The organism is Mesorhizobium sp. MC2-1-1, assembly GCF_057597255.1.
The window spans coordinates 5074208-5130256 of sequence record NZ_CP195205.1; the positions used below are offsets into that span (position 1 = coordinate 5074208).

Sequence of the window (56049 nt, forward strand, 5' to 3'; positions counted from 1 at the left end):
GAAGAGGCGCATGGCCATGATCGCGACGCTGGTGAAGGCTGTGCCGACCTTCACGTTGGAAGTCGGCTCGAGCCCGGCGGATGCCGCCGCGCTGATCCAGGCTGCGCTGCAAGGCTGAAGCACGGTCAATCCTTTGCGCCGAAACGCCGGATGTCGAAGGATCGCTCCTGCCGGCCTTGCTGAGGCTTCGACTGCCATCGCAACACCAGCCGGGACAGCCTGTTGTAAGCCAGGTGGACGACGCGCGCGTCAGCGCAGTCGAACACGACGAGCCCCCATCGCCGCTTTGCCGCTTCGCCGGTCGGCGGTCCCCGGGTGCAAATGGGCTGAGCCAGCCGCACCGGCTTTCCATCGATCAGGACGCTGACCGGAACGCTCGACCCGACGATCCGGCAAAGCCTGGCGACATAGTCGGCTGACGATTGCCTGCCCACGATCAACGGGCCGGCCTCGATGCGCGCCCAGGCATACGCCCCATCCGCCTGGGGTGATCCGGCAACCCTGCCGCTGCAGAATTCCGGCGCAACATCCGCCGCGAGCACCGCCATTGCATCGGCCAAGGCTCGGTTCGCCGTCGCGGCCGAATGCCAATCCGCTGCTGCAAAATGAACCTGCGCGAGGACATCACCTTCATCCAAGCCGGACGTCATCTTGTGCAAAGTCACGCCGCCGTGGGCTTCATGCATCTGGTCGATAACCAGCCGGTGAATCGGATGGGGCCCGCGATAATGCGGCAGCAGCGCGGGATGCAGGTTGAGGCCGCCCTTTGGAAACAGCTCAAGCACGGTTTGCGGGACCAGCTTGCCGAAACCGAAACAGATCAGAAGGTCGGCGCCGAGCGAGTCGAGCTCCTGCGCGAGCGTATCCCAGTCGTAAGGCGGACTGAATTCGATCAGCCGCGGCATGGCGTGGGCCGGGTGAGCCAACAATGCAAACCGTCGCCGCAGGCGACGGCGGAACACGCTGAAGCTGCGACGTTTTCCGGCACGCGGGCCCGGCACGATCACGGCGGCGACGCTGTGACCGCGATCGGCCCAACGCGCGAGCATGGGCGCGGTGACGGAAGAAACTTCGGTGACGAACACGGCCGAGAGCGGCTTCTCCATGCCGGGCTCAGGCTGGATAGGGTCGCGGCCGGGCCAACCGCTGCACCCAGCGGAAGGCGTCACGGCTGAGGCGCGAGCGCAGCTTTTCGCGCGAATTGACCCGAAGCAGCATATTGCCGGTGATCAGCCATTTCGCGAGCCGTATCGAGAGGTCCGGCTTGATGCGGTCGGCAAGCTCGATCGCGCGCGGCGCGCCGAACAGGCGTCCGGTGACGTTGAGGACCGTGGCCAGCTCAAGCTCGATGCCGGTCATCCGGGCGGCTTCGAGCAGCCGTGCTTCCTCTTGGGGCGATTTCAGCGCCCGAACGCCTTGCAGCACGTCGACGCAGAGCTGCAGCCGGTGGAATTTATGGCCGCCGGCGGCGTGGACGATGGCGATCGTCAGCAGCGCGGCCGGCGTATCGGTTTCGCCTTTGTCGATCGCCTGCAGCTCCCCAAACCCGAGCGAAAGGCGGCGCCGCATGCCGGTGTCATGCACAAGATTACCGTGCAACTCGATCAAAAGGCTGGAGTTGTCTTTCTCCAGCCATTTGAATTCCTGCAATTCGTGCGACTCGGCCTCGTCGCTGCCGAGTTCGAAGCCGCATTCGCCGATGGTCTTGTTGGCCTCCTCGACGCTGGCGGGATCGACGAGAATGTCGATGTCGGTGAAGGGACGGTCGGCAACCTGGCTATAAAGCTTGCGCGCGAACACCGGCCCTTTGACGATCCGGGCCGGCACGCCTTTTGCCGCAAGCGCTTTCATGATGCGGTCTCCGTGATACTGCAACAGCATCGACTGGCCGGTCGCCATCGTCGCTTCGTCGCGCAGCTCCGATAATTTCCGCTGCAGGGCTGCGTCCTGGGGCAGCCGGGCGTCGCCGATTTCCCGGAGCTTGCGCAGCATGATCGGCAACACGCCATGGAACTCGGCGTTGGCGAGCAGCGCCAGCAGGGTTTTGGCCGCAAGGCCATTGCCAATGGCGGCCGGCGCCTCGGGATCGGCGAAGGCCAGCAGCAGTTTTTCATCGGCAGGCGCAAGAGAAGGCAGCATCAATCCGGGTGGCGTTCGAACGACAAGAACGAGGCAAACTTACAGAAAAGCAGGCTGGAAGCCAGTGTGCGGCGGCAGAGCCGGCTTATGAGTTTGACTTTCCACACGGATCGTCCATTCTCTGGATTTGACCCGGAGGGTATTGGAAATGACGAAGAAGAAATATGAGGCGCCTTTGCTGCGAAAGGCTGGAAAGCTATCCAGCGTGGTGGCTGTGACGTCAAAGACGCTTTGAGGCATTTGCGGCTCTAGAGCGTTTCACCGTTTCACGGAAACGGCGAACCGCTCTATCTCTTTGTTTTTACGGAATTCCGGACGGAAAACCGCTCACACTTTTCCTGGAATTGCTTCGGTTCGGCTGAAGCCGCTTAAATCCCCCAGCGCAGCGCCGGAGTGCACACCGGAGCATCCCACAGCGCCGTCATGTCGTCGTCGAGCACGGTCAGCGTGATCGAGCATCCAGCCATGTCGAGCGAGGTCACATAGGACCCGACGAGCGAGCGGACCACCGTTACGCCACTCTTCTCGAACATCCTGCGGGCGCTGTTGTACATCAGATAGAGCTCCATCGACGGCGTGCCGCCGAAGCCGTTTACGAACAGCAGCGCCGGCCCTTTGGCGCGATCGCCGAGGTCGCCGGCAATCGCGGCGCAGACCTCCTCGGCGATGGCGTCGGCGCTCTTCAGCACGTCGCGGCGCCGCCCGGGCTCGCCATGGATGCCGACGCCGAATTCCATCTCGCCGTCGCCGATCTCGAAGGTCGGCTTGCCAGCGGCGGGTACCGTGCCGCTGGTCAGCGCCACCCCCATGGAGCGCGTCGCGGCGTTGACGCGGTCGCCCAGCGCCTTGAGCGCGGGCAGCGGCATGCCTTGCTCGGCGGCGGCGCCGACGATCTTTTCCACCACCAGCGTCCCAGCGACGCCGCGCCGTCCGGTCGTGTAGGACGAGTTTTCGACCGCGACGTCGTCATTGGTCACCACCTGCAGCACGCCATCCGCCATCTCTGCCGCCATGTCGAAATTCATCACATCGCCTTCGTAGTTCTTGACGATGAACAGGCAGCCAGCGCCGGTGTCGACAGCCTGGACGGCGGCCAGCATCTGGTCGGGCGTCGGCGAGGTGAAGACCTGGCCGGGGCAGGCGGCGTCCAGCATGCCGTGGCCGACAAAGCCGCCATGCAGCGGCTCGTGGCCGGAGCCGCCGCCCGAGATCAGCGCCACCTTGCCGGGTTTCAATTCCCTGCGGCGGATGAATTTGTGGTCGTCGCCAAGCACCAGGATGTCGGCATGGGCCGCGGCGAAGCCGTCGAGGCTCTCGGTCAGGATCGTGTCCACGGCGTTGATGAATTTCTTCATGGCGTCCTCCCAAACAGCCCGGCAACAACAGGTCAGCCGCTGCCCTTGCCGGCGATGCTGGTTATTTTCTGGATGAATTCGTTGATCGCCCGATCCAGGGCGGCGTTTTGCTTGTCGTCGCCGAAATCCGGCACGATGAGCGAGACGTGGCGTGTCCTGCGCGGCCCGGAGGCCGCGGGCACCTTTCCGGGATGCGCCTGGTGATAGGCGGCCATGAACTGGTCGCGCTCGGCCTGGCTGAAATGGCAGACGGAAAAAATGGATGGCAGATGCTTTGACGGGATCGGGATCGAATAGGCCGGGCTGGAAATCTGCGTCACGAAGCTGCGGTGCTTGCCGAGCGCATCGGCCAGGCGCTGGCGCATGCCGGACGGACGCTGGTCGATGACCTGAGACAGGATCATCTTGTAGGCTCGGATCGCCTCTTCCGAGCCCGCTTCCGGGATATTCTCGGTCCGGCCCATGCCGCGCCTACACCGCAACGTCCGCAATGGCCGCCTTGGCCATGGCGAGTTGCGCGGGGGCGACTGACAGGTCGCGCAGGCCGGCCTCGAGCAGCGCCGGGATCGCCGCCGGGTCGCCGCCGGCATCGCCACAGAGGCTGACCGGAATTCCTTTCTCCCGTCCGAAGGTGGCGACCGCAGCGATCAGCCGCAGCACCGCCGGGTGACGGACGGAGTTGAGATGCGCCACGGCTGCATTGTCCCGCGCGGCCGCCATCACATATTGCGTCAGGTCGTTGGAGCCGATCGAGAAGAAGGCGACATCGGCGAAGACTTCCGGCGCCAGCGCGACGGAGGGCACCTCGACCATGATGCCGAGCGGCGGAAGCTTGTGCGCCACGCCCCGAGCGGCAAGCGCGGCCTGCTCCTGCGCGAACAGCGCGGCGGCTTGGCTGTACTCGTCAGGCGTGGCGATCATCGGGAACATCACCTTCAGATTGCCGTGTATGGCGGCGCGCAGCAATGCCCGAATCTGCACAAGAAAGATGTCGCGCCGCTTGAGCGAAAGCCTTATGCCGCGCAGGCCGAGGAACGGGTTGGTCTCCTCGATCGTGAAACCCGGCACCGGCTTGTCGCCACCGGCATCGACGGTGCGGATGGTTACCGGCTTGCCGCCGGCCCATTCCAGCACCTTGCGGTAGGCCCGGTACTGCGTCTCCTCGTCCGGCAGCGTCTTGCCGAAAAGGAATTCCGTGCGCATCAGGCCGACGCCGTCACAGGTTGCGATATCGATGTCGTCGACTTCGGAAGGGTCGGCAATGTTGACCTGGACGCGCACGGCGGTGCCGGCCCTGGTCGCCGCCGGCTCCGTCAGGAATGTCCGCGCCGCGCTTTGGCGCCCGGCAAAGGAGGAGGCGGATTGTCGGAAGGCTTCCACCTCGGCCGCAGACGGCGAGAAAATGATCCCGCCGTGTTCGGCATCGAGCAGCGCGCCGCCCGCGGGCGGCCCGACCGAGGCGCCGAGGCCGACGACCATCGGCACGCCGCGCGAGCGCGCCAGCATCGCGACGTGGCTGGCCGTGCTGCCTTGCTTGAGCGCGATGCCGCCACCTTCGCTCCAATCGGTTTCGAGAAAGCGCGTCGGCGCGATATCCTCGCCAAACAGGATCGCGCCCGGGGCCGACGCGACCTCGCCGTCCTCGCTCAGCGCCCGCAGCACCTGATCGCGAATGTCGCGCAGGTCGGCGGCGCGGGCGCGGAAATAGTCCTGGTCCGACGCTTCGTAGCCGGCGATTTCGCTGTCCAGCGCCGCCCGCCAGGCGGCATCGGCCGCTTGCCCGGAGCAGATAGACGCGAAGGCCGGACCGCTCAACGCATCGTCCTCCAGCATTGCGATGTGGAATTCGAGAATGCCGGCGGCTTCGCCATCGGCGGTTTCGATGAGCGCCGCCAACCGGCCGACGGCCTTGCCGATCGCTCCCTCCAGCGCCGCTTTTTCTTCCATCATGCTTGCCTTGGCTTTGTAGCTGGCGGGAGACCGGTCGAGGTCGAACACCGGCCCTTCGGCGTAGCCGGGAGAGGCGGGAATGCCTTTAATCCGCATGGCTCGCATCCCTTGCGGGGGGAAAACGTGCGGATCCGTCTCAAGCGGACCGGGCATGATCCGCGCCCTCGTCGAAGTCGCGCTGCACCAGACCGACCAGCGCCTCGACCGCTTTGGTTGCGCCGTCGCCCCTGGCGCGGATGTGCAGCAGCGTTCCCTTCGGCGCCTTGGCCGCCATCACCTTGACGATGCTCTTGGCGTCGAACCAGGGGCCGTTGGCCGCCACCGCCACCTCCACTTCCGCCCCGAACGTCTTGGCGAGCTTGGTGAACTTCACCGAAGGGCGCGCGTGCAGGCCCACCGCGTGGGTGATCAGGACCGTTGCTTCGGCGGATGCGGACATTCAGTCGGTTCCCGTTCGTTCACGACGGCGACAGTTCGTGCGCCGTCGCCACCACTTCCTTGAGCGAGGCGCCGCCGGAGGATTCGGTTGCCGCCATCACCGCACCTTCGACGATCGGCGCGTTGCAGACGACGATCTTCTGCGAGCGCGGCTCGCCGATCATCTCGACCGCCATCTCCGAATTGGTCTCGGCGCCGCCGAGATCGACCAGGATGGCGACGCCCGCTTCGGACCAGGCCTTGTCGATCGCGCCCATGATCGCCTCGACGCTGGTGCCGAGCCCGCCATGGCCGTTTCCGCCGCACCATGCAAGCGGCACTTCGTCGCCCACCATCTGGCGCACCATGTCGGCCGTGCCCTCGGCAACCAGGGGGGAATGCGACACGATGACGATACCGACATTGCTCATCAATTGCCCTCTATCGCTTCCGCGACCGCGCGTACCAGAAGCGCGGTCGAGCGCGCCCCGGCGTCCATATGCCCGATCGAGCGCTCTCCCAGGAAGGAAGCGCGCCCACGCAGGGCCTTCATCGGCACCGTGGCATCCGCAGCCTTGTCGGCGGCATCGGCGATTTCGCCGGCGTTCTTGCCTTGCGCCAGCGCCTCATACACCGGCTGCAGGACGTCGAGCATGGTTTTTTGTCCGGGCTGCGATTTGCCGCGCGCCGCGACCGCCTCGATCGCCTTGCCCAGCGCCGCGGCCAACCGGTCCCGATCGGGTGCTGCCGGCAGGTCCTTGCCGAGCGCCATGAACAACGTGCCGAACAGCGGCCCGGAGGCGCCGCCCACGGTCATCACCAGCTTGGTGCCTACCGCCTTCAGCGCCTCGGGCAGCGGTTTCTCCGCGAAGGCCCCGGCCTCGGCGCGCACGGCCTCGAAGCCGCGCTTCATGTTCAGCCCGTGGTCGCCGTCGCCGATCGCCTGGTCGAGCGCGGTCAACTCCTCGGCGTGGGCCGCGATCGTATCGGCTGCCGCCGCGATCAATCGGGAGAAATCGGGTTCTGCCATCCTCTTTCCTTCATGCCGGGGCGAACAGTGCCGCCACGGCGGCGAAGACCTCGGCGACCGCGAAGGCCCCGGGATCTGCTGTGTCGAGCTGGCTGCCGATATAGGCGGAACGGCCGGCCTTGGCCTTGCGCATGGCCGCGGTTTCCTCGGCGCCTTGCCGGGCTGCTTTTGCCGCTGCTTCCACTCCGGTCGCGTCGAGGGCTTTCAGCGCCGGCTCCAGCGCATCGACCATGGTGCGGTCGCCGACCTTGGCGCCGCCGTAGAAGGTCATCCGGTCGAGCCCGGCCAGCAGGGCCTTGCTGAGCGATGCATCGCTCCCGAGCGACTGCGAAGCGGCGGTGAAGAAAATCGACAGCAGCACGCCGCTCGACCCGCCCATCGAGGTGCCCAGCGTATCGCCGATCGCGGCAGCGGTTGCCGCCTTGTCGGCAAGCGGCAGCGTATCGATGCTCTCGAGGATGCTGCGAGCCCCGGTTGCCACGGTGGAACCGGTGTCGCCATCGCCTGCCTTGGCGTCGAGCAGATTGAGGGGCTCTTCTAGCGAGATCAGCTTTTGGCAAACCGCCTTGATCAGCCGCTCCGCGGCCGCATCGCGGCTGGCGGTCTTTGTGGCTGCGCCGAGAGCAGGCTTGGCCATCGCCACGACGGCCGGTGCGCTAACCGGCTTTGCCGGCGGCCAGGCATGCGGACCGACCGGCGCCAGCAGCGCCGCTTGGCGTCCCGCATCCAGCCTGATCAGCGACAGCGAGAAGCCGTTCATGTTGAGTGCGGTCATCAAGTGCCCAGGCCCGATCGTCAGCGCCGCCGCCTTTGCCAGCGACGAAGTCAGCACGGCATTGGCGATCAGCGACATTTCGAGCGGCGGCACCGAGCCGAGATTGTTGATCAGCAGGGCGTAACGGCTGTGCGGATCGAGCCGCGCCGCGAGGCGCTCCGCCATGATGGCGACCAGCGCGGTAGCGTTCTGCAGCGCGATGCGCTCGACGCCCGGCTCGCCATGGATGCCGAGACCCAACTCGCCGTCGTCGGCGCCGAAGCGATCCTCATGCGCCTGCCCGGGAATCGAGCAGGAGGAGAGCGAGATGCCGAGCGAAACGATATCCTTGGCCGCCGCGCGGGCCGCCGCGGCAACCGATGCCAGGTCATGCCCGGATTCCGATAGATGCCCGGCGATCTTGTGCACGAAAAGCGTGCCGGCGACGCCACGCGGCTGCGCGATATCCGGCAGGGCGATGTCGTCGGCGACAATGACCATCTCGACCGCTAGACCTTCGGCGCGCGCCTTCTCGGCGGCCAGCCCGAAATTGAGGCGGTCGCCGGTATAGTTCTTGACGACCAGCAGGCAGCCGGCGGGGCCTGTGGTGGCGCGGATCGCCGCCAGCACCGCCTCGACGCTGGGCGAAGCGAATATCTCGCCGGAGACCGCGGCGGTCAGCATGCCGGCGCCGACGAAGCCGGCATGCGAGGGTTCATGCCCGGCGCCGCCGCCCGAAACCACGGCCACCTTCGTCATGTCCCAGTCGGCGCGCAGCACGACCTTGATCTCGGGATAGCCGTCGAGGCGGGCGAGCGCGCCCGATCCCGCCGTGGCGAGGAAGCCGTCGAGCGCTTCGGTGACGATCGTGTCCTTGCGGTTGAAAAAGTGCTTCATGGATTTCGTCCAGTCCGTATGTGCGGTCGTCAATCGGTTGTGCGAATATAGGGGGCGTCGCGCCTACATCAGCCTTTGCCCGTCCGAGCCGAAATAAAGCGGCGCGATGTAGCGGATCGTCACCTTGTCCCCCTTTGCGAGCGGCGTGTCGGGATCGGTCAGCGTCACCAGCTTCTTCGCCCCCACCGTCACGTGCAGGTGGTTCTGGTCGCCGAGATGCTCGACCCAGTCGACGACGCCGTCGGCATGCCCGTTCGTTGCCTTCTCGATCGCCAGATGCTCGGTGCGGGCGCCGATCGTGGCCGTTCCTTTCGGCGCGCCGCCATCGGGCAGCAGCCCGGCCGGCAGGAGATTGATCGCCGGCTGGCCGAGGCGGGCCGCGACATGAAGGTTTGCCGGCTCGGAATAGATCGCGCGCGGCGTGCCGATCTGAACGAGAACTCCGTCGGCGAGGATGCCGATTCGGTCGGCCATGGTCATCGCCTCGATCTGATCGTGCGTGACATAGAGCATGGTAGCGCCAAGCTCGGACTGGATGCGCTTCAATTCCAGCCGCAGATCGGCGCGCAGCTTGGCGTCTAGCGAGGAGAGCGGCTCGTCCATCAGGTAGATCGCCGGCTTGCGCACCAGCGCGCGGCCGATGGCGACCCGCTGCATCTCGCCGCCCGACAGTTTTGTCGAACGGTTGTCGAGCTTGTGATCGATGCGCACCATGCGCGCTACGTCCTCGACGCGGCGGCGTACAGCCTCCTCCGGAAACCGCCGCGCCGGCGAGCGCAGCGGGAAGGCGAGGTTGTCGAACACCGACAGATGCGGATAGAGCGAATATTGCTGGAAGACGAAGGCGGTGTCGCGCTCAGCCGGCGACAGGGTCGTCGCGTCATGGCCGCCGATATGGATCGTGCCGCTGTCCGGCCGCTCCAGCCCGGCGATAAGCCTCAGCGTCGTCGTCTTGCCCGCGCCGGTCGGGCCGAGCAGCACGACGAACTCGCCGTCCTTTATCACGAGGTCGAGATCGTTGATCGCGACGGTCTCGCCGAAGCTCTTTGTCACACCCTGGACACGGACGTCAGCCATGGCGCGCCTCCGCTGCCTGATCATGCATGGCGGTCCTGACCGCGCGTCCAGTGCCCTTCTCGAACAGCGACAGCCGCGCGCTGCTCAGCGTCAGCCCGACCTGTTCGCCTGGGCTGAGATGGATGCCTGCCGGCACCCGCGCCTTGATGATGCCGTCGGCCGTCTCGACGGCGACGATCTGCGTGGTGCCGAGATATTCGGTGCCGTAGACCGCGCCGCGCAGCTTCGAGCCATCGTCGAATCGGATGTGCTCGGGCCGGATGCCGAGCGCCATGTCGGCCGGGGCGATATCCTCGCGCACCTCCGGCACCGACACCTTGGCGCCTTGCACGACGACCTCCTTCGCGCCCCTGGCAAGCCCGCCGCCGAAGCGCAAGAAATTCATCGGCGGCGAGCCGATGAAATCGGCGACGAACATGGTAGCGGGCCGGTCGTAGATTTCGCGCGGGCTTCCGAACTGTTCGATGACGCCGTGGTTCATCACCGCGATCTTGTCGGCCATCGACATGGCCTCCATCTGGTCGTGCGTGACATAGACCGTGGTGGCGTGGATGCGGTTATGCAGCTCACGCAGCTCATGCACCATCAGATCGCGGAATTCCGTATCAAGGGTTCCCAGCGGCTCGTCCATGAGGAAACACTTCGGCCGCCTCACGATGGCACGGCCGAGCGCGACGCGCTGGCGGTCGCCGCCCGCAAGTCCCGAGACGGATTTGTCGAGCAGGTGATCGATGCGCAAGAGCTTCGCGGTCTCCTCGACTCTGGCGCGGATTTCGGACGAAGCCATGCCCTGCGCCAGGAGCGGGAAGCCGATGTTCTTGCGCACATTCATATGCGGATAGAGCGCGAACAGCTGGAAGACGAAGGCGATGTCGCGCTCGCGCGCCCGGCGCATGGTGACGTCCTCGCCGCCGAGCAGGATTTTGCCGCCGGTCGGCAGCTCGAGGCCGGCGATCATGCGAAGCGTCGTGGTCTTGCCGCAGCCGGACGGACCAAGCATGACGAAGAACTCGCCGTCCTCGACGACGAAATTGGAATCCTGCACGGCGACGAATGCGCCGAAGGCCTTCCTCAGGTTTTGAACGCGGATCTCGGCCATCTCTACACCGGGAATTTCGAGACGATGATGAACATGACCGTGCCGGCAAGCATGGTGATGAAGGAATAGGTGTAGAGCGACAGCGCGAAGGGCTGGAACAGCATCAGGAACCCCAGCGCGATGATCGCGGTCGCGATGTTTTCCATCAGGCCGCGCCTGGCCCAGCGCGGCCAACGCGATTTGCGCTTCACGGATTGGATCGTGTTCATTTGCGCACCGCGCCGAAGGTGATGCCGCGCAAGAGCTGCTTGCGGAGCAGGATGGTGAAGACGAGGATCGGCACCAGGAAGATGGTCGTGCCCGCCGCCACCGCAGGCCAGTCCTGGCCGCCCTCGCCGATGATGGTCGGGATGAAGGGCGGAGCGGTCTGCGCGGTGCCGGAGGTGAGCAGCGCCGCGAACGCATATTCGTTCCAGGCGAAGATCAGACAGAAGATGGCGGTCGCGGCGATGCCGGTCGTGGCCTGCGGCAGCACGGTGCGCCAGAAGGCCTGCAGCCGCGTATAGCCGTCGATCATCGCGGCCTCCTCATACTCGCGCGGTATCTCGTCGATGAAGCCCTTGAGCAGCCAGACCGCCAGCGAGACGTTGACCGCGGTGTAGAGCAGGATCATGCCGAGCGCGGTATCGGAGAGGCCGAGCTCGCGATACATCAGGTAGATCGGGATCGCCACCGCGATCGGCGGCATGAAGCGCGTCGACAGGATGAAGAACAGAAGGTCGTCGGCCAGAGGCACCTTGAAGCGCGAGAAGCCATAGGCCGAGAGCGTGCCGAGGAACACTGCGCAGAAGGTCGAGCCGAAGGCGATGATCAGCGAGTTGACGAAGCGCGGCAGGAAGTTCGACGGCCCGGCAATCACCATGTTGCGCTTGCGCACGGTCTCGTCGCAGAAGCCGGTCGCCGGCCCGAGCGCGTTGATGTATTCCGGCGTCTGCCTCGTGCGGGTGGTGAAGAGGTTGCAATAGCCCTCGATGCTCGGCTGGAAGACGATCTTCGGCGGATAGGCGATCGAGTCCGGCGGCGTCTTGAAGCTGGTGGCGAAGATCCACAGCAGCGGCACGATCGAGATCAGCGCGTAGGCGACGATGATCGTGCCGGCGATCAGCTTTGCGTTCGACGAGGGCGCGACGACGGAATGGGCGGTGGTCAGGCTCATCTCTGCTTCACCTTGTTGAGCGCCTTGACGTAGATGTTGGCCAGGCCGAACACGGCGACGAACAGGATGATGGCGAAGGCCGAGGAATAGCCGGTGCGCCAGCTCTCGAAGGCCTGCCGCTTCAGCGTGATCGAGGCGACCTCGGTGGTCGAGCCCGGCCCGCCGCCGGTCAAGAGATTGACCATGTCGAACATCTTGAAGTTCTCGATGCCGCGGAACAGCACCGCCAGCATGATGAAGGGCAGCGCCATCGGCAGCGTGATCGACCAGAACTGCCGCCAGTTGGAGGCGCGGTCGACCTCTGCCGCTTCATAGATGTATTCGGGGATGGAGCGCAGGCCGGCGAGGCAGATCAGCATCACGTAAGGCGTCCACATCCAGGTGTCGACGATGATGATCGCCCATGGCGCCAGCTCGACATTGGACAGCATTTGCACATTCGTCGGCGGAATGCCGGTGACGAACGATACGACATAGGAAAACAGCCCGATCTGCGGTTCGTAGAGGAAGCGCCAGAAATTGCCGACCACGGCCGGCGACAGCATCATTGGCACCAGGATGATGGTGGTCCAGAAGGCGTGGCCGCGGAACTTGCGGTCGATCAGCCAGGCCAGCGTGAAGCCGATCACCGTCTGCAGCACTATCGTCCAGAATACGAAATGCGCCGTGGTCTGCATGGCGATCCAGATGTCCTGGTCGCCGAGGATGCGCTGGTAGTTTGCGAGCCCCAGATTCTTCACCACCTCGTTGGGGCGGTTGGCGCGGTAATTGGTGAAGGAGAGGTAGATCGCCCAGAACAGCGGGAAGATGTTGATGGCCAACAGCAAAAGGATCGTCGGCGAGATGAACAGCCAGGCGAGCCCCTTGTCGCTGATGCCCCGGATCTTCCTAGCCAACGGTTCCGGCGTCGCCCGGGCAGCGTTGTCCGCAGTCCGATCAAGCATGGTCAATCCTGCTTCGGTCACGGTCGGTCTCGATGATGGAATTTATCTGAACTGCGTCCCGTGCCAAGGGCGGCACGGGACGCTGCGGTTGGGCTCGGGAGGAGCGTTACATCTTGCCATCGTCCTGGAAGGTCTGCGTCCAGTCCTTGACCAGACTGTCGAGCGCTTCCTGCGCGGTACCCTTGTCGGCCACCACATAGTCATGAACCCGCTTCTGCATCGCCTGCAAAAGCGTGGCGTAGCTCGGCTCGGCCCAGAAATCCTTCACGATCGCCATCGATTCCAGGAAGGTCGAGGCATAAGGCTGGCTGGAAGGGAACTTGGGGTCGTTCACCACCGCGTTGAGACAGGAGTAGCCGCCCAGCGCCCACCATTTGGCCTGGACGTCCTTGTTGGCGAACCACTTGATGTATTTCAGCGCCGATTCCTGCTTGTCGGAATAGGAGACCACGGAAATGCCCTGGCCGCCGAGCTGGGCGAAATGCCCCTTCGGACCGGCGGGGTTGGCGAAAAAGCCGATCTTGTCGCCGCCTACTTTCTCGTCCTTATAGAGACCGGGCCAAGTGAAGGCGAAGTTCATATGCAGGGCAACCTGGCCCGATTTGAAGGCGTCGGCCGATTCGCCCATGTAGACGTTCGACGACCCGGGAGGCGTGCAGCAATCATATAGCTTCTTGTAGAATTCGAGGCCCTTGGCCGCGTCCGCCGAATTGACGAAGCCCTGCATTTCGTAGGGCTTCTTTGGATTCTGATAATCGAAGCCGTAGTCGTAGAGGACGTTGGTGACGCCCATGGTGATGCCTTCCGAGCCGCGCTCGGTGTAGATCGAGGCGCCATAGACCGTCTTGCCGTCGATCTGCCGCTTCTGGAAGAATTCGGCGATCTGCATCAGCTGGTCATAGGTCTTGGGTGGCCCAAGTTCCCAGCCATATTTTTCCTTGAATTCCTTCTGCAGCTCGGGCCGCGAGAACCAGTCCTTGCGATAGGTCCAGCCGACGACGTCGCCCATGGCCGGCAGCGCCCAGTAGTTCGGCGTGTTCTTCGGCCATTCGGAATAGCCGACCACGGTCGCCGGCACGAAGTCGTCCATGCTGATCTTCTCCTTGTCGAAGAAGTCGTTCAGCTTGACGTAATGGCCGTTCTCGGCCGCGCCGCCGATCCACTGGCTGTCGCCGATGATCAGGTCGCAGAGCTTGCCGTGCGAGTTGAGCTCGTTGAGGAAACGGTCGGCGTAGTTGGTCCACGGCACGAACTCGAACTTCATGCCGATGCCGGTTTGCTTGGTGAAGTCCTTGGACAGTTCCACGAGCGCGTTGGCCGGATCCCAGGCCGCCCAGCACAGCGTCAGGTCTTCCGCATGCGCGACGTTCGAGACGGCTGTCGACGCAAAGATCGCCGAGGCCAGTCCCAACGCCAGTTTCAAGGTCGATTTCATGCCTTACCTCCCATTTGCGAAACGCGTCCGGATGACGGTTTCAAGAGCCCCTCAACCCTCGCTCCTCTGAGGGCCTGAACATCACGCGCTCAGCGCAGCCGATGTTTAGTAATTTGTTTAGTGATGCAATTTTTACTAAACAAGGCAAGCGAATTCGTCGCTGCGCCGCAGCATGGCTAAACGGGCGATTGAAATCGTTGGGAAATGATCGGACGGCTGCGCCCGCCGCTGTCAGCCGGTCTGCCCGACCGTCCTCGTGCTCACGGTCACTGGCCGGATCGGCGGCGCAGGTGGCAGCAGCTCGCGTATGTCGGCGAAGGGGAAGACGGGCTCGAAGCGGAAGGCTTCGGCCAGCGCGCCACGCACGCCGTTGCATTGGCCGGCGCGAAACTCGTTCTGGGTGCGCGCGGCATCGACGAAGCGCTCCGGATCCTGCGAGCGATGCGCGCGGATCGCCTTCGCCTTCAGCTCGAAACGGCCCGAAATGTCGACATAGTGCGTCGGCGAAAAGCCGGTGCCACCCAGCGTGTCGGCATGCAGCACCGGGACGGCGAAGGAGGCCGCGATACGCACGCCGTCCGAGAGCGCGCGGTGATCGCCGTGATAGTCGTTCGGCGCATGGGTGATCGTCAGATCGGGCCCGACCTCGCCGATCAGCCCCTTCAACGCCGCGACTAGTGCGGCGTCGGCGACCAGCATGCCGTCGGGAAAGTCGAGGAAGCGCGGCTCGACGCCGAGCAGGCCGGCCGCCTCGGCCGCTTCCTCGCGCCGTATCCTGGCAAGCGCCGCCGGGTCGCCCTTGCCGCCCTTGGCACCATCCGTGGCGATCGCAAAAGTCAGTTTTGCGCCTTGCGCGGCATAGGCGGCCAGCGTACCGAGCATGAATATCTCGATGTCGTCGGGATGTGCCCCCAGCGCCAGTATCTTCACGTCTCTCTCCCGGAAATGGTATGCCGAACGGAATCCTGCTCGCCCTGATCGCCTACGCAAGCTATTCGTTCAGCGACGCCGTCATCAAGAGCCTGGGCGGGCAGTTCACCGTCTTCGAGATCGGCTTCTTCTCGACCTTGTTTGCCGGCTGTTTTCTGTTCTTCACCAAGCCCTCGAACGAACGCTGGCGCGATTTCTGGCGCACCGGAAGGCCGTGGGCGGTGCAGGCGCGCGCCCTGTCGGGCATCGCGTCGGGCGTGCTCAGCGTCTTTGCCTTCACCACCATTCCGCTGGCGGAAGTCTACGCGCTGATCTTCCTGGCCCCGTTGCTGGTCACCATCCTGTCGACGGTCATCCTGAAGGAGAGGGTCGGTCCCTGGCGGTGGCTGGCCGTTGTCGCCGGCTTTGCCGGCGTCATGCTGGTGGTGCGGCCGGGCTTTCGCGAATTGCATCTTGGCCATCTCGCCGCCTTTGCCAATGCCTTCCTCGCCGCCATCAGCGTCATCTTGATGCGCTCGCTGGCGCAGCAGGAAAAGCGCACCACGATCCTGGGCGCGCTGGTCGGCTATGGACTGGTCTTCAACGGGGTCGGTGCGGCCGCCACGTCGTTCTCGCTCCCTGGTCTCGGCCAACTGGTCTGGCTGATGCTGGCGGGCCTCTTCACCGCCGGCGGGCAATTGCTGCAGTTGCTCGCGGTCAAATACGCGCCCGCGAACCGCATCGCGCCGACGCATTACTCGCAAATCGTCTGGGCGGTCATCCTCGGCGCGCTTTTCTTCAAGGAATATCCCGACTGGCTGTCATTGGTCGGCCTGGCGGTGGTCGGCGCGTCCGGGCTGCTGACGATGGTGCGCGAGGAGGTAAGGCTCGGCACCGTGCGCTGGAACCCGTTTTCACGTACGAGGCTTTGAGCGCGCACCGGCCTCGCAAGTTGCATGGCGACCGCGACCGCTGATATGCGGGCGGCATGACGACGAAACCTCTGCCGGAGCTTCCGGTCACTGCCGTGCTGCCGGCACTCGGCGAAGCGCTCGCTGCGCGCAACAACGCCGTGCTGGTGGCGCCGCCCGGCGCCGGCAAGACCACTCTGGTGCCGCTGGCGCTGCTCGACGCGCCCTGGCTCGGGCAGGGCAGGATCGTGCTGCTCGAGCCGCGCCGGCTCGCGGCGCGCGCAGCCGCCCGCCGCATGGCCGAACTGCTCGGCGAGGAGCCGGGCGGCACGGTGGGCTACGCCATGCGCATGGAGAACCGCACTTCGGCGCGGACAAGAATCCTGGTCGTCACTGAGGGCGTGCTATCGCGCATGATCCTCGACGACCCGGAACTGCCCGGAGTCTCGGCGGTGATCTTCGACGAATTCCACGAGCGTTCGCTGGACGGTGATTTCGGCCTGGCGCTGGCGCTCGACGTGCAAGGGGCGCTGCGACCCGACCTGCGCCTGCTGGTCATGTCGGCGACGCTCGACGGCGCCCGCGTATCGAGGCTTCTGGCGCAGGCGCCGGTGATCGAAAGCGAGGGCCGCGCCTTCCCGGTCGAGATTCGCTACGACGAACGGCCGGCCGGCACGGCGATCGAGGACGCCATGGCCAAGGCCGTGCGCGCCGCCTTGGCTGGCGAGCAGGGCAGCCTGCTCGCCTTCCTGCCCGGGCAGCGCGAGATCGAGCGCACCGCCGAGCGGCTTCAGGGCAATGTCGCCGCCGACACCGATATCGTTCCGCTCTACGGCCAGCTCGACAACCGGGCGCAGGACCAGGCGATAAAGCCGGCGCCGGCCGGCCGTCGCAAGGTGGTGCTGGCGACCTCGATCGCCGAGACCTCTATCACCATCGATGGCGTGCGCGTCGTCATCGATTCCGGCTTGTCCCGGCTGCCGCGCTACGAACCGGCGAGCGGCCTGACCAGGCTTGAGACGGTGCGCGTCAGCAAGGCTTCGGCCGACCAGCGCGCCGGCCGCGCCGGTCGCACCCAGCCAGGTGTGGCGGTGCGCCTGTGGCGGGCCGAGCAGACCGCGTCTCTTCCCGCCTTCACGCCGCCGGAGATCCTCGAGGCCGATCTGTCCGGCCTGCTGCTCGACTGCGCCGCTTTCGGTGTCGCCGATCCGTCGAGCCTGTCTTTCCTCGATCCGCCGCCGGCCCCTGCGCTCAACGAGGCGAGGGCTCTGTTGCGCGCGTTGCATGCCATCGATGAGGCAGGGCGGCTTACGGAAGCAGGCGCCGCCATGCGCAAGCTGGCGCTGCCGGTCCGCCTGGCGCATATGGTGGCCGAGGCCGCGAGCAGGGGCCACGGACTGGAGGCAGCGACGCTTGCGATGCTGCTTACCGAGCGCGGGCTGGGCGGCGACAGCGCCGACCTGGAGCGGCGGTTGATCCGTTTTCGCGGCGAGAAATCTCCACGCGCCAATGCCGCCAGGCAGCTCGCCGAGCGTTTGGCCAGGCAGGCCGGCGGCGGGCAGGGCGGCGAGGCGGCCTCCGCTGGCTCGCTCCTCATCCATGCCTGGCCGGACCGCGTCGCAAGGGCACGCGGCGAGCGCGGCCGCTTCGTGCTCGCCAACGGGTCGGGCGCCATGGTCGATGCCGCCGATCCGCTCGCCAATGAAACCTGGCTGGTCGTCGCCGACCTGCAGGGTAAGGCGCAGAACGCCCGCATCACCGCCGCCGCTCCGGTCGGCGAGGCCGAGATACGCGCTTCCCTCGCCGATCGCATCGAGACCAGGCGCGTGACGAGCTTCGACCGCGAGCGACGCGCCGTGCGCGTGCGCGAGACCGCCAGGCTAGGCGCCATCACGTTGTCCGAGCGCATGTTGCCCGCGCCGTCCGGCGCCGATGCCGACCGGGCCATCCTCGATGCCTTGCGTGAGCACGGCCTGTCGCTGCTCGACTGGGGCAAGGAGGCAGAGGCGCTGCGCCAGCGGCTCGGCTGGCTCAATCGCGGCCTGGGCGCGCCCTGGCCGGGTGTCTCGGACGCGGCCCTTCTGGACCGCCTCGACGATTGGCTGCTGCCGTTCCTCGCCGGCGATGCCTCCTTCGCGGCCATCAAGCCGGCGACGCTGTCATCGGCGCTGATGGCGCTGGTCCCTCACGACCTGCAACGCAAGGTCGACGTGCTGGCGCCGACCCATTTCGACGCGCCGTCCGGCAGTCACGTGCCGATCCGCTATGACGGCGAATGGCCGGTGCTGGCGATCCGCGTTCAGGAGCTGTTCGGCTTCGACCGGCACCCGACGATCGCCAATGGCGCTGTGCCGCTGACGCTCGAACTGCTGTCACCGGCGCACCGGCCGATCCAGACGACGCGCGACCTGCCCGGCTTCTGGCGCGGCTCCTGGGCCGACGTGCGCGCCGACATGCGCGGCCGCTACCCCAAGCATGTCTGGCCGGAGAATCCGCTGCTGGCGGCCGCCACCAGCCGCGCCAAACCGCGCGGGACCTAATGCATGTCGCCCAAAAGTGCGAAGCGGTTTTCGGGAGAACGACATGCATCAGGCAAAGGTGCATGTCGCCCAAAAGTGCGCGGCGGTTTTGGGTGAACGACATGCAACAGGCAAAGGTGCATGTCGCCCAAAAGTGCGAAGCGGTTTTTGGGAGAACGACATGCATCAGGCAAAGACGATGCTCTATCGTTTCCCTTCCCGTGGCTGTAATTCTTGGCGATGATCAACATCCTGCGCGCGCCCGATTCTCAGCCAAGCCAGCGGTTGCGGCTCAACACGCTGGTCCGCCTGCGCTGGCTGGCCATCGTCGGCCAGAGCCTGACCGTGCTTGTCGTCGCCTACGGGCTGAAATTCCCGCTGCCGGTTTCGATATGCTTCGCGCTCATCGCCTTGTCGGCCTGGATGAACCTGTGGCTCACCTTCCGCTATCCGGCCGCGCATCGGCTCACCCCGCTCTCGGCCTTCGCCATCCTGACCTTCGACGGCCTGCAGCTCAGCGGATTGCTCTACATGACCGGCGGCCTCACCAACCCTTTCTCGGTGCTGCTTTCCGTGCCCGTGGTCATCTCGGCGGCGTCCTTGCCGCTGCGCATGACCGCCGTTCTCGGCGCCCTGGTCATGCTGTCGGCATCGCTGCTGGTGTTCTTCCACCTGCCTCTGCCCTGGTATGAGGGCTCGCCTTTGCCGATGCCTTTCATCTATGTCGCCGGCATGTGGATGGCTGTGTTCGCCTCGATCGCCTTCACGGCCATCTATGCCTTCCGCGTCGCGGCGGAAGCGCGCCTGCTCGCCAACGCTTTGGCCGCCACCGAACTGGTGCTGCAGCGCGAGCAGCATCTGTCGGCGCTGGACGGGCTGGCGGCGGCAGCCGCGCACGAACTAGGCACGCCCTTGGCCACCATTACCGTCGTTGCCAAGGAAATGGAAAAGGCGCTCGGCAAGGACCCGAAATATGGCGAGGACGTGAAGCTCCTGCGCTCGCAGAGCGAGCGCTGCCGCGAGATCCTGAAACGGCTGACCAGCCTTTCGTCGGAAGGCGAGGCGCATCTGTCGCGCATGCCGCTCACCTCGCTGGTCGAGGAGGTGACGGCGCCGCATCGCGATTTCGGCATCTCGATCCGACTGCGGCCCGGCGAGCGCATCGGCCCCGAGCCGGTCGGCCAGCGCAGCCCTGGCGTCATCTACGGGCTCGGCAATCTGGTCGAGAACGCCGTCGATTTCGCCCGCAAATCGGTCACCGTCAGCTGGAGCTGGGACAATGAGGAGGTCGTCTTCTCGATCACCGATGACGGCCCGGGCTTTCCGGCCGAGATCATCGACCGCATCGGCGAACCCTATATGTCGACGCGCCAGGGCACGGAGGCCGGCGGCGGCCTGGGGCTCGGGCTGTTCATCGCCAAGACCTTGCTGGAACGGTCGGGCGCCACCATCGATTTCCGCAATTCGAGCGGCATCGGCGAAGGCGCGGTGGTGCAGGTTGTCTGGCCGCGCGGGGTCTTTCTCAACCAGGATCAGGCTTCGGCCAACATCTTCGACAACGCCTAGACGATGCCCGCTGTGAAGCGGATGCGCCCGGCGCCTTGGCCGTAGCCTTCGCTACGGAATAGCGAAAACGCTGAACGAGGCCCTGCATTGCTGCATGGCAGCTCTGTTGCCGGCTCTAAAAATTGGACATTGCCGTCGCGGAATTGTATCTGCGTAAAAATAACGCATGTCGCCCAAAAATGTGCATCGGCTGGGAAAACGGCATGCATGGAGCAAAACTTGAGCACGTCGCCTGAATCCATTTCGATGTGGGCGCTTTAAGGCAGCAGGAACCCTGAAAGAAATGAGCGCAGACGAATCCACTGGCGCAATGGTCGAGGGCGAGGATACCTCGCTGTTGATCGTCGATGACGACAAGCCGTTCCTTACCCGGCTTGCCCGCGCCATGGAGATCCGGGGCTTCACGGTCGAGACGGCCGAGAGCGTGGAAGAGGCGGTCGCCAAGGCGCGCGCTCATCCACCGGCCTATGCGGTGGTCGACATGCGGCTCGGTGACGGCAACGGCCTCGATGTCGTGGCGGTCATCCGCGAAAAGCGCGACGACGCCCGCGCCATCATCCTGACCGGCTACGGCAACATCGCCACCGCGGTGACGGCGGTGAAGCTCGGCGCCGTGGACTACCTTTCCAAGCCGGCCGATGCCGACGACGTCTTCGCCGCGCTCACCCGCACTTCCGGCGAACGCGCGGCGCCCCCGGAAAACCCGATGTCGGCCGACCGCGTGCGCTGGGAGCACATCCAGCGCGTCTACGAGATGTGCGACCGCAACGTGTCCGAGACGGCGCGCCGCCTCAACATGCACCGCCGCACGCTGCAGCGCATACTGGCCAAACGCGCGCCGCGCTGACCGGCGTCGCCATCCTCGAATCTTCGCCGCCTCGCCTCGCGCCTTGCTTCGCCCGTGGATGACGAAGGGCCTGGCGCTTGAACCAGTTTTCGAGGCATGCGCTGCCTTGTAGCCTTGCATCGCCACTCACGCTGCGCATCATGGGACGACAGGTTCGCGGCCGACAGGGCTAGATCAGGGAGAGACCATGCAAGACAAGCGGCCAAAATCGATCCTGCGCGAATTCCTCGACAGCGAGGCCGCCGGCGGCATAATCCTGATGGCCGCCGCCGCGCTCGCGCTGATCGTCGCCAACTCGCCTCTGGCCGAAACCTATTTCGCGATCCTCCACGCCTATCTCGGACCGCTCAGCGTTTCGCACTGGATCAATGACGGGCTGATGGCGGTGTTCTTCCTGCTGGTCGGGCTGGAGATCAAGCGCGAGATGCTGGACGGGCAGCTCTCGACCTGGCCGCGGCGCGTTTTGCCGGGCATCGCTGCCGCCGGCGGCATGGCGGTGCCGGCGCTGGTTTATGTCTTGATCAATCGTGACAATCAGGCAGCACTTTCCGGCTGGGCGATCCCGACCGCGACCGACATCGCCTTCGCGCTGGGCGTGCTCTCGCTGCTCGGCAGCCGCGTGCCGGCCTCGCTGAAAGTCTTTCTCACCGCCCTGGCGATCATCGACGACCTCGGCGCCGTCGTCATCATTGCGCTTTTCTACACCAGCGGCCTGTCGCTTGCTTATCTGGGCGCCGCCTTCGCGGTCATTGCGCTGCTCGTCCTGCTCAACCGCATGCGGGTGATGAACCTCCTGCCCTATCTCGTGCTCGGCGCAATCCTGTGGGTGCTGGTGCTGAAGTCGGGCGTGCATGCAACGCTCGCCGGCGTGGCGCTGGCGCTGACCATTCCGCTGGAGCGGTCTCCCGGCATCGGCCACGACACGGAGCATTCGCCGCTGCACCGGTTGGAACACGGCCTGCACGGGCTCGTGCCCTTCTTCGTCATCCCGATCTTCGGATTCGCCAATGCCGGCGTCTCGCTAGGCGGCCTGAGCGTTGCTGCCCTGGTCGAGCCGCTGACGCTCGGCGTCGCCGCCGGCTTGGTGCTGGGCAAGCTGGTCGGCGTCTTCGGCTCCTCGGCGCTCGCCATCCGGCTCGGCCTCGCCGACCTGCCGGCCAATGCCGGCTGGCTGCACATGCTGGGCATTTCGCTGCTATGCGGCATCGGCTTCACCATGAGCCTGTTCATCGGCCTGCTCGCCTTCGCGAGCGCCCCGGCGCTCCAGGATGCCGTGAAGGTCGGCATCCTGGCCGGATCGCTGATAGCCGCCCTGCTGGGCGCCACCGTGCTGCTCACGGCGCCGGCTGCCGGCGGCACGGAAGAGGAAGTGCAGTAAGCCACGCCGCGCCGCCATTTCCTCACCCCCGCGAAGGCGGGGGAGAGGTGGCCCGGCGAAGCCGGGACGGAGCGGGGGGCGACCTCCGTGAAGCCAAAGCCGATGCAGATCAAAGCGCAAGACCGATACGAAGCCCTAGAGTCAGCTTAGCTTCCCAACGCCGCGCTGGCTCCTCTCCGACCGGCTACGCCGGCCACCTCTTCCCACTTGGTGGGGCGAGGAACCAGCGCTACTCGCTCTCGCCATCCAGCGCAGGCACTGCGACGCCGGCAAGCTCGGCGGCCAGCAGCCGGGCGGCGCCTGCGCGGGCAATCCGCAGCATCAGCGCCTTGCGCGTCGCCGCTGCCATGCGGTGCTCCGGCGCATCGCGCATGATCTCCGCGCCGTAGCCGTCGGAAAGGATGAAGCCGCATTCCTCGGGAAATATCTCCTGTGGAACGCCGGGATGGGTGGCGAAGAAGAAGCGGTCGGAATGCAGCCGGTAGTCCGGCCATTTGCGGTCGACGCGAAAATCCTCGATCGAGGATTTGATCTCGATGATCCAGATATCGCCCTGCCTGGTCAGCGCGACGAGATCGGCGCGCCGGCCGGTGGCCAGGGACAATTCAGGCAGCACATGCGCGCCCATTTGGGAGAGCAGCCGCTGCACGCCACGCCGCACCAGCAAGGCGCGCTCCGACTGGCGGCCGTCGATGAGGGGATTGAGGGGAATCGGGGAAACGATAGGCATGCCTGGCACCATGCCAGATTTTGTTCACGGTTTGAACCCGTTCCGAAGAGGATGATCTGGTTGACAAACCCAAAGCGGAATAGGAATGTGTTCCTCGCCAGGCCGGCACCCCCTTATTCAGCCCAACCATTGGCGAGTCTTATGCGTGCTGATAGGATGCGCTCTATGGACAAGAAAGTACTGCAGTATGGACGCGGAGCGGTGCTTGGCGGTTTCCTGGGCCATACCCTGTACATGGTTTTCCAAGGCGACACCCTCCGCAGCATTCTAGAAAGTGCCGCAATATATGCCGTTATCGGGGTGGGAGTAGTTCTGATTATCGAACTCGGTTTGAAGCGATGGACCGATCCACAGCCGTAAGGAATGGCTACGGCTTGTCTTCGGCCCGCTTGCGCCGTGCCAGTTCCTTTATCTGCTCATTGGTGAGCTTTGGCGCATGAGAAACCTTGCCCAATGCTGAATCATAGGCCTCGTCGGAGTCGTCGGTTTTCAACCTACGCGCCGCTTCCCGAAATTTTTCAACCTGGGTCAAACGTGAAGCGCTCTTGTCGCTGCGATTGGACGTTGAATCTTTAGCGGCCATTTTCCAGCTACCGTGCCATTGAGTTCCAAGGGAGATAAGCTTTTCGGGTCCATCCCCCCTCTGTCGAAAGATGGTGGCCGAGGCTACTTCGCTTCTAGCAGGTGGTGTTAAAATGTGTTGGCCGCCCGGGTTTAAGGCCAGTCCAGCTCGCCTCACACTTTCATGGGATGGAGTAGTGCAGTAAATCGTGTGCGAAATTTCGTATATCACTTTGGTTTGTCAACAATAGAATGCCTGGGGCGCGCGATTATCTGATTGACAAACCACGAGCGCGACAGGGGTGTGGTCCTGGAGTTCAATTGCGTATTGACGGCAATCACTACTTGCCTCCCTATGGCCGCTTCGGATGCGTCCGAAGCCGCGCCCGCACAGTTGGTAACGGACTACGAGATCATCTCGACCAGCGATCACTGAGCCTAGTCCATACCCCTTACCCAATTTAGGAAGTTTATGGAGTTTACCGAGTTTAGGTCAGTTTACCAACTGTACCTTGAATGTTCTATAGGACGTCACGGGCAAGGATGCCGCCTTCATCCCGTGGACCGGGACATGGCTGGTAAATTAGGCGCTAAAGCTTCGCCATCGCTTCCTGAGCGGCCTCGATAAGGCGACCAAGTTCGTCTGGACGCATTGAGGAGGGTGGCCGGTCTTGGGTCCAGCCTACAACCTATAGATTCGAATCACCTAACGTAACAAAACCGCAGCGATTCCTAATGTAGGTGGCGCTTCCGTACCCGCTTTTCACAGACCAAAACGCGAACGGCATTCATCCGCTGGTTTGGGGCTGGGTCGCGTTAGTGCCGCGCTTGTGATTTGGCTTCTAAGGCCTAGCCAACGCAATCTGCATCGTGAGTTGCGGCAGGGGCGGCAATATGGCTGGCACTGGTCGGATCATCCGGGTATTTTTGATTATGGTAGCTGTCGGTTTCGTTAACCGTTTACCCTATGCCTGGTATTGGAATCTGGCGATTATGATGGCCTTCGTCATCGTCTCGCTTGGGATTGTTCTAGCAATAGAATTTGCGCTGGCTACGCGCAATAAGTGAGGGCTGAAACGCGAACGGGAATTGAACCCATTACGTCGGTTTTGCAGACCGATGCGTCACCGTCCCGCCCTCAGACCATGGCGCCTCTATGCCTAGTCAATCAGGGCGTAGCCAACCTCGCTTGAATGAAATTCAGTCCTTGCTAATCTTGCCATTTGATCTCAGTCTCGGCCCAAAACCGCCCATCGGCTGGATTTTGGCATGGAGGATTTGCCATGACCCGCGATCAGATGCTCGTCCATCTCCGCTGCGCCGACGCCGTCGCGCGGGAGGCGGCGGCGCATGGGCACCATCCGTTCGGTTGCGTGCTGGTTGGCCCGGACGATCGCGTGCTGATGCGGCAGGGCAATCTCGACACGGTGCGCCATGCCGAGACCGAATTGGCTCGCCGCGCCGCGGCGGCCTATGAGCCTCAGTTCCTGTGGCAATGCACGCTGGTCTCGACCGGCGAGCCCTGCGCGATGTGCGCCGGCACGATGTATTGGGCCAATATCGGTCGGCTGGTCTACGGCTATGAGGAGATCGATCTCCTGGCGCTCACCGGGGATCACGCGGAGAACCCGACGATGAACCTCGCCTCGCGCACCGTCTTCGCAGCCGGCCAGAAGAAGATCGAGGTGTTCGGCCCGTTCCCCGAAATCGCGGATGAGTTGCTCGCCCCGCACCGCGATTTCTGGAAGCGCTGAGATTCGAAGCGGAGGTAGTCGATTACACCGATTCAGACCAGTGACGGTGGGCTGGAGGTCTGAATGGGAATTGAACCCATTACGTCGGTTTTGCAGACCGATGCGTCACCGTCCCGCCCTCAGACCTTGCTGCTCTTATGCCTATTCAGGATGCATCTGTCACGGACATATTCGCGGGGCTCTTGGCAGCATCCAATGTCGGTGAACGTCTCAGTCATCAGCCAATTCTTTCCTGGCTCTTTGCCACTCTTCCCAGCAGTTTTCCGGATCGATGTCGAGGTAGCCCCGTGACTCATCGATTTGTCGCGCAACATCGCGAGGAACCGCGACGGACGGACAGCCATCGCGGACCTGGATCACCTCTTGTTCAGTCAACGGGCTTCCTTTTGCTCTCTCACGGTTGAGCAAGGTCGCTACAAGACTGGGCATGGGATAGATAATGAGATCGTTACTTTCGCTCATGGGACGCCCCACCTCAACGGCCACAGCGCTGCAGTTCTGACGCCTGTTGCTGAGCAGTCTACACTATGCGTGCACCACCGCGCTGTCTTTGTCCGCCGCGCCCGCCATGTCGTCCAGGATCGGGCAGTCGGGCCGGTCGTCGCCGTGGCAGGCATGGATCAGCTTCTGCAACGTCGAGCGCATCGACTGCAATTCGCGCACCTTCTCCTCGATCGCCCTGACATGGGCGGCGGCGATCTCGCGCACGTCGTGGCTGGCGCGGCCGCGATCCTGATAGAGCGCCATCAGTTGCCTGCAATCGTCGATTGAGAAACCGAGATTGCGGGCGCGACGCAGAAAGGTGAGCCGGTGGATATCGTCGCCGGAGTAGTCGCGATAGCCGTTGCCGGCCCGTGCCGGACGGATCAGGCCGATCTCTTCGTAGTAGCGGATGGTCTTGGCCGGCAGACCGGAACGCTCGGCGGCATCTCCGACATTCATGGCGCTCTCCTTGCACACCTCGCGGCTCGCTCGGCCGCCCCATTGATTTTGCTTCACAATCCCGTGAGGCCTGTTGCGGAAATGCCGCAGTTCGGCACTTACCGGTGCGTAACGCCTTGCATATAGGCAGTGCGCGCTTGGCAAGCAAAAGAAATGCCAGCATGAATGATGGCAAGAAAGCGGCCGACTCGTGCCGCTGCCATAGAGACGGGGCGTCGAACCTTTTCATGCGCTTGAAGTCGTTTGCAATCCTCGCCGCCCTTGCGCTGTCGACCGCTGTCAGCGGGTGCAGCACCATTGGCGGGCAGATCTTCACCAACAACTATGGCGCGATGACCGATGCCGGCTATCAGCTGCCGCGCATCCCGATCGAGAAGGTGCCCGCGAAATACCATCGCCAGGAAGTTCGGTATGACTCTTCGGAGAAGCCGGGCACCATCATCGTCGACACCCAGAACAAGTTCCTCTACTTCATCGAGGGCGATGGCATGGCGATGCGTTACGGCATCGGCGTCGGCCGCGAGGGTTTCGAGTGGCACGGCACCGCCCACATCGCGCTGAAGCGCGAGTGGCCGACATGGACCCCGCCGGCCGCCATGATCAAGCGTCAGCCCGAGCTCGCCAAGTTCGCCAGCGGCATGGAGCCGGGTCTGAAGAACCCGCTCGGCGCGCGCGCCATGTATCTCTTCAACAAGGGCGGCGACATGGGCTATCGCCTGCATGGCAGCCCGGAATGGTTCTCGATCGGCAAGGCGATGTCGTCGGGCTGCATCCGGCTGATGAACCAGGATATTATCGACCTCTACGACCGCACTTCGGTCGGCGCCAAAGTCATCGTGATGTAGGGCAAAAAGTTTCGCAGGCGGACCGTCTAGGCAACAACAAGACGTCCTGAAAACAGAAAACCGGGCTGTTGGGGCCCGGTTTTTTGTTTTTTTGCAATACGTGCTTGGTCTGCCTGGTCGCTGGCAGCGGAAAGCTTCAGGCAACCTGCTCGACCTGCTGCACTTCCGGAACGAAGTGGCGGAGCAGGTTCTGGATGCCGTGCTTCAGCGTCGCCGTCGATGACGGGCAGCCCGCGCAGGCGCCCTTCATATGCAGGAACACCGTGCCATTCTCGAAGCCGCGGAAGGTGATGTCGCCGCCGTCCTGGGCAACGGCCGGGCGCACGCGCGTGTCGAGCAGCTCCTTGATGGTCAGCACCAGCTCTTCATCGGCCTTGTCGTAGAACTCGGCTCCGTCGCCGGCTTCGCTCGCCGGGGCGGCCGCAGCCATTACCGGCGCGCCGGACATGAAGTGTTCCATGATGGCACCGAGGATGGCCGGCTTCAGGTGCTGCCAGTCGGGGCCGTCCTTGGTCACGGTGATGAAGTCGTAGCCGAAGAAAACGCCGGTGACGCCGGGAATCTCGAACAGGCGGCCAGCCAGTGGCGAGGCCTCGGCCGCTGCCTCGGCGTTGCGGAAATCGGCGGTGCCTTCGCGCAGCACTTCCTTGCCGGGAAGAAACTTCAACGTCGCCGGGTTCGGCGTCGATTCGGTCTGGATGAACATGGGTATCTCCAGGCCCTTCCTGGGCCGATAGTTTGGAATAATTCTAAATAGGGTCTATCGGCTGGACATTCAAGCGAAACGCATCGCCTGAACGGCTGGCTGGCGGAATGTTTTTGCCCTGGCGGGAGGTGCCGACCGAGGCGGTCCTCATCCTCCAACTTCGACGGTCAATTGTCCACTTGTCTGCAGGATATTGACCTCTGCTCCATCATCCGTTCGTCTGAATTCGAGATCGGCGCTGCCCTTGCCGACACGCAGCCCGCGAAGTTCGATATGGTTCACAAAACCGGGCATCCGGGGTCGCACGATCCTCAGCTTGTTCGCGAAGCCGTCTGGCTCCAGGCCAAGGCAGACCGTCAGCAGAAAGGGCGCGGCTCCGGCTGCCCAGGCCTGCGGGTGACACGCCACCGGATAATGCACCGGCGCCTGGAAATCCGCTCGCGGAAACCCTGCCATCGCTTCAGGCAGCCTCTGATTGCGAAAATGCATCGCAGCCTCGGCGATCCCCGTGAAAATGCGCAATGCGGCGTCGTCCTCGCCATAGGCGCGGCAGCCTGCTGCCACCAGCGCATTGTCGTGCGGCCAGACAGTCCCGAGATGGTAGCCGACAGGATTGTAGCGCCGCTCCGAGGTGGCAAGCGTGCGCACGCCCCAGCCATTGAACATGTCGTCCCGCATCAGTCGCGCCACCGACCGCCGGCCCTTGTCGCGGTCCGCGATACCGCACCACAGCGCATGTCCGGGATTCGACGAAACGACCGCGACCTGCCGGCCCCCGGCCTCCAGCGCGAGAGCGAAAATGCCCTGATCCTCGTGCCAGAAGTCGCGGTTGAAGCGCTTTCGAAGCCTTTCGGCCTCCTGGCGAAGCTGTCTTGCCCGATCAGCTTCGCCATTGCGCTCATAAAGGTCGGCAATGGCCTGTTTGGCGGCAAAGACATAGCCCTGAACCTCGACCAGGGCGATCGGCGGCCTGGCGAGGTCGCCATTGGCTCTCACGATAGCATCACCCGAGTCCTTCCATCCCTGATTGATAAGGCCATCGACCGAACTGCTGCGGTACTTGAGATAGCCTTCGCTGTGGTCGTCGCCAGCCTTGGCGATCCAGGCCAGTGCCTTCTCCACCGGCGCCTGCAATTCGCGGAACAGCTCCAGATTGCCGGTCCAGGCGGCATGGCGGCCGAGAAGCAACAGGAAGAGCGGGGTGGCGTCCACCGTGCCGTAGAACCTGGCATGAGGGACGTCGCCGGTCCGCGCGAGCTCGCCGACGCGCAGTTCATGCAGGATCTTGCCGGGCTGCTCCTCCCGCCATCGATCCGTCTGGCGTCCCTGATAACTGGCGAGGAGGCGGAGCGTCTGGGCGGCAATCTCTGGTTGGAAGGCCAGCATTTCCAGCGCGACGATCAGGCTGTCGCGGCCGAACAGGGCAACGTACCAGGGCACGCCGGCGGCAAAGTATTGACGGTTGCCCAATTCCGAGCGCAGCATCGCGACATCGCGCAGCGACCTGTCCATGATGCTGTTGAGCAGAAGGCTGTCACTGCAGAGCCTCGTATGCTGCTCCAGCCATTCTTCGGAGTTCGCCTGGAGTTTGCCAGGGACGCAGTTGAGCGTGGCCGCCGGACGTCGGTTCGGTTGCCCGGCCTCAGCATCTTCCGACTGTTCCTGCAACGCGATGGTCACCTCGATGGTTCGCGCGGCTCCTGCCGGCACGTCGATCTGGAATTCGGCCGTCGTCTTGTTGGTGGCGTCAGGCCGGGGCGAGAATGAGATCGTCGCCGTCCTGCGGAGCCTGTCGGCCCCATGATAGGCGAAATGCAGCCTGCCATCGCGCCAGGCTGCCCGTTCGGCCCTGCCGAGACTTTGCTGCACCAGGCCGCGGACGTTGAAGATGTCCTCGAAGCCGGCACCGAACTGGAAGGTCAGCGCAAAGTCGTGCGCCTCATGTCCCAGGTTCTGAATGGTCAAGACTTCACTGACCCGTGTCTGTCCTGCATCCAGGATGCGCTCCCAGCGAATGCCGAGTTCGTCCTTGGGGATCAATCGACCCTTGTTGGAGTGCAGGTCTGGATTGGTCAGTTCGAAGAGCGCCGCATATCCTTTCTGGGCGGTCGAGGCCAGGACAATCGGCGGCAGGCCGGCCAAGGTCATCTGGTAGCCCCCGAGAAACCGGCAGTCGTGAAAATAGAGCCCGAAGCCATGCCCGTCGTTGACGGGTATCTGTGCATCGGCGGCGATGACGTAATACAGATCCAGGCTCTTCACGGTGATCGCGCCGGCAATGCTGTCGACCATGGCCGGATGGCCCTTGGCCAGCACGCGATGCTTGCGCTCCTGCTGCGCATGAGGTGTCTGCCGGGCCTTTTCCTGGACCCTTGCCGATTGCGAGCGGAGTTGTGCCGACGATCCGGCCGCCCCCTTTCTCGTCCTCGATTGTCCGCTTCCGGCTGCCCGCCGCTTTGCCTTGGCCATAGGCCCTCCACTGGAATGTCGCGCGTCACCATTCCAAATGGCGCTCGGCAATCAACGGCCAAGTGTAGCGCTACTTCTCGTTTGGCTTGGCTCGGGCTGGGCGAACAGTTCAGAGCGCCCGCCGGATGTCCCTCATCTCAGGCGAGGCTGTCGATCTCTTCGTCCGACAGGTTCTGCGGCACCACCGTGACGGGAATGGGAAAGGCGGCGCCTTTGCCCGCTACCGCGCCGACCAGCGGTCCTGGCCCTTCCTTGCCGGCGCCGGCCGCCAGCACCAGGATGGCGATATCCTGGTCTTCTTCGATCAGCTTGTGGATCTCTTCGGTCGGCTTGCCTTCGCGCACCACCAGCTCCGGCTCGATGCCGACCTTCTGGCGCACCTTGTTGGCATAGGTGTCGAGCGCCGCGCGCGCCGTGGCGGTAGCTTCCTCGCGCATGATTTTCTCGACCCCCAGCCAGTGCTGGAAATCGTCGGGCTCTATGACATAGAGCAGCACAAGCACGCCATTGGTGCTCTGCGCCCGCTTCGAGGCATAGGCGACGGCGCGCTCGCATTCGGGCGTGTCGTCGATGATCGCCAGGAATTTACGGCGATGGCCGGCTTCGCGGCTGAGGCGTTTGGAGACCATGTCTATCTGCTCGGTATGGTTTCGGCCGCAATCTGCCACCGCCATGAACCGGCGGCAAGCCGCCGGCCAATGCGGCAATGGTCCTATGAGACCGGATCGCCGGTCAGTCCTGCAGCAGGCCGACGATGTCGCGCACGGTCTTCATCGTGCCCTCTGCGATCGCACGCGCCCGCTCGCCGCCGTCCTTGAGCACGGCGTCGACATAGGCGCGGTCGCCCTCGATGCGGCGCATCTCGGAGGCGATCGGCGCCAGCTTCTCCACGGCAAGGTCGGCAAGCGCCGGCTTGAACACGGAAAACTGCTGGCCGCCATATTCCTTCAGCACGTCCTCTTTCGAGATCTCCGCGAGGCCGGCATAGATGCCGACCAGGTTTTCCGCTTCGGGGCGGCTTTCCAGCCCGTCCACCTCGCTCGGCAAGGCCTCCGGATCGGTCTTGGCCTTGCGGATCTTCTTCGAGATGGTGTCGGCGTCGTCCGTCAGGTTGATGCGCGACAGGTCGGAAGGATCCGACTTCGACATCTTCTTGGAACCGTCACGCAGGCTCATGATGCGCGCCGCCGGGCCGCCGATCACCGGCTCGGTGATCGGGAAATAGCCGTTCACCGTCTCCTCGCCTATCCTCATCTCGATGCCGACGCCGAGCGCGGCGATCTTGTCGGAGAAGTCGTTGTTGAACTTCTGGGCGATATCGCGGGTTAGCTCCAGATGCTGCTTCTGGTCCTCGCCCACCGGCACGTGGGTGGCGCGGTAGAGCAGGATGTCGGCCGCCATCAGGCTGGGATAGGCAAGCAGGCCGAGGGAGGCATTCTCGCGGTCCTTGCCGGCTTTGTCCTTGAACTGCGTCATGCGGTACATCCAGCCGATGCGCGCCACGCAATTGAATATCCAGGCAAGCTCGGCGTGCTGAATGACCCGCGACTGATTGAAGACGATGTGCTTCTTGGCATCGATGCCGGAGGCCAGGAACGCCGCGGTGATCGACCGCGTCTGGTCGCCGAGGTCCTTGTGGACGAGCTGCGCCGTCAGCGAATGCAGGTCGACGACGCAGTAGATGCAGTCGGACTGTTCCTGGAGGGCGACGAATTTCTTGATGGCGCCGAGATAGTTGCCGAGGTGCAGATTGCCGGTCGGCTGGACGCCCGAAAATACGAGTGGCTTGAATGCGGACATGAGTTCCTCATTGGCTTGTGGAGGGCCGTTTCGCACGCGGCGAAAGTCTTTCGACGGCGCGCTTATGTACCAACGCAACGGCGGGAGCAAGTGGAGACGATAGCGGGATGTCGTCCGATTATTCGTCGAGATCGGGTTTCGGCGCAGCCGCGTTATTGCCCGTGCCGCGCTTGACGTTTCTGCGGATCATGCCGAAATCGGCGCCGCCGGTGCCGAAAGCCGCGATGAAGTAGAGCACGGCACCCCCGGCGACCAGGGCAAGCACGGTCGTTGCCTTGACGGCCAGCGGTGACCCGGGCCCGATCTGCGTGGCAAAGTGGCGCTCGGCGAAATAAAGCGCGGTCGCCATGATCACCGCCGACAGCACCAGCCTGGGGATGCGCTTCAGCAAGGGAATGTCGCGCCCCCAATGTCCGCGCCGGATCAGCATGGCAAGCAGCATCAGCGCGTTGACCCAGCCGGCGACGGCCGAAGCGACCGCGATGCCGGGCGCGCCCAGCGACGGGAACAGGGTCAGCGCAATGGCGACGTTGACGCCGACCGAAATGGCCGCGAAGATCATCGGCGTGCGCGTGTCCTCGCGCGCGAAATATCCCGGCGTGAAGGCCTTGATGAGCACGAAGGCCGGCAGGCCGAGGCCGAAGATCGCCAGGATCGAGGCGACGATCGGCGTCGAGTGGTTGGCTGCAAATGCGCCACGCTCGTAGACGAGCCGCACGATCGGTTCCGACATTACCCAAAGCGCCGCGGCCGCCGGCAGCGTCATGAACAGTGTGAACTCGACCGAACGGTTCTGCAGGTTGGCGGCCTCGGTCAGGTTGCCCGATTTCAGCGCCCGCGACAGCTCCGGCAACAGCACGATGGCCACCGCCACGCCGACGACGCCGAGCGGTAGCTGGTAGATGCGGTCGGCATAGGCCAGCGATGACACCGCGCTGTTCTGCGCCGAGGCGATCGCCGTGCCGATCAGCTGGTTGATCTGGGTGATGCCGCCGGTGATCGCCGCCGGCAGCGCCAGGACCAGGAGCCGCTTGACGTTGGGCGTCAGATGCGGCCGGCGGAAGCCGATCGAGATACCGGCATTGCGCACCGCGATCCAGACGATCGCAAGCTGCACGATGCCCGCCGCCAGCACGCCCCAGGACAGACCGAAGCCGACGTCATGCGCGTCGAGCCCGTGATACCAGGCATAGGCGAGCACGCTGATCAGTATGATGTTGAGGAAGGCCGGCGCGATCGCCGCCGCGAAATAGCGGCGCAGCGAGTTCAGCATGCCGGCCATCATTGCGCCGAGCGACATGCAGATCAGGTACGGAAACATGATCGTCGCAAGCGTGACGGTCGTCTCGAACTTGCCCGGAATGTCGGCAAAGCCCGGCGCCACCAGGTAGCGCACGATCAGCGGCATCGCCAGTTCCATGGCGATGGTCAGCGCCAGAAGCGCTGAGAAAAGGACGCCGAACACCTCTTCCGAGAAGCGCTTGGCCCCCTCGTTGCCATGCTGCTCGATCTCCTTGGCGAACAGAGGCACGAAAGCGGCGTTGAAGGCGCCTTCGGCGAACAGCCTGCGGAAGGTGTTGGGAAACTGGAAGGCGGCGTTGAAGGCATCGGCAACCGGCCCGGTGCCCAGCGCCGCCGCCATCAGCATCTCGCGGCCGAAACCCAGCGCGCGGCTCATCAGCGTGCCGGAAGCGACGGTGGCGAATTTCTTGACGAGGCTCATGCTGGGAACGACTGCCGGGGAAATTGCGTCAATTGGATGGTCACTCAGCCGCTGCCTTGGCCTTGCCGCTGCGCTCGGGCGAATTGCCTTCCAGCGTATCGATCAGCCGCTTGTGGATGGTGGCGGTGCGCGTCGGGCTGTCGATCTTCTGGCCGGTAAGGTCGGTGACGTAGAACGTGTCGATGACCTTTTCGCCGAAGGTCGTGATATGAGCCGAGGCGATGTCGAGCGACAGGTCGGAAAGCGATCCGGTGATCTCGGACAGCAGGCCAGGCCGGTCCAGCCCCTCGACCTCGATGACCGAAAAACGGTTCGATAGCGTGTTGCGGATCTCGGCGCGCGGCTGAATGCGGAAAGCCTTGGCGCCACGCTTAGGCTTGGTGCGTTTTTCGATCATCTCGGGCAGCCAGCTCTTCCCGGAAAGCACGTCCTCGATCAGCCGGCCGACGCGTTGGCCGCGGCGGCGCTCGTCCTCGTCGAGGTCGAATTCCCTGGAGATCAGGATGGTGTCGAGCGCGCGTCCGTCCGAAGTGGTGAAGATCTGGGCGTCGACGATGTTGCCGCCGGCCGCCGCGCAGGCGCCCGCAATGATCGAAAGCAGGCGCGGATGGTCGGGCGCCAGCACGGTGATCTCGGTCACCGCTTCGAACTCATGCGTCTTGACCATGGTGGCGAGCTTCTTGCCCGCCGCATCTGCCTCGCGGACGAATTCGGCATGACGGAGCTGGTCGTTGAGGTCGACCGTCAGCAGGTAATTCTCGTAGTGCTGCGCGACGTAACGCTTGCGCTCCTTGGCCGGCCAGGCGGCGAGCGCCTCGGCCAGCCGTTCACGCGCGGCCGCCGTACGCTCGGCGCGCGAAACTTCCGAGAATCCGCCGGTCAGCAGCAGTTCGGTTTCGTAGTAGAGCGTGCGCAGCAACTGCCCCTTCCAGCCGTTCCACACACCCGGCCCGACGCCCCTGATGTCGCAGACGGTAAGGACCAGGAGCAGCTTGAGCCGCTCGACCGATTGCACGATCGAGGCGAAATCCTCGATAGTCTTGCGGTCGTTGAGGTCGCGCGTCTGCGCCGTCATCGACATCACCAGGTGGTTCTCTACCAGCCAGGCGACCGTCTCGGTGTCGGCCGCCGACATCCCCATATGCGGACAGATGCGCCGTGCAATCCTGGCCCCGGCCTCCGAATGGTCTTCCGGCCGGCCCTTGGCGATGTCATGCAAAAGCACGGCGACATAAAGCGCCTCGCGGCTCTTTTTGAGCCCCGGCATGAGCGAATGCGCCAGCGGGTGAATCTTTTCGCCGTCGCCGCGCTCGATCTCGGCCAGCACGCCGATGCAGCGGATCAGGTGCTCGTCCACGGTGTAGTGGTGGTACATCGAGAACTGCATCATGGCGACGATCTTGCCGAAGTCGGGGATCAGCCTGCCGAGCAACCCTGCCTCGTTCATGCGCCTGAGATTGAGCTCGGCGTTGCGGTCCGAGGTCAATATGTCGAGGAACAGCCGGTTGGCTTCCTCGTCGCGCCGGAGCGATTTGTTGACCAGGCCCAGCGAGCGGGTCAGCAGTTTGAGCGCATCGGGATGGAACTCCAGCCCATGCTTGTCGGCGAACCAGAACAACCTCAGCAGGTTGACCGGGTCGCGTTCGAACACGCCGTCGTCGGCGATGTTGATGCGGTGATTGTCGACGATGAAATCGGAGGTGCCGGCAAGCTTTCGCTTGCGCCGTTGGAAGGTGAGAAAGATGCGGTTGAAGCCCGGCACATGCTTGGCCTGCTCTTCCTCGAGCGCCGCGCAGAAGATGCGGGTGAGGTCGCCGACATCCTTGGCGACGAGGAAATAGTGCTTCATGAAGCGCTCGACGGCCGACAGGCCGGGATGCGTCGTATAGCCCAAACGTTCGGCGATCTCGCGCTGGATGTCGAAATGCAGCCGCTCCTCCGCCTTTCCGGTAAGGAAATGCATGTGGCAGCGCACCGCCCACAGGAAATCCTCGGCCTTCTGGAACTCGCGATATTCGGCCTCGGTGAAGACGCCCTTGTCGACCAGTTCATGGCCGGTGCGGACGCGATAGAAATATTTGCCGATCCAGAACAGTGTCTGCAGGTCGCGCAGGCCGCCCTTGCCGTCCTTGACGTTGGGCTCGACCAGATAGCGGCTTTCGCCTGCCTTTGCATGTCGCTCGTCGCGCTCGGCAAGCTTGGCCTGCACATATTCCGGCCCGGTCGTGCGCACCACCTCATGGTCGAAACGAGTGAGCAGCTCGTCAAAGAGCTTGCTTTCGCCCCACAGGAAACGCGCCTCGAGGATCGAAGTGCGGATGGTGATGTCGCTGCGCGACAGCCTGAGGCAGTCCTCGATGTTGCGGGTCGCGTGGCCGACCTTCAGCCCCATGTCCCACAGCATGTAGAGCATGTATTCGACGATCTGCTCACCCCACGGCGTCTGCTTGTAGGGCAGCAGGAACAGAAGGTCGATGTCGGAGCCCGGCGCCAGTGTGCCGCGGCCGTAGCCCCCTACCGCCACGACCGCCATGCGCTCGGCCACGGACCTGTTCTTGACGCGGTAGACATGGGCGGCGGCGAAATCATAGAGAGCCCGGATCAGCTCATCCATCAGATACGAGAGCCGCTCGGCACAGGCATTGCCGCCGCCATCGACCCTGAGCATGGCCTCGGCGACCTTGCGCCCTTCCATCATCCTGCCCTTGAGCAGCTGCAGCACGGCCGCGCGAACAGCCGGTCCGGAGCCATCGCCGGCGTTCGCCGCCGTCAGCGCGGTCAGGTCGCGGCGCAGCGCGTCGCCATCGATGATTTCGTCGAGTTTCAGGGAGATCTTTGTCATTCGGCGGCGTCTATAGCGCGTTTTGTCCGCGCTGTGTATGGGGCCGGCGAACGCGCTTCCCGCGATAATCGAACGGCACGATCTTCCACCGCCGCAACCGGCACAAATCGGCAAATTGCAGCGACAGCCGCCGCAACTCACGGCGGATCTTTTCGTATGGGGATGCCCTTGGCCTTTGGCGGACGTCCCTGGACGCAAGCCGCGCCAGGCGGTCCTGTTTGAGCAGGCTCGGGAATTTGACCATTTCCCACCCGAGGAATTGCTCCTGCGCGCAAAGCGCCGGCCACAGCTGGTAGATCACCCTGCCGGGCGAGGTCTCGAGCTTCGGGTTGAACAGCACATGGTCGACGGGGATGCAGATTTCCTGCGTCGCCTCCAGAAGGGCGCCGGCGGCCTTCTTCGACACGATGTAGCCGGCGCTGCCCATATGCAGGTCGTGTAGCCTGCTTGCCGAGAAGCCATGGCAGGCAGCGACCCGCTTTACTCCAACGATCGTTCTGTGCAGGAACGTTTCGAGCTTGACGATATCGGCGTCTGCCGGAATCCATCCGCGATCCACCAGCAGCGCGCCGGATTTCTCCGAAAGCATCACGTCGTCCTCGAAGATCGCGACATAAGCATCGTCGCCCGAAGCGATGGTGGACCAGCAGGCCCTGTGACTGAGCAGGCAAGCGATCTCGCCGTCCGTCAGCCGCGTCTGCGAGACCGGCCTCTTGCGCACCGGCATTGAACCGAGGTCCGGGAGGGCCTGCGCGTCGACTGCGGCTACACGCTCGAAAGCCACGCCGGCTCGCTCGAATTCGGCTGTCACATGCGCCAGCCTGTCGGTGGATCGGTCGAGATTTATGACGAGGCATTTCATCGGGTGGGGTTCGCTGAACTCAAACGGCGGCGTGCATAGCATGGCGGCCGTGTTTGGCGCGCGCTTATTTTGGGAAGAATGCTTCCAGTCTGAACTCGGCGCGGCGCAACAGACGAAAAAGCGCAGGGATGCCCCTTGACCTTCCAGTTGCTGGAAGGACTACCTCCGCCTCAATTCGAGAATTTGGAAGCATTGCTGATGACCCATTCCGACCACAACCATCATCACTCGCATGGCGCATCCTGCTGCTCGTCGAAGGGTGCGGCACCCGCCGCCGAAGCGGTGATTCGCGATCCTGTCTGCGGCATGACGGTCGATCCGGCGGCCGGCAAGCCGGCCGCCGAGCATGCCGGCCGGACATTTCATTTCTGCAGCGAGCGCTGCCGCACGAAATTCCAGGCCGAACCGAAGGCATATCTTACAGCCACCGATCCCGTCTGCGGCATGAGCGTCGACCGGGCGAGCGCCAAGCACTTTCTGCGCCATGAAGGACAGGGCTTTTATTTCTGCTCCGCCGCTTGCCAAGGCAAGTTCGAGGCGGAGCCGGCAAAATACCGCGCCGGCCGGCCCGAGCCGCAGCCGATGCCGAAGGGCACGCAATACACCTGCCCGATGCATCCCGAGATCGTCCGCGACAAGCCCGGCTCCTGTCCGATCTGCGGCATGGCGCTGGAGCCGATGGGCGTGCCGACAGGCGACGAAGGCCCAAATCCCGAGCTCGTCGATTTCACGCGCCGGTTCTGGATCAGCGCCGTGCTCTCCGTGCCCCTGCTGGTCTTCGCCATGGCGCCGATGCTGGGTCTCAGCTTCGACAATCTCATCGACGGCCGGACGAAGACGTGGGTGGAACTGGCGCTGGCGAGCCCTGTGGTGCTGTGGGCGGCGTTTCCGTTCTTCCATCGCGGCTGGGATTCGATCCTCAGCCGCAGCCCCAATATGTGGACGCTGATCTCGCTGGGCGTCGGCGCCGCCTATCTCTACAGCGTGGTCGCCGTCCTTTTCCCGGGCATCTTCCCGCATCAGTTTCGCGGCCATGACGGCGCCGTGCCGGTCTATTTCGAGGCCGCCTCCGTCATCGTCGCGCTGGTCTTCCTCGGCCAGGTGCTGGAACTCAGGGCCCGCGAACGCACTGGCTCTGCCATTCGCGCGCTGCTCGACCTTTCCCCGAAGACGGCGCGGCTGATCGGCGCCGACGGCTCCGAGAAGGACGTGCCGCTCGACAGCGTCCAGGCCGGCGACCGGCTGCGCATCCGTCCGGGCGACGCCGTTCCCGTCGACGGCATCGTGCTGGAAGGTCGCTCGGCGATCGACGAATCGATGATCACGGGCGAGCCGCTGCCGGTCGAGAAGACCGAAGGCGACGCGCTTACCGGTGGCACGCTTAACAAGAACGGCTCGCTGGTGATGCGCGCCGAGAAGGTCGGCGCCGAGACCACCTTGTCGCGCATCGTCGAGATGGTCGCCAAGGCGCAGCGGTCGCGCGCGCCGATCCAGGGGCTGGCCGACCGCGTGTCCTTCTATTTCGTTCCGGCGGTCGTGCTGGTCGCCGTCGTCGCCTTCCTCGCCTGGGCGTTCCTCGGTCCCGAGCCGAGCCTGATCTTCGCCATCGTCTCGGCAGTGTCGGTGCTGATCATCGCCTGTCCCTGCGCGCTCGGCCTCGCGACGCCGATGTCGATCATGACGGCGACCGGTCGCGGCGCGCATGCCGGCGTTCTGATCAAGGAAGCGGCGGCGCTGGAGCGGTTCGCCTCGGTCGACACGCTGATCGTCGACAAGACCGGCACGCTGACGGAGGGTAAGCCGCGGCTGACCGATGTCGTGGCGGTTCAAGGCATCGAAGAGAGCGAGCTTCTGGGCCTCGCCGCCGCCCTCGAAAAGGGCTCGGAACATCCGCTGGCCGAGGCTATCGTCGAGGGCGCGACCGGACGCGGCGTCAAGCTCGCCGATGCCGGAGACTTCGAGGCGAAAACAGGCAAGGGCGTTACCGGCAGCGTGTCCGGCAAGAAGGTGGCGCTGGGCAATGCGGCGATGATGGCCGATCTCGGCGTCGGCATAGCAGCCATTTCCACCACCGCGGAGACGCTGCAGGCCGAGGGCAAGACGGCAATGTTCGTCGCCGTCGGCGGCAGGCTCGCCGGCCTCGTCGCCGTTGCCGATCCAGTCAAGGCAACGACCGCCGAAGCGATCAAGGCCCTGCACGACAAGGGTCTGCGCATCATCATGGCGACCGGCGACAACGAGCGCACGGCAAAGGCGATCGCCGCCAAGCTCGGCATCGACGAGGTCCGAGCCGGCCTTCTGCCGGATGAGAAGGGCGCGCTGGTCGAGCAGTTGCGCGCGAGTGGCGCCGGCGTTGCAATGGCCGGCGACGGTGTCAACGACGCGCCGGCGCTGGCTGGCGCCGATGTAGGCATCGCCATGGGCACCGGCGCCGATGTCGCGGTCGAAAGCGCCGGCATCACGTTGGTCAAGGGCGACCTCAACGGCATCGTCAGGGCCCGCACGCTGGCCCAGGCGACGATCCGCAACATCCGCCAGAACCTGTTCTTCGCCTTCCTTTACAACGTGCTCGGCGTGCCGGTCGCGGCCGGCGCGCTCTATCCGCTCACCGGCACGCTTCTGTCGCCGATGATAGCGGCGGCGGCGATGAGCCTGTCGTCGGTTTCCGTCATTGGTAACGCCTTGCGGCTGAGAACATTGAAACTCTGAGCAAAGCCCCCAGATACGAAATCCAAGCAGAAGGAGACCTGAATGACCTTGGCCAAGAAAATCGTGCTGCTGCTGATGGCGGCCGGAATGCTGCTCGCCGTCTTCCTGGAAAGCGTGCCGGCGCAATCGGAAGAGATGAAGCACGACATGTCCAAAATGGCGATGGGCGTCCAGAGCCCGGCCACCGTCGGCTATGAGGCGGCTATGAAGAAGATGCACAAGGACATGGCGATCAGATACACCGGCAACGCCGATGTTGATTTCGTCCGCGGCATGATCCCGCATCATCGGGGCGCCATCGACATGGCCAAGGTCGTGATCGCCCACGGCAAGGATCCGGAGATCCGCAAGCTCGCCGAAGGCGTCGTGACGGCGCAGGAAGCCGAGATCGAGCAGATGCAGGACTGGCTCGCCAGGCACCCGGTGAAGTGATTCCCGCGCGCCGGAGTCTGGACGCGGGCGAACACTTCAGTCTGGATTTCCGGCCAGGGCTGTGCTGCGATCCGGCTTCAAGCGGAGCAGGCCATGCCTTCCACGATCAGAACCACCACCTTGCCGTCCGGCGAAACCATTCCAGTGCTCGGTCAGGGCACTTGGAAGATGGGCGAGGATGGTCGCCGCCGTGCCGATGAGGTGGCGGCGCTGAAGCTTGGGCTCGATCTCGGCATCACGCTGATCGACACCGCCGAAATGTATGCCGGCGGCGGCGCCGAGGAAGTGGTTGCCGAAGCCATTGCCGGGCGTCGCGACGAGACCTTCCTGGTTTCGAAGGTTCTGCCCTCCAACGCCTCCCGCGCCGGCGTGAAGCGCGCCTGCGAGAACAGCCTGAAGCGGCTCGCCACCGACCGCATCGATCTCTATCTGCTGCATTGGCCGGGCAGCGTGCCGCTGGTCGAGACCGTGGAGGCCTTCGAGGCGCTGAAGGCCGAAGGCAAGATCCGCCATTGGGGCGTCAGCAATTTCGACACCGACGAGATGGAGGATCTGGTCAGTTTGCCGTCTGGTGGTAACGTCCAGACCAACCAGGTGCTTTACAATCTGTCGCGTCGCGGCCCGGAATTCGATCTTGCGCCCTGGATGAATGCGCGCGGCATCCCGTTGATGGCCTATTCGCCGGTCGAGCAGGGCGCACTGGCCCACAATGCACGGATTGAGGCGGTTGCCGCGCGCCACAACGCAACGGCCGCTCAGATCGCGCTCGCCTGGGCGATGGCGCGGCCGGGCGTCATCGCCATTCCGAAGGCTGGCCGGCAGGAGCATGTCCGCCAGAACGCCGCCGCGCTGGGCATCATCCTGACGGCGGAGGATTTCGCCGAGCTCGACCGCGCCTTCCCGCCGCCGACGCGCAAACGCGGCCTGGAAATGATCTAATCGCCCGGCGCAATCCCTAACCGCCCACGAGCCCTCCGCAGCGCGCGCGAAAAAACGCCGGTATCGTCGGACGCGCGGGCAAGCGTGAGCGCGCCCTGGATGGCCGCGACGGCTTCCTCGGCGAGGTCCAAGGCCTCGGCGGGCGCATGTCCGCCTCGCGCCAGCGCATCGGCAAGATGCGTGACCCAGCGGCCGAAATAGTTCCTGATCTGGCTGGCGAACAGGTCGCGGGCTTCATCCAGCGCGAAGGCGCCGATCAGGCAAACCCGGCGACCCGAACGGAAATAGATGTCCGTCGCCGCGAGCATCGTTTCGATCCCTGCCAACGGTTCGGAGCTGTCGCGCAAGGGCGCAAAGACATTGTCCTCGAACCAGTCGTCGATATGGGCAATGACAGCCCTCGCCATCTCCTCCTTGCCGCCGGGAAAGAAGTGGTAAAGGCTCCCCTTGCCCAGACCCGTCGCCTCGCCGATCAAGGCCAGGCTGGCGCCTTCATAGCCATGCTCGCGGAAAACCTCGGCGACGATCCCCAGCAACTGGTCGCGATCTGGTGCGATCCGCCGCATGCGCGCTTAACCCTCTTGCTTGAGCACGGCCTTTTCCGAACCGAAGGTCTGCGAAGCAAAACCGCCGCACACCTTTCGGGATGATGTTCTACAGCCCCAGCTCCGAAAGGCCGGGATAGTCGTCAGGGCGGCGGCCGAGCGGCCAGTGATACTTCCGCTCGCGCTCCGTGATCGGCAGGTCGTTGATGCTGGCCACGCGCCGGCGCATCAGCCCGGCTTCGTCGAACTCCCAGTTCTCGTTGCCGTAGGAGCGGAACCAGTGGCCGCTATCGTCATGCCATTCATAGGCGAAGCGCACAGCGATGCGGTTGTCGTTGCAGGTCCAGACCTCCTTGATCAGGCGATAGTCCAGCTCGCGCGCCCATTTACGCTTGAGGAAGCCGACGATCTCGCCGCGGCCGGAGACGAATTCGGCCCGGTTCCGCCAGATGCTGTCCTCGGTATAGGCGAGCGCAACCCGTTCCGGGTCGCGGCTGTTCCAGGCGTCCTCGGCAAGGCGCGCCTTTTGCGCCGCAGTCTCGGCCGTGAATGGCGGCAATGGCGGACGGCTCATGAAAACCTCCTGTCGCTTTCGATGATCGATAAGCGACATTGTACCGATTGGTACAGTGAGTCAACGGCCAAATGGCCGCTATTGCTTTGTCGCCAGCCCCTTCAACCGGTAGAGCGCCTCCAGCGCCTCGCGCGGCGTCATCTCGTCGGGATTGATGGTGCCAAGCGCCTCGCCCAGCGCATCGCTGTTGGCGGGCTTCGGCGCTTCGCGCTTCATCGCCACTGAAAACAGGGGCAAATCGTCGACCAGCCGGTTGGTCTTGCCCGAAACCTCGCCTTCTTCCAGCTGATGCAGCACCTCCTTGGCGCGGGCGACGACGGCTTCGGGCAGGCCGGCGAGCCTGGCCACCTGCACGCCGTAGGAGCGGTCGGCAGCGCCCTTGCCGACCTCGTGCAGGAAGACGACATCGCCTTCCCATTCCTTGACCCGCATGGTGACGTTGTGAAGCCGAGGCAATTTCCCCGCCAGAGCCGTCATCTCGTGGAAATGCGTGGCGAAGATTGCCCGGCAGCGGTTCTTCTCGTGCAGATACTCCACCGCCGCCCAGGCGATCGAGAGTCCGTCGAAGGTCGCGGTGCCACGGCCGATTTCGTCGAGGATGACAAGCGCCCGCTCGCCCGCCTGGTTGAGGATGGCCGCGGTCTCGACCATCTCGACCATGAAGGTCGAGCGGCCGCGGGCGAGGTCGTCCGAGGCGCCGACGCGCGAGAACAGGCGGTCGACGACGCCGATATGAGCGCTTTGCGCCGGCACGAAGGAGCCGATCTGGGCGAGAATGGCGATCAGGGCGTTTTGCCTGAGGAAAGTCGATTTGCCGCCCATGTTGGGGCCGGTGAGCAGCCAGATCGCGCCAGTCTTGGCGCCGCCTTCGGGTGACAGGTCGCAATCATTGGCGACGAACGGGCCATCGCCGGACCGTCTGAGCGCCTGTTCGACGACCGGGTGGCGCCCGCCGGCGATGTCGAAGGCGAGGCTGGAATCCACCAGCGGCCGGCACCAGGCTTCGCTTTCGGAAAGCAATGCCAGCGCCGATGAAACATCCAGAACCGAAAGCGCGTCGGCGCCGGCGCGGATCCGTTCGGCCTCGCCCACCACTTCCGCCGTCAACCGGTCGAAAGCGGCGAGCTCGATGCCGAGCGCCTTGTCGGCGGCGTTGGCGATCTTCGATTCCAGCTCGGCCAGTTCGGTCGTGGTGAAGCGCATGGCGTTGGCCATGGTCTGGCGATGGATGAAGCGCGCCTTGGCGGCGTCGCTGCCGGTCATGATCGAGTGGTGGTTGGCGGTCACCTCGATGTAATAGCCGAGCACATTGTTGTGCCGGATCTTCAGCGAGCGGATGCCAGTCTCCTCGATCAGCGAGCGCTCCAGCCCGGCGATCACTTTCCGGGATTCGTCGCGCAGCGCCCGCATCTCGTCGAGCTCGGCGTGATAGCCGGCGCGCACGAAGCCGCCGTCGCGCTTGATCAGCGGCAACTCGTCGTCGAGCGCGTCGCTGAGATGGCGGGCAAGCGCCTCGGGCAGGGCCTTGATCGCGGCAAGCGCCGCGGTGAGTTCGGCGGGGAGGGCGGCCGCCGCGAACAGCTCGGCGATCGCGCCGGCCGCCTCGAAGCCGGCACGCAGAGCGCCGAGATCACGCGGCCCGCCACGGTTGAGCGCCAGCCTGGAAAGCGCCCTCGGCATGTCGGCGACGCCTTTCAGGCTCGTCCGTAGGCCTTGGCAAAGTCGCGTTTCGGAGCGGAAGAAGGAGACCGAATCCAATCGTGCCGCGATTGCCGCCGGGTCGGTCAGCGGCGCCATCAGCCGATCGGCCAGCAATCGCGCGCCGCCTCCCGTCACGGTGCGGTCGATCGCCTTGAACAGCGAGCCGTCGCGGCTGCCGGACAGCGTGCGCAGCAGTTCCAGATTGGCGCGCGTCGCCGGATCGATGAACAGCGTCGAGCCTTGTTCCTCGCGCTCGGGCCGCGACAGCGGCGGCCGCTCGGCCTTTTGCGTCTTTTCGACGTAAGCGATGGCGCCGGAGATCGCCGACAGCTCGGCACGCGAGAACGTGCCGAAACTGTCCGGCGTCGCGACATCGAAGAAGCGCGCGATACGGCTTGTGGCCGAAGCCGAATCGAACAGCGAAGGCGGCTGCGGGTTGGCGACCCGGCCCAGCACGTCGAACACTGGCCTGAGTTCCGGATCGTGGAACACCGGCTCCGCGACGATCAGCTCCCGCGGGTCGACGCGGAAGATGTCGGCTAGCAGCCGCTCGGCGCTCGTCTCGGCGACGCGGAACGCCCCGGTCGAGATGTCGATCCAGGCCAGGGCATAGCCGGCCTGGCTGGCCGCGCCGCCTTTCACGCGGCCGAGCGCCATGAGGAAACTCGATTCCGAGGGCGCGAGCAGCTTGTCCTCGGTGATGGTGCCCGGCGTTACCAGCCGCACCACGTCTCGCCGCACCACCGATTTGGAGCCGCGTTTCTTGGCTTCGGCCGGGTCCTCGATCTGTTCGCAGACGGCAACGCGAAAGCCCTGTGCGATCAGCTTCTGCAGATAGTCGTCCGCCGCATGCACCGGCACGCCGCACATCGGTATGTCATGCCCCTGATGCTTGCCCCGCTTGGTCAGAACGATGCCCAGCGCCTGGCTTGCCTTCTCCGCGTCGTCAAAGAACAGCTCGTAGAAATCGCCCATGCGGTAGAACAAGAGCGAATCCGGATTCGCCGCCTTGATCTCGATGAATTGCTCCATCATCGGCGTTACTCCGCCCGTGGCGGGCGCAGGCGTCGTCGTCTCCTGGGCGTCGGTATCTGTCGGCATATGCATGTTCATGCCCGAACGCTAGCAGATGTGGCAGCCCGGTTTAATGCCGGGGGTGCGAAAAGCAGGGGAAGACTGGCGCCGGTCCGCCGGGACGGCCCGGCGCTCTATGGCCCCCGAGGGGAAAGTGGGCGAGGACTTTGGTGGATCAGGACAGGCAGGAGACTTTCGACGACATGGTCGGCCCGGCCGGCTCGACCGCCGAGCGCCTCTGGCTGCTGGCGACGCGGCGCGCCCACCGAACCGCGAACAAGCTCAGGGTTTCGGCTCGCAAGCGACTGGAACTCATGTCTTTCCTGTCGGGGCTTCTGCGCCGCAAGGGCAGCAGCGCTCCCCTGCTGGAGAAATGGCCGTTCTGCGGCCCGGAGGGCTTGTGCGCTGGGCCACCGTGCGGGAAATTGCCGCGCTCGTCAGCGAACCCGGACCGCGCCTGACCGCTTGGCCGTTTACAGCGCTGCCGTGTAGCCTTAATCCGAAGACGCAAAAAAACACGCGCCCGCCTCAAGGGCGCGCCAAGGCGAGGAAATCAAAAGCATCATGGCCAGGAAAACAGAAAGCAGCGGCCCCTCCGTCAGTCCCGAGGAGGCGTTGGAATTCCACGCCATGGGACGGCCCGGGAAGCTGGAGATCGTAGCCACCAAGCCGATGGCGACGCAACGCGACCTGAGTCTCGCCTATTCGCCTGGCGTCGCCGTTCCGGTGCGCGCCATCGCCGAGGATCCGAGCCGCGCCTTCGACTATACGACGCGCGGCAACATGGTTGCCGTCATCTCAAACGGCACCGCAATCCTCGGCCTCGGCAATCTAGGCGCCCTGGCCTCCAAGCCGGTGATGGAAGGCAAGGCGGTGCTGTTCAAGCGTTTCGCCGATGTCGATTCGATCGACCTTGAAGTCGATACCGAGGATGCCGACGAGTTCATCAATTGCGTGCGCTTCCTCGGCCCTTCCTTCGGCGGCATCAATCTCGAGGACATCAAGGCGCCGGAGTGCTTCATCATCGAGCAGCGGCTGCGCGAGCTGATGGACATTCCGGTCTTCCATGACGACCAGCACGGCACCGCCATCATCTCGGCCGCCGGCCTGATCAATGCCCTGGAAATCACCGGCCGCGACATGAAGACCACGAAGATGGTCTGCAATGGCGCGGGCGCGGCCGGCATCGCCTGCATCGAACTTATGAAGGCGATGGGCTTTGCGCCGGAAAACATCACCCTGTGCGACACCAAGGGCGTCGTCTTCCAGGGCCGCACCGAAGGCATGAACCAGTGGAAATCGGCGCACGCGGTCAAGACCGAGGCGCGCAGCCTCGCCGACGCGCTGGACGGCGCCGACGTCTTCCTCGGCCTGTCCGCCAAGGGGGCGCTCACCACCGCCATGGTGCAGTCGATGGCGAAGAACCCGATCATCTTCGCGATGGCCAATCCAGATCCGGAAATCACGCCCGAGGAAGTCGCCGAGATCCGTACCGACGCCATCATGGCCACCGGCCGTTCGGACTACCCCAACCAGGTCAACAATGTGCTGGGCTTCCCCTACATCTTCCGTGGCGCTCTGGATGTGCGCGCCACCACCATCAACGACCAGATGAAGATCGCCGCCGCCCGCGCTTTGGCCGAGCTGGCGCGCCAGGACGTGCCGGACGACGTCGCCGCCGCCTATCAGGGCAACCGGCCGAAATTCGGCCCCAACTACATCATCCCGGTGCCGTTCGATCCGCGCCTGATCTCGGCGATTCCGCTGGCGGTGGCGAAAGCCGCGATGGAGTCGGGCGTCGCCCGCAAGCCGATCCTCGATCTAGACCGATACGCGCAGGAACTTTCCGCCCGCCGCGATCCGATCGCCTCCACCCTGCAGCGCATCTATGATCGCGTGCGCCGCCAGCCCAAGCGCATCGTCTTCGCCGAGGGCGAGGAAGAACAGGTGATGCGCGCGGCCGTCTCCTATGTGAACCAGAAGCTCGGCACGGCAATCCTCCTCGGGCGCGACGATGTCATAAAGGACAATGCCCGCAACGCCGGCATCGACTTGAACAAGCCGGGCCTCGAAATCATCAATGCCAGGCTTTCTCGCCGAAACGGCATCTATACAGACTATCTCTATGAGCGCATGCAGCGGAAAGGCTTTCTGTTCCGCGACTGCCAGCGCCTGATCAACAACGACCGCAACCATTTCGCCGCCTGCATGGTGGCGCTGGGCGACGCCGACGGCATCGTCACCGGCGTCACCCGCAACTATTCCACCGCGCTCGACGACGTGCGCCGCATTATCGACGCCAAGCCCGGCCACCGCGTCATCGGCGTGTCGATAGTGCTCGCGCGCGGCCGCACCGTGCTGGTCGCCGACACCGCCGTGCACGACATGCCGAACGCCGAACAGATCGCCGACATCGCCGAGGAAGCGGCCGGCTTTGCCCGCCGCATGGGTTATGAGCCGAGAATCGCGATGCTGGCCTATTCCACCTTCGGCCATCCGCAGGGCGAACGTTCCGAGCGTGTGCAGGAAGCGGTGCGCATCCTCGACAAGCGCCGCGTCGATTTCGAGTATGACGGCGAGATGGCGGCCGACGTGGCGCTGAACCCGCGTGCCATGGCGCAGTATCCGTTCATCCGGCTGACCGGCCCGGCCAATGTGCTGGTCATGCCCGCTTTCCACTCGGCCTCGATCTCGACCAAGATGCTGCAGGAACTCGGCGGCTCGACCGTCATCGGCCCGCTGCTGGTGGGCCTCAACAAGCCGGTCCAGATCGTCTCGCTCAACGCAAAGGATTCCGACATCGTCAACATGGCGGCCATCGCGGCCTATAGCGCGGGGAACTGAGGCGCTAATCGCGCGACCGCATGATTGGCTAAGCCAAATGTAGAAGGCCCGCGGCGATGCCGCGGGCCTTCTCTCTGATTGGTAGGGCTCGATCAGAAGTTGCGCTGGAAGCGGACGATGCCACCCCAACTGTCTTTCTTGTCGGCCTTGGTGAAGTTGCCGAACGGAGTGCCGTCGTTGAAATGACCGAAATGATAATAGTCCACTTCGGGCGTGATCGTGAACCCGGGAACGATGTTGTAGGCGACGTTGGCCGCCAGCGCGTAGTTTTTGTCCTGGTCGCCTGAAACCTGAAGGTTGAAAGAGGCCTTGTCGGTGAACTTGTAGGTGCCACCGGCCCAGAATGCCCAATGGCCACCCCACGGCTTGTAGAAGCCGCGGCCATGAGCATCGATCGTGTTACCCGCGTCGTCCAGCAGGTTCTTGTCGGTGCCATACCCGAACATGCCGAACAGCGACAGTTCCTTGGTCACGTTGACGTCAAGGCGAACCTTCCCGGCCACTTCCTCGTAGTTGCTGTCATAGGCAACGACGCCGGTGATAGCGCCCCAGTCCTGCTTGTATTTCAAACCGCCGACGACATGGGGAACATAGCTGTCGATCGTGCCGGTCGAGCCTGAACCTTCTTCGAGCGAAACCACGCCCGAGAAACCGCTGCCGGCGTCGAAATAGTAGCTGATGACGTTCGTGTCCTTGATGCCGTAGGGAATCAGGGTGTCCTGCACGACATTGCCGGCATAACCGATGAACTGGTCGTAGGGCGTCTCATCCTTACCGATACGCAGTCCGCCGAGCTGGATCCAGGCAAAATGCAGGTCAAATGCCTTGTTGGCAGCGGGATTGTACGTGACGGCACCGTCCGAGGTCACGAGGTTCTTGTCACCGAAATTCATGCGCATTTCGGTGTAGGTCTTCAACGTGCCGAGTTCGGTTTCCTGGCCAGTCCAGGTCTTCAGCGTAAAGCGGGTGTTCTTCATCCACGTGTGCTGGACATCGCCGTCCCGGACGTCCAGGGTCTTTGCGCCATCGAACGTGCCGATATCGCCGAAGCCGGCGTCATAGCGGATATAGCCGCCGATGCGCAGGCAGGTCTCGGTGCCGGGAATGTAAAAGTAACCCGCGCCGTACACGTCGCAGATCTTGACGTATTCGGCCGGTTCCGGCTCGGCGACGGTCACCGCGTCGGCGGCGCGGGCGCCCGAAACCGCGATCAGGGCCGCGGCGGAGCCGAGAAGAAGGCTCTTGATGTTCATTTTCTTGAATCTCCAGTCAAAGGTTCAAGACAGGCCTGACACGCCGTTCGGCTTCTGCCACCCCCGTCCCCATCGTCGAAAAAGCGCGCGCACCGGCGCCGCTTCTTCACCTTGGAGATGACCTAATCGATGGTAACGCACAACAGAGATTGCGCCGTAAAAGCTGACTTTTGAATCTTATGAAGTCCTTGTTGCCCAAATATCACGTCATATATTTGTAATATTGGCACATATTGCACAATCAATACAACTGAAACGGCAAGGAGTTTGAAGAATGTGCCAATTGTGCCGATTATTACAGATTTGCGACAGATCGTTGTCCGGCTAATTATTTTCGCCGAGGGGGCCGCTGGCTGGCTCAGGGCAAGTTGCGGGCAGCCTCTACCACGTCATCGACCATGTCTTCCCTCAGCATCTCGATGGGGATGCGGCCGTTCAGTTCGGGCGAAGGTCTGCTCAGCCAGAACCAGGCGAGCCTCGGACTGGTGATCGCCGACAGCACATCGCTGATTCCCGGAACCGGCCTGCCGTCGACGAATTGGGCCAATGGAAACACGTGCTTGCGGCCGCCCTTGCGCAGCGCGACCACCTCGCCACGCCTTTGCCAGCGATGCAGCGTGGAGCGCGGGATGCGCAGCCTCTCCTCCAGATAGGTCGAACCGGCGACCTCCCCTGCCCAATCCTCGATCAGCATAGACTGAAGATCGGCCGCGCGATCCGCGATATTTTGAAGCCTGCCCGCTGGCGGCATGCGCGCGGGAGCCTGATCGGACACCGCCGGACCTCCGCTTGCGAATCTGTCCGGCAACTTGCGGAAGAATTCGGAGACTAGAGCTGCCCAATCGCTCTTGAAGGCATCGATTGCATGGCGCTGCGCCGACGGCAGAAAGGTCAGGGCGGCTGCCACGCTGCCGGCGAGCTCACTGGCTGAGACCAGGGCTTGAGGGTCCAGCAGGACACCTTGCTGCATCAATGTCTGCTGCACGGCTGCGGTCACGAGACCTGCCAGGGTCTCTTGCGAAATCCCCTCGAGCGGGGTCTGAAGACTGGTCATGCGTTCGTCTTGTGGCCAGGGCTCCTCCCCAAGCGCCGGCGGTTGCTGAAATTCTATCGCGGAAAGCACAAATTGTGGCGGCAAAGGACGCCGCGGCTCGGCAGGTTGCTGACTTGCATCTTCACGCCCCTAGTTTGGCGTGCCGAAATCTCAGTCGCGGAACGCCCTATTTTGCGTGTAGAATCGCTCTGTGACAGGGACACGACAAGGAGGCCGGTTTTCGAGCCTGGCCGCGATGACGCAGCGGTACGGCGCCCTTATGCAATTTGCCTGGCTGGATGGTTTAGAGAAGCCCGGCCTGCTCCGCTTCGCGGCGCAGATTCTGGCGCGGGCGCGGACCGATCTGCTGGATCACCAGCCCGGCCGCCAGCGAGCCGAGGTCGCCGCAGTCCTTGAGGCTGCGTCCGGTCGTGTAGCCGTAAAGGAAACCGGCGGCATAGAGATCGCCGGCGCCGGTCGTGTCGACCAGTTCCTTGATCCTCGTCGCCTGTATGGAGACGGTTTCGTCGCCGCGTACGATGACCGAGCCTTTTTCAGAGCGGGTGACGGCGGCGATCTTGCAATCCTTGCGGATCGCGGCCAGCGCCTCCTCGAAGGAAGAGGTCTGGTACAGCGATTTGATCTCGTGGCTGTTGGCAAAGACGATGTCGACGGTGCCCGAACGCATCAGCTCGAGGAACTCGTCGCGGTAGCGGTCGACGCAAAAGGAATCCGAAAGCGTCATCGACACTTCGCGGCCCGCCGCATGCGCCAGCTTCGCGGTCTGGCGGATCGCCTCCTTGGCGCGAGGCGGATCCCACAGATAACCCTCGAAATAGGTTACCTTGGCGCCGGTGGCCTTGTCGGCCTCGACGTCCTCGGGGCCGAGTTCGACGCAGGCGCCGAGATAGGTGTTCATCGAACGCTCGCCATCCGGCGTGACGAAGATCATCGAGCGCGCCGTCGGCGGCTCGCCTTCCAAGGGGCCGGTGTCGAAAGCCACGCCCTGGGCCTGGATGTCGTGCGTGTAGATTGCGCCCAGCGCGTCGTTCGACACCTTGCCGAAGAAGGCGGCGCGTCCGCCAAGGCTGGCGACACCCGCCGCCGTGTTGCCGGCGCTGCCGCCCGAGGCCTCGATGGCGGGTCCCATGCGGCTGTAGAGTAACTCGGCGCGCCTGGCGTCGATGAGATTCATCGCGCCCTTGATGATGCCGTTGGTCTCGAGAAACGCCTCGTCGCATTGCGCGATAATGTCGACAATGGCATTGCCGATGCAAAGCACGTCATATTCCGGCATCAATATCTCCGCCAAGAACCCGCCCGGCTATCTGGCATGCCGGCCGCGCGCGGGTCTAGCGACTCGGCACTGTTTTGCCTACCCCGAAAATCGTCATAGTCTTCTGCGGCGACGACCTCCGCTCAGTTTGTCCGCCGGCTGCGGCAGCGTTCGCGTCGAACTGGCCCACAACAGTCGCGACCCTGACCGCTAAGGTTTGATCCTGGTCGAAACATTTCCCCGGCATCGCGGCTAGAAGCAGATCGATCCGGCAACGGGCTGAAGGGCGCGAACCACGAATGTCCGAAAAGACCGAAATGTCCACCGACCTCGCGCTGCTTGGCGTGCTGGCCTTGCTGTGGGGCGCCTCCTACACCTTCATCAAGATCGGCGTCGAAACGATCCCGCCCGTGACCTTCATCGCCGCCCGCACCTTGATCGCCGGGGCCATTCTCCTCGCCATCATCCGCTGGCGCGGCCTCGCCATGCCTGCCGACACGGCGACATGGCGCCGCTTCGCCTTCCAGGCCTGCCTCAACAGCGTCGTGCCGTTCACGCTGATCGCCGCCGCCGAGCGCTCGGTCGATGCCGGGCTTGCCACCATCCTCAACTCGACGTCGCCGATCTTCACCTTCCTGCTGACCGCCTTGGTCACACGCCATGAGCCCGTCACCGCGCGCAAGCTCGTCGGCGTCGGCGCCGGCATCGTCGGCATCTGCCTGATCATCGGCACGCAGGCGCTTGGCGGACTCGGCCATCAGCTGTGGGCGCAGCTTGCGATCGTCATTGCGACGGTCTCCTATGCCGGTGCGGCGATCTTCGGCCGCGGCTTCAAGGGCCTCGATCCGATGATCCCCGCCGCGGGTTCGATGCTTTGCGGCGCGGTGATGCTCGTGCCGCTCAGCTTGGTCGCCGACCGGCCATGGACGCTTGCGCCGTCAGGCGCATCGGTCCTGGCCCTGCTCGGGCTGTCGATCTTTTCGACGGCGCTGGCCTTCGTCATCTATTTCCGCCTGATCCACACGCTGGGCTCGGTCGGCACCACCTCCCAGGCTTATCTGCGCGTACCGATCGGCGTCGGCATCGGCGCCGTCTTCCTCGGCGAGAGCCTGGGGCCGGCGGCTTGGGCCGGCATGGGGTTCGTCGTCGCCGGCGTCGCGGCCATGACCATTCCCGCCCGGCGGACAAGGCTTGCGCAATAGTGCATGTCGCCCAAAAGCGTGACGCGGTTTTGGGACCAACGACATGCACCATGAAAAACGCATGTCGCCCAAAAGTGTGACGCGGTCTTGAGATAGACGATACGCGTCGAGACAGAACCCAAAGCGCGTCGACGCGACGTGCTTTGGTTGCGCCAGGGGTCGAGCCGGCCTATCTGCGAAGCGACGTTTCTCGAGAGGCCCGGACCTGCCGTGATCCTAGACGCCGCCCGTGCTGCCGCCAGCCGGCTGTTTTCGCCTGAATTCCGCTCCGTCTTCCTGAAAACGCTGGGGTTGACGCTGCTCGCCCTGGTCGCGCTCTGGCTCGGCCTGGAGACCCTTCTGGAATGGTTGGCCTGGCCATGGCTGCAGACCCTGCTGCCGGGCCTGCCGTCATGGGCCGGATGGCTGGGCGGCATCATCGCCGGCATCATTCTGGCGATAGGAATGGCCTTGCTCATCGCGCCGGTGACAGCGATCGTCGCCGGTCTCTTCCTCGACGATGTCGCCGAAGTGGTCGAGCGTACCGACTATGCCAACGATCCGCCCGGCCGCGCCGTGCCGGCGTTGCATTCGCTTGTGCTGGCCATCAGATTCTTCGGCGTGGTCGTCCTCGGCAACATCGTCGCGCTGCTCTTGCTTCTGGTGCCGGGCATCAACATTGCCGCCTTCTTCATCGTCAACGGCTATCTGCTTGGCCGGGAATTCTTCGAATTCGCCGCCATGCGTTTTCGCCCCGAAGCCGAGGCAAAGGCGCTGCGCCGCAAATATGCCGGCACGGTGTTCCTGGCCGGACTGGTCATCGCCCTGTTCCTCGCCGTGCCGCTGCTCAATCTTCTGACACCGCTTTTCGCGGCCGCGATGATGGTGCATCTGCACAAGGCGGTTTCGGCGGGGGAGGCGGCTTAGAGCAACTCCAGGAAAAGTGTGGAGCGGTTTTCGTCCGGAATTTCGTCAAAACAGTCTAGCCCTGGTCGGCGTCGTCTCCGCCGAACAACGCCTGCAGCTTGCCGAACGGCATCGCCGCCTGGGTGAAGCCGAAAGTGCCGTCCTGCTGGATCTCGCGCGCCGCCGTCTCCAGCATGCCGTAGGCGAAGTTGGCCAGCCACGGTCCGAGTGAGATGCGCTTGACGCCGGCCAGGGCAAGATCGGCGATGGTGAAGCCGGGGCGGGCCATGACGTTGACCGGCCGGCTCACCGACGAGCAGATCGTGCGCACCATTTCGACGTCGCCGATGCCCGGCGCGTAAAGCACGTCGGCGCCGGCCTTCTCGAAGGCTTGCAGCCGCTTGATGGTATCGTCGAGGTCGGTCTTGCCCCACAGGAAATTCTCGGCCCGCGCGGTAAAGACGAAATCGTGCTTGAGCGCCCGGGCCGCCTCCACGGCGGCCGCCACGCGTTCGGTCGCCAGTGAGAAATCGTAGATCGGATTGGCGGGGTCCCCCGTGTGGTCCTCGATCGAGCAGCCGGCGAGGCCAGCGGCTTCCGCCGCGAAGATGGTTTCGGCGGCCTGCTCGGGGCTGTCCCCCTTGCCGCGTTCGAGATCGGCTGAAACCGGCAGGTCGGTCGCGGCGGTCACCTCGCGGCAATGATGGATCATGGCATCGAAAGTCACGGCGCCGTCCGGCAGGCCGCGCGAGAAGGCGAAGCCGGCGCTGGTCGTGGCCAGCGCCTTGAAACCGAACGAAGCCAGGAGCTTGGTCGTGCCGATGTCCCAGGGGTTGGGCATGACGAAGGTCGAGGCGTGCAGATCACGAAAAATCTTGCCCTTGTCCATGGCGGGTCCTCAATCGGGATCGGGGTTGTGCGCTAGAATCTATCGCGCGGGCCGTGGCCGGGCAAATGAATGCGTTTCGTTCAGAAGCGTTTCTCGTTCTCTGCTGACAATTTCTCGAAGGCGTCGGAATTCCTGACATAGCGCGACTTGGCCCTGTCCCAACGATAGGTGACGGAAATGTCGTGAGAGGAGGCCTTCGGCGGCGCCTCGCCGCAGCTTTGTTTGCTCGGCACCGTCGCGTCAATCACGGTGGCCCGGATGGACGCAAAGGGCTTGTGGTCACCAAGGCTCCGGAAAGCCAGGTTTTGCGTACGCCGGTAGGCGCAGTAGTTTTCATCGAACGTATAGATCGCATCGATCAGTTGGAACCGGTCCTTGCGGATCATGATCAGCACCGTGCCGGCATAGCCCTGGTTGGAATTGAAATGCGTGCTCGTGGTGACAACCGCATCCTCGCCGTCGGCGATCGAAACCTTGCCGGGCTCGCGAAAGGAGGTGATCCTGTCGACGGCGACATTGACGGCATCGAGCAGCCTCGGCTTGCCTGTCAGGTCGTAGAGCGCCAGCACGGCAAACCCTTCGGCGCTATCCTGCGACTGGCCGAGATCGTAGAGCATCGCCAACCGGTCCTTGCCGCCTGTCTTGACGGCGAGCACGGCGGCGCTTGACAGGTTGATCGTTTCGGGCGGCGATCCGCCGTTGTCGCCACCGAGGATATCGCGCACCTCGATCGGCGCACTGCCTTCATAGAGGCCGTTGGCGCTTGCCTTCAGGTCGGGGATGACCATCCTCGCGAGATCGAAATAGGTGACGTCCCGGTGCCCTGGAACGGTATTGTTCAGCTCCGGAAAACTGACGGCCTGGGCCGACGCGGCCGTCCACATGAGAGGCAGCAGCAGAAAGGCAAGCGTGAGACGGGACAAAATGGAAATCATCGAAAGCACCCCCGGGAAGCCCAGGCTAGCATGGAGTGCTGAAGCGTAAAGCCGGATCAGTGGATCGGCACGAGGCTGGCAAGTTCGCGCATGTCGTCAAAAAGGATGCCGCCGGCCGCCGCCAGGCCTTCGCGATCGGAG

Annotated in this window: 53 protein-coding genes and 2 tRNA genes (2 of these 55 only partly in view); 17 read left to right on the plus strand and 38 right to left on the minus strand. The window is 64.2% G+C overall.

Annotated features, from left to right (window positions below):
- Window positions 1-118 carry the 3' end of a serine kinase gene (locus tag ACR64R_RS25065; RefSeq protein WP_487358924.1) on the plus strand. The gene continues 863 nt to the left of window position 1, outside the view, so only the last 118 of its 981 coding nucleotides appear in the window; its start codon lies beyond the left edge, outside the window; the stop codon is at window positions 116-118.
- A 7-nt stretch (window positions 119-125) separates the two neighbouring features.
- Here the strand turns inward: ACR64R_RS25065 and ACR64R_RS25070 are convergent, their stop codons facing one another.
- From ACR64R_RS25070 to ACR64R_RS25145, 16 genes are all read right to left on the minus strand, one after another.
- Window positions 126-1106 (minus strand): formyltransferase family protein, encoded by a 981-nt coding sequence (locus ACR64R_RS25070; RefSeq protein ID WP_487358925.1) that lies wholly within the window; start codon window positions 1104-1106, stop codon window positions 126-128.
- A gap of 7 nt (window positions 1107-1113) precedes the next feature.
- Complete coding sequence (locus tag ACR64R_RS25075) at window positions 1114-2139, minus strand: nucleotidyltransferase family protein (RefSeq protein WP_487358926.1); 1026 nt, start codon at window positions 2137-2139, stop codon at window positions 1114-1116.
- Window positions 2140-2507: 368 nt separating this feature from the next.
- On the minus strand, window positions 2508-3494 hold the full coding sequence (gene dhaK, locus ACR64R_RS25080) for a dihydroxyacetone kinase subunit DhaK (protein ID WP_487358927.1): 987 nt from the start codon (window positions 3492-3494) through the stop codon (window positions 2508-2510).
- A gap of 32 nt (window positions 3495-3526) precedes the next feature.
- Window positions 3527-3958 carry a hypothetical protein gene (locus ACR64R_RS25085; protein ID WP_487358928.1) on the minus strand — a complete coding sequence of 144 codons (432 nt, stop codon included), beginning with the start codon at window positions 3956-3958 and terminating at the stop codon, window positions 3527-3529.
- Window positions 3959-3965: 7 nt separating this feature from the next.
- Window positions 3966-5540: a phosphoenolpyruvate--protein phosphotransferase gene (ptsP, locus tag ACR64R_RS25090; protein ID WP_487358929.1), complete on the minus strand. Its 1575-nt coding sequence runs from the start codon at window positions 5538-5540 to the stop codon at window positions 3966-3968.
- Window positions 5541-5580: 40 nt separating this feature from the next.
- Entirely contained in the window at window positions 5581-5883 is a 303-nt protein-coding gene (locus ACR64R_RS25095; protein WP_487358930.1) for an HPr family phosphocarrier protein, read from the minus strand.
- A gap of 19 nt (window positions 5884-5902) precedes the next feature.
- A complete protein-coding gene (gene dhaM, locus ACR64R_RS25100; RefSeq protein ID WP_224511569.1) occupies window positions 5903-6292 on the minus strand; it encodes a dihydroxyacetone kinase phosphoryl donor subunit DhaM in 390 nt (129 codons plus the stop codon).
- Window positions 6292-6891, minus strand: a complete 600-nt coding sequence (dhaL, locus tag ACR64R_RS25105; RefSeq protein ID WP_487358931.1) for a dihydroxyacetone kinase subunit DhaL — start codon at window positions 6889-6891, stop codon at window positions 6292-6294. Before dhaL ends, dhaM begins: the two co-directional genes overlap by 1 nt.
- Window positions 6892-6901: 10 nt before the next feature.
- Entirely contained in the window at window positions 6902-8542 is a 1641-nt protein-coding gene (locus ACR64R_RS25110) for a dihydroxyacetone kinase subunit DhaK (RefSeq protein ID WP_487358932.1), read from the minus strand.
- A gap of 63 nt (window positions 8543-8605) precedes the next feature.
- The gene (locus ACR64R_RS25115; protein ID WP_487358933.1) at window positions 8606-9619 is read right to left on the minus strand and encodes an ABC transporter ATP-binding protein; all 1014 of its coding nucleotides are present in this window, start codon (window positions 9617-9619) and stop codon (window positions 8606-8608) included.
- The gene (locus ACR64R_RS25120) at window positions 9612-10718 is read right to left on the minus strand and encodes an ABC transporter ATP-binding protein (RefSeq protein ID WP_487358934.1); all 1107 of its coding nucleotides are present in this window, start codon (window positions 10716-10718) and stop codon (window positions 9612-9614) included. Before ACR64R_RS25120 ends, ACR64R_RS25115 begins: the two co-directional genes overlap by 8 nt.
- A 2-nt stretch (window positions 10719-10720) precedes the next feature.
- A complete protein-coding gene (locus ACR64R_RS25125; RefSeq protein WP_487358935.1) occupies window positions 10721-10927 on the minus strand; it encodes a hypothetical protein in 207 nt (68 codons plus the stop codon).
- A complete protein-coding gene (locus ACR64R_RS25130; RefSeq protein WP_487358936.1) occupies window positions 10924-11874 on the minus strand; it encodes a carbohydrate ABC transporter permease in 951 nt (316 codons plus the stop codon). The genes ACR64R_RS25125 and ACR64R_RS25130 overlap by 4 nt, the downstream gene beginning before the upstream one ends.
- Window positions 11871-12818: a carbohydrate ABC transporter permease gene (locus tag ACR64R_RS25135; RefSeq protein ID WP_487358937.1), complete on the minus strand. Its 948-nt coding sequence runs from the start codon at window positions 12816-12818 to the stop codon at window positions 11871-11873. The genes ACR64R_RS25130 and ACR64R_RS25135 overlap by 4 nt, the downstream gene beginning before the upstream one ends.
- 106 nt (window positions 12819-12924) lie before the next feature.
- Complete coding sequence (locus ACR64R_RS25140; RefSeq protein ID WP_487358938.1) at window positions 12925-14253, minus strand: ABC transporter substrate-binding protein; 1329 nt, start codon at window positions 14251-14253, stop codon at window positions 12925-12927.
- A 231-nt stretch (window positions 14254-14484) separates the two neighbouring features.
- Complete coding sequence (locus tag ACR64R_RS25145; protein ID WP_487358939.1) at window positions 14485-15183, minus strand: PIG-L deacetylase family protein; 699 nt, start codon at window positions 15181-15183, stop codon at window positions 14485-14487.
- Window positions 15184-15203: 20 nt separating this feature from the next.
- Here ACR64R_RS25145 and ACR64R_RS25150 point away from each other — a divergent pair, with 20 nt between their 5' ends.
- The 5 genes from ACR64R_RS25150 (at window position 15204) to nhaA (ending at window position 22383) form a co-directional block, all read left to right on the plus strand.
- Window positions 15204-16094, plus strand: a complete 891-nt coding sequence (locus tag ACR64R_RS25150; RefSeq protein WP_487358940.1) for a DMT family transporter — start codon at window positions 15204-15206, stop codon at window positions 16092-16094.
- Window positions 16095-16150: 56 nt separating this feature from the next.
- Entirely contained in the window at window positions 16151-18613 is a 2463-nt protein-coding gene (gene hrpB, locus ACR64R_RS25155; protein ID WP_487358941.1) for an ATP-dependent helicase HrpB, read from the plus strand.
- Window positions 18614-18832: 219 nt separating this feature from the next.
- The gene (locus ACR64R_RS25160) at window positions 18833-20158 is read left to right on the plus strand and encodes an ActS/PrrB/RegB family redox-sensitive histidine kinase (protein WP_487362546.1); all 1326 of its coding nucleotides are present in this window, start codon (window positions 18833-18835) and stop codon (window positions 20156-20158) included.
- A 283-nt stretch (window positions 20159-20441) separates the two neighbouring features.
- Entirely contained in the window at window positions 20442-21005 is a 564-nt protein-coding gene (locus ACR64R_RS25165) for an ActR/PrrA/RegA family redox response regulator transcription factor (RefSeq protein WP_487358942.1), read from the plus strand.
- A 187-nt stretch (window positions 21006-21192) separates the two neighbouring features.
- Entirely contained in the window at window positions 21193-22383 is a 1191-nt protein-coding gene (gene nhaA, locus ACR64R_RS25170) for a Na+/H+ antiporter NhaA (RefSeq protein ID WP_487358943.1), read from the plus strand.
- 229 nt (window positions 22384-22612) lie between these two features.
- Here nhaA and ACR64R_RS25175 read toward each other — a convergent pair whose 3' ends face one another.
- Window positions 22613-23113, minus strand: coding sequence for an MmcB family DNA repair protein (locus tag ACR64R_RS25175; protein ID WP_487358944.1), 501 nt, complete (start codon window positions 23111-23113; stop codon window positions 22613-22615).
- Window positions 23114-23278: 165 nt separating this feature from the next.
- Between ACR64R_RS25175 and ACR64R_RS25180 the strand changes: the two genes are divergently transcribed.
- Window positions 23279-23473, plus strand: a complete 195-nt coding sequence (locus tag ACR64R_RS25180; RefSeq protein WP_487358945.1) for a hypothetical protein — start codon at window positions 23279-23281, stop codon at window positions 23471-23473.
- 7 nt (window positions 23474-23480) lie between these two features.
- On the opposite strand, the gene ACR64R_RS25185 is transcribed toward ACR64R_RS25180, so the two are convergent.
- Window positions 23481-23696, minus strand: coding sequence for a hypothetical protein (locus ACR64R_RS25185; RefSeq protein ID WP_487358946.1), 216 nt, complete (start codon window positions 23694-23696; stop codon window positions 23481-23483).
- Window positions 23697-24568: 872 nt separating this feature from the next.
- On the opposite strand from ACR64R_RS25185, the gene ACR64R_RS25190 reads away from it, so the two are divergent.
- Entirely contained in the window at window positions 24569-24742 is a 174-nt protein-coding gene (locus ACR64R_RS25190; protein ID WP_487358947.1) for a hypothetical protein, read from the plus strand.
- Between the two features lie 6 nt (window positions 24743-24748).
- On the opposite strand, the gene ACR64R_RS25195 is transcribed toward ACR64R_RS25190, so the two are convergent.
- Window positions 24749-24827, minus strand: a tRNA-Cys gene (locus ACR64R_RS25195).
- A gap of 130 nt (window positions 24828-24957) precedes the next feature.
- Here ACR64R_RS25195 and ACR64R_RS25200 point away from each other — a divergent pair.
- Window positions 24958-25428, plus strand: a complete 471-nt coding sequence (locus tag ACR64R_RS25200) for a nucleoside deaminase (RefSeq protein ID WP_487358948.1) — start codon at window positions 24958-24960, stop codon at window positions 25426-25428.
- A gap of 52 nt (window positions 25429-25480) precedes the next feature.
- On the opposite strand, the gene ACR64R_RS25205 is transcribed toward ACR64R_RS25200, so the two are convergent.
- The 3 genes from ACR64R_RS25205 to cueR form a co-directional block, all read right to left on the minus strand.
- Window positions 25481-25554 (minus strand) — tRNA-Cys (locus ACR64R_RS25205).
- Between the two features lie 84 nt (window positions 25555-25638).
- Window positions 25639-25890: a hypothetical protein gene (locus ACR64R_RS25210; protein ID WP_487358949.1), complete on the minus strand. Its 252-nt coding sequence runs from the start codon at window positions 25888-25890 to the stop codon at window positions 25639-25641.
- A 63-nt stretch (window positions 25891-25953) separates the two neighbouring features.
- On the minus strand, window positions 25954-26370 hold the full coding sequence (gene cueR, locus ACR64R_RS25215; RefSeq protein ID WP_487358950.1) for a Cu(I)-responsive transcriptional regulator: 417 nt from the start codon (window positions 26368-26370) through the stop codon (window positions 25954-25956).
- 227 nt (window positions 26371-26597) lie between these two features.
- Between cueR and ACR64R_RS25220 the strand changes: the two genes are divergently transcribed.
- Window positions 26598-27215: a L,D-transpeptidase gene (locus ACR64R_RS25220; protein ID WP_487358951.1), complete on the plus strand. Its 618-nt coding sequence runs from the start codon at window positions 26598-26600 to the stop codon at window positions 27213-27215.
- 136 nt (window positions 27216-27351) lie between these two features.
- On the opposite strand, the gene ACR64R_RS25225 is transcribed toward ACR64R_RS25220, so the two are convergent.
- The 7 genes from ACR64R_RS25225 to ACR64R_RS25255 form a co-directional block, all read right to left on the minus strand.
- Entirely contained in the window at window positions 27352-27921 is a 570-nt protein-coding gene (locus tag ACR64R_RS25225) for a NifU family protein (RefSeq protein ID WP_487358952.1), read from the minus strand.
- A 147-nt stretch (window positions 27922-28068) separates the two neighbouring features.
- Window positions 28069-30390 (minus strand): amylo-alpha-1,6-glucosidase, encoded by a 2322-nt coding sequence (locus ACR64R_RS25230; protein ID WP_487358953.1) that lies wholly within the window; start codon window positions 30388-30390, stop codon window positions 28069-28071.
- Window positions 30391-30527: 137 nt separating this feature from the next.
- Complete coding sequence (locus ACR64R_RS25235) at window positions 30528-31019, minus strand: universal stress protein (protein ID WP_487358954.1); 492 nt, start codon at window positions 31017-31019, stop codon at window positions 30528-30530.
- A gap of 103 nt (window positions 31020-31122) precedes the next feature.
- A complete protein-coding gene (gene trpS, locus ACR64R_RS25240; protein WP_487358955.1) occupies window positions 31123-32190 on the minus strand; it encodes a tryptophan--tRNA ligase in 1068 nt (355 codons plus the stop codon).
- A gap of 118 nt (window positions 32191-32308) precedes the next feature.
- Complete coding sequence (gene murJ / locus ACR64R_RS25245) at window positions 32309-33913, minus strand: murein biosynthesis integral membrane protein MurJ (RefSeq protein ID WP_487358956.1); 1605 nt, start codon at window positions 33911-33913, stop codon at window positions 32309-32311.
- 40 nt (window positions 33914-33953) lie between these two features.
- On the minus strand, window positions 33954-36755 hold the full coding sequence (locus ACR64R_RS25250; RefSeq protein WP_487358957.1) for a [protein-PII] uridylyltransferase: 2802 nt from the start codon (window positions 36753-36755) through the stop codon (window positions 33954-33956).
- A 10-nt stretch (window positions 36756-36765) separates the two neighbouring features.
- A complete protein-coding gene (locus ACR64R_RS25255; protein ID WP_487358958.1) occupies window positions 36766-37617 on the minus strand; it encodes a glycosyltransferase family 25 protein in 852 nt (283 codons plus the stop codon).
- A gap of 198 nt (window positions 37618-37815) precedes the next feature.
- On the opposite strand from ACR64R_RS25255, the gene ACR64R_RS25260 reads away from it, so the two are divergent.
- The 3 genes from ACR64R_RS25260 to ACR64R_RS25270 all read left to right on the plus strand — a co-directional run bounded on the left by ACR64R_RS25260 (window position 37816) and on the right by ACR64R_RS25270 (window position 41697).
- Window positions 37816-40326 carry a heavy metal translocating P-type ATPase gene (locus ACR64R_RS25260; protein ID WP_487358959.1) on the plus strand — a complete coding sequence of 837 codons (2511 nt, stop codon included), beginning with the start codon at window positions 37816-37818 and terminating at the stop codon, window positions 40324-40326.
- 42 nt (window positions 40327-40368) lie between these two features.
- Window positions 40369-40758: a CopM family metallochaperone gene (copM, locus tag ACR64R_RS25265; RefSeq protein ID WP_487358960.1), complete on the plus strand. Its 390-nt coding sequence runs from the start codon at window positions 40369-40371 to the stop codon at window positions 40756-40758.
- Between the two features lie 93 nt (window positions 40759-40851).
- Window positions 40852-41697: an aldo/keto reductase gene (locus ACR64R_RS25270; RefSeq protein WP_487358961.1), complete on the plus strand. Its 846-nt coding sequence runs from the start codon at window positions 40852-40854 to the stop codon at window positions 41695-41697.
- Here the strand turns inward: ACR64R_RS25270 and ACR64R_RS25275 are convergent.
- The 3 genes from ACR64R_RS25275 to mutS form a co-directional block, all read right to left on the minus strand.
- Complete coding sequence (locus tag ACR64R_RS25275; RefSeq protein ID WP_487358962.1) at window positions 41694-42263, minus strand: TetR/AcrR family transcriptional regulator; 570 nt, start codon at window positions 42261-42263, stop codon at window positions 41694-41696. The genes ACR64R_RS25270 and ACR64R_RS25275 overlap by 4 nt on opposite strands.
- 88 nt (window positions 42264-42351) lie before the next feature.
- Entirely contained in the window at window positions 42352-42816 is a 465-nt protein-coding gene (locus ACR64R_RS25280; protein ID WP_487358963.1) for a nuclear transport factor 2 family protein, read from the minus strand.
- Window positions 42817-42894: 78 nt separating this feature from the next.
- A complete protein-coding gene (gene mutS / locus ACR64R_RS25285) occupies window positions 42895-45618 on the minus strand; it encodes a DNA mismatch repair protein MutS (protein ID WP_487362547.1) in 2724 nt (907 codons plus the stop codon).
- Between the two features lie 143 nt (window positions 45619-45761).
- Between mutS and ACR64R_RS25290 the strand changes: the two genes are divergently transcribed.
- Both ACR64R_RS25290 and ACR64R_RS25295 read left to right on the plus strand, forming a co-directional pair.
- Window positions 45762-46052: a hypothetical protein gene (locus ACR64R_RS25290; RefSeq protein WP_487358964.1), complete on the plus strand. Its 291-nt coding sequence runs from the start codon at window positions 45762-45764 to the stop codon at window positions 46050-46052.
- Window positions 46053-46155: 103 nt separating this feature from the next.
- Window positions 46156-48435 carry an NADP-dependent malic enzyme gene (locus ACR64R_RS25295; protein WP_487358965.1) on the plus strand — a complete coding sequence of 760 codons (2280 nt, stop codon included), beginning with the start codon at window positions 46156-46158 and terminating at the stop codon, window positions 48433-48435.
- Window positions 48436-48527: 92 nt separating this feature from the next.
- Here ACR64R_RS25295 and ACR64R_RS25300 read toward each other — a convergent pair whose 3' ends face one another.
- The 3 genes from ACR64R_RS25300 to ACR64R_RS25310 form a co-directional block, all read right to left on the minus strand.
- Window positions 48528-49688, minus strand: a complete 1161-nt coding sequence (locus ACR64R_RS25300; protein ID WP_487358966.1) for a porin — start codon at window positions 49686-49688, stop codon at window positions 48528-48530.
- A gap of 358 nt (window positions 49689-50046) precedes the next feature.
- Window positions 50047-50826, minus strand: a complete 780-nt coding sequence (locus ACR64R_RS25305; RefSeq protein WP_487358967.1) for an antitoxin Xre/MbcA/ParS-like domain-containing protein — start codon at window positions 50824-50826, stop codon at window positions 50047-50049.
- Between the two features lie 199 nt (window positions 50827-51025).
- Window positions 51026-52018, minus strand: coding sequence for an adenosine kinase (locus ACR64R_RS25310; RefSeq protein WP_487358968.1), 993 nt, complete (start codon window positions 52016-52018; stop codon window positions 51026-51028).
- 278 nt (window positions 52019-52296) lie between these two features.
- Between ACR64R_RS25310 and ACR64R_RS25315 the strand changes: the two genes are divergently transcribed.
- On the plus strand, window positions 52297-53199 hold the full coding sequence (locus ACR64R_RS25315) for a DMT family transporter (protein ID WP_487358969.1): 903 nt from the start codon (window positions 52297-52299) through the stop codon (window positions 53197-53199).
- Window positions 53200-53409: 210 nt separating this feature from the next.
- Window positions 53410-54105 (plus strand): sulfate transporter family protein, encoded by a 696-nt coding sequence (locus ACR64R_RS25320; RefSeq protein ID WP_487358970.1) that lies wholly within the window; start codon window positions 53410-53412, stop codon window positions 54103-54105.
- A 55-nt stretch (window positions 54106-54160) separates the two neighbouring features.
- Here the strand turns inward: ACR64R_RS25320 and ACR64R_RS25325 are convergent, their stop codons facing one another.
- The 3 genes from ACR64R_RS25325 to ACR64R_RS25335 all read right to left on the minus strand — a co-directional run.
- On the minus strand, window positions 54161-54973 hold the full coding sequence (locus ACR64R_RS25325; protein WP_487358971.1) for an isocitrate lyase/PEP mutase family protein: 813 nt from the start codon (window positions 54971-54973) through the stop codon (window positions 54161-54163).
- Window positions 54974-55053: 80 nt separating this feature from the next.
- Window positions 55054-55908 (minus strand): hypothetical protein, encoded by an 855-nt coding sequence (locus ACR64R_RS25330; protein ID WP_487358972.1) that lies wholly within the window; start codon window positions 55906-55908, stop codon window positions 55054-55056.
- 56 nt (window positions 55909-55964) lie between these two features.
- Window positions 55965-56049, minus strand: the end of a protein-coding gene (locus ACR64R_RS25335) for an HAD family hydrolase (RefSeq protein WP_487358973.1). The gene runs 575 nt beyond the window's last position; 85 of the gene's 660 nt are visible here — the last part of the coding sequence; its start codon lies beyond the right edge, outside the window; its stop codon occupies window positions 55965-55967.

Bases quoted from the DNA above. Each gene is read 5' to 3' on its own strand.
- ACR64R_RS25070 (WP_487358925.1), bottom strand. From the start codon at position 1,106: ATGGAGAAGCCGCTCTCGGCCGTGTTCGTCACCGAAGTTTCTTCCGTC.
- ACR64R_RS25075 (WP_487358926.1), bottom strand. From the start codon at position 2,139: ATGCTGCCTTCTCTTGCGCCTGCCGATGAAAAACTGCTGCTGGCCTTC.
- dhaK (WP_487358927.1), bottom strand. From the start codon at position 3,494: ATGAAGAAATTCATCAACGCCGTGGACACGATCCTGACCGAGAGCCTC.
- ACR64R_RS25085 (WP_487358928.1), bottom strand. From the start codon at position 3,958: ATGGGCCGGACCGAGAATATCCCGGAAGCGGGCTCGGAAGAGGCGATC.
- ptsP (WP_487358929.1), bottom strand. From the start codon at position 5,540: ATGCGGATTAAAGGCATTCCCGCCTCTCCCGGCTACGCCGAAGGGCCG.
- ACR64R_RS25095 (WP_487358930.1), bottom strand. From the start codon at position 5,883: ATGTCCGCATCCGCCGAAGCAACGGTCCTGATCACCCACGCGGTGGGC.
- dhaM (WP_224511569.1), bottom strand. From the start codon at position 6,292: ATGAGCAATGTCGGTATCGTCATCGTGTCGCATTCCCCCCTGGTTGCC.
- dhaL (WP_487358931.1), bottom strand. From the start codon at position 6,891: ATGGCAGAACCCGATTTCTCCCGATTGATCGCGGCGGCAGCCGATACG.
- ACR64R_RS25110 (WP_487358932.1), bottom strand. From the start codon at position 8,542: ATGAAGCACTTTTTCAACCGCAAGGACACGATCGTCACCGAAGCGCTC.
- ACR64R_RS25115 (WP_487358933.1), bottom strand. From the start codon at position 9,619: ATGGCTGACGTCCGTGTCCAGGGTGTGACAAAGAGCTTCGGCGAGACC.
- ACR64R_RS25120 (WP_487358934.1), bottom strand. From the start codon at position 10,718: ATGGCCGAGATCCGCGTTCAAAACCTGAGGAAGGCCTTCGGCGCATTC.
- ACR64R_RS25125 (WP_487358935.1), bottom strand. From the start codon at position 10,927: ATGAACACGATCCAATCCGTGAAGCGCAAATCGCGTTGGCCGCGCTGG.
- ACR64R_RS25130 (WP_487358936.1), bottom strand. From the start codon at position 11,874: ATGAGCCTGACCACCGCCCATTCCGTCGTCGCGCCCTCGTCGAACGCA.
- ACR64R_RS25135 (WP_487358937.1), bottom strand. From the start codon at position 12,818: ATGCTTGATCGGACTGCGGACAACGCTGCCCGGGCGACGCCGGAACCG.
- ACR64R_RS25140 (WP_487358938.1), bottom strand. From the start codon at position 14,253: ATGAAATCGACCTTGAAACTGGCGTTGGGACTGGCCTCGGCGATCTTT.
- ACR64R_RS25150 (WP_487358940.1), top strand. From the start codon at position 15,204: ATGCCGAACGGAATCCTGCTCGCCCTGATCGCCTACGCAAGCTATTCG.
- hrpB (WP_487358941.1), top strand. From the start codon at position 16,151: ATGACGACGAAACCTCTGCCGGAGCTTCCGGTCACTGCCGTGCTGCCG.
- ACR64R_RS25160 (WP_487362546.1), top strand. From the start codon at position 18,833: ATGATCAACATCCTGCGCGCGCCCGATTCTCAGCCAAGCCAGCGGTTG.
- ACR64R_RS25165 (WP_487358942.1), top strand. From the start codon at position 20,442: ATGAGCGCAGACGAATCCACTGGCGCAATGGTCGAGGGCGAGGATACC.
- nhaA (WP_487358943.1), top strand. From the start codon at position 21,193: ATGCAAGACAAGCGGCCAAAATCGATCCTGCGCGAATTCCTCGACAGC.
- ACR64R_RS25175 (WP_487358944.1), bottom strand. From the start codon at position 23,113: ATGCCTATCGTTTCCCCGATTCCCCTCAATCCCCTCATCGACGGCCGC.
- ACR64R_RS25180 (WP_487358945.1), top strand. From the start codon at position 23,279: ATGGACAAGAAAGTACTGCAGTATGGACGCGGAGCGGTGCTTGGCGGT.
- ACR64R_RS25185 (WP_487358946.1), bottom strand. From the start codon at position 23,696: ATGGCCGCTAAAGATTCAACGTCCAATCGCAGCGACAAGAGCGCTTCA.
- ACR64R_RS25190 (WP_487358947.1), top strand. From the start codon at position 24,569: ATGGCTGGCACTGGTCGGATCATCCGGGTATTTTTGATTATGGTAGCT.
- ACR64R_RS25200 (WP_487358948.1), top strand. From the start codon at position 24,958: ATGACCCGCGATCAGATGCTCGTCCATCTCCGCTGCGCCGACGCCGTC.
- ACR64R_RS25210 (WP_487358949.1), bottom strand. From the start codon at position 25,890: ATGAGCGAAAGTAACGATCTCATTATCTATCCCATGCCCAGTCTTGTA.
- cueR (WP_487358950.1), bottom strand. From the start codon at position 26,370: ATGAATGTCGGAGATGCCGCCGAGCGTTCCGGTCTGCCGGCCAAGACC.
- ACR64R_RS25220 (WP_487358951.1), top strand. From the start codon at position 26,598: ATGCGCTTGAAGTCGTTTGCAATCCTCGCCGCCCTTGCGCTGTCGACC.
- ACR64R_RS25225 (WP_487358952.1), bottom strand. From the start codon at position 27,921: ATGTTCATCCAGACCGAATCGACGCCGAACCCGGCGACGTTGAAGTTT.
- ACR64R_RS25230 (WP_487358953.1), bottom strand. From the start codon at position 30,390: ATGGCCAAGGCAAAGCGGCGGGCAGCCGGAAGCGGACAATCGAGGACG.
- ACR64R_RS25235 (WP_487358954.1), bottom strand. From the start codon at position 31,019: ATGGTCTCCAAACGCCTCAGCCGCGAAGCCGGCCATCGCCGTAAATTC.
- trpS (WP_487358955.1), bottom strand. From the start codon at position 32,190: ATGTCCGCATTCAAGCCACTCGTATTTTCGGGCGTCCAGCCGACCGGC.
- murJ (WP_487358956.1), bottom strand. From the start codon at position 33,913: ATGAGCCTCGTCAAGAAATTCGCCACCGTCGCTTCCGGCACGCTGATG.
- ACR64R_RS25250 (WP_487358957.1), bottom strand. From the start codon at position 36,755: ATGACAAAGATCTCCCTGAAACTCGACGAAATCATCGATGGCGACGCG.
- ACR64R_RS25255 (WP_487358958.1), bottom strand. From the start codon at position 37,617: ATGAAATGCCTCGTCATAAATCTCGACCGATCCACCGACAGGCTGGCG.
- ACR64R_RS25260 (WP_487358959.1), top strand. From the start codon at position 37,816: ATGACCCATTCCGACCACAACCATCATCACTCGCATGGCGCATCCTGC.
- copM (WP_487358960.1), top strand. From the start codon at position 40,369: ATGACCTTGGCCAAGAAAATCGTGCTGCTGCTGATGGCGGCCGGAATG.
- ACR64R_RS25270 (WP_487358961.1), top strand. From the start codon at position 40,852: ATGCCTTCCACGATCAGAACCACCACCTTGCCGTCCGGCGAAACCATT.
- ACR64R_RS25275 (WP_487358962.1), bottom strand. From the start codon at position 42,263: ATGCGGCGGATCGCACCAGATCGCGACCAGTTGCTGGGGATCGTCGCC.
- ACR64R_RS25280 (WP_487358963.1), bottom strand. From the start codon at position 42,816: ATGAGCCGTCCGCCATTGCCGCCATTCACGGCCGAGACTGCGGCGCAA.
- mutS (WP_487362547.1), bottom strand. From the start codon at position 45,618: ATGCCGACAGATACCGACGCCCAGGAGACGACGACGCCTGCGCCCGCC.
- ACR64R_RS25295 (WP_487358965.1), top strand. From the start codon at position 46,156: ATGGCCAGGAAAACAGAAAGCAGCGGCCCCTCCGTCAGTCCCGAGGAG.
- ACR64R_RS25300 (WP_487358966.1), bottom strand. From the start codon at position 49,688: ATGAACATCAAGAGCCTTCTTCTCGGCTCCGCCGCGGCCCTGATCGCG.
- ACR64R_RS25310 (WP_487358968.1), bottom strand. From the start codon at position 52,018: ATGCCGGAATATGACGTGCTTTGCATCGGCAATGCCATTGTCGACATT.
- ACR64R_RS25315 (WP_487358969.1), top strand. From the start codon at position 52,297: ATGTCCGAAAAGACCGAAATGTCCACCGACCTCGCGCTGCTTGGCGTG.
- ACR64R_RS25325 (WP_487358971.1), bottom strand. From the start codon at position 54,973: ATGGACAAGGGCAAGATTTTTCGTGATCTGCACGCCTCGACCTTCGTC.
- ACR64R_RS25330 (WP_487358972.1), bottom strand. From the start codon at position 55,908: ATGATTTCCATTTTGTCCCGTCTCACGCTTGCCTTTCTGCTGCTGCCT.